Source organism: Candidatus Colwellia aromaticivorans (genome assembly GCF_003333305.1).
Classification (GTDB): domain Bacteria; phylum Pseudomonadota; class Gammaproteobacteria; order Enterobacterales; family Alteromonadaceae; genus Colwellia; species Colwellia aromaticivorans.
Genome location: NZ_QOLD01000098.1, coordinates 57,672 through 115,342, shown reverse-complemented (window position 1 = coordinate 115,342; position 57,671 = coordinate 57,672). Strand labels below are relative to the sequence as shown.

Below are 57,671 nucleotides of genomic sequence, written 5' to 3'. Positions count from 1 at the left end.
CCTTTAAGGCGGTGCCTAAACGGGTCATTTCAGCTAAACCTCGGGTAATTAAGGCAGTACGAGCATTAGCACCAAAGCCAATACCATCAGCTATGCCTGCGCCAATAGCAATAACATTTTTAACCGCACCACCTAATTGAACCCCAATAAAGTCTTTATTAGGGTAAACCCGAAAGCATTTTTCGCAATGTAATAAATTTGAGAGTGTTGCAGCAAAGTCATCATCAGTAGACGATAACGTAATAGCGGTGGGTAGGCCTGCTGCCATCTCTTTAGCAAAGGTTGGGCCAGACAATACCGCTAGCGCAACGTCTTCGCCTAAGATCTTTCGAGCGACATTTTGTAATAAGTCACCTGACTGAGGATCTAACCCCTTGGTTGCCCAAGCAATTTTAACATTAGGGTTAGCTGATTCATCAAGCACAGATTTAATTTGCTTGAGCATATCGCCAAAGGCATGGCTAGGCACAACCACTAAAACATTATCACTGGCTTGTATTGCTAGGCGTAAATCGCTTGTTACTTGCAAACTATCAGGAAAAGTACAGCCCGCTAAATATTTAGCGTTTTCACGTACACTTTTCATGTCATTTACTTGGAGGGCATCTCGTCCCCACAGAAGGGTTTTATGACCATTTCGTGCTAAACAAATCGCTAATGCAGTACCATATGATCCTGAACCTAACACAGTGATTTTGGCAGAAACAGTCATAAACTTTCTCGCTATTCGAAGATTATTTTACCGGTCAAACTAACGTTCGACCTACTAAGTTAGTGAGTTTCAGTGCTTTCTGGAACATTCGCTTGTGCTTCAGCTGCACGTTGCTGTACATAAGAAGCAAATAAAGCTTCAAAGTTTACTGGAGATAAATTAAATTGTGGGAATGAACCACGATTTACTAGGCTAGCAATAGTTTCACGTGCATACGGGAACAATGTAGTAGGACAAAAAGCACCAATGGTATGCGCTAATTGCTGTTCAGGTAAGTTACCAATAGTGAAAATACCTGCTTGTTGAACTTCCGCTAAAAAGGCTGTTTGACCTTCAACGGTAGCCGTTACTGTTACTGCCAGAACTACTTCAAAAGTATTTTCCGCTAATTTATTAGAACGAGTATCTAAATCTAATTTAATTTCTGGCTTCCAATCTGATTGAAAAATAGCAGGCGAGTTTGGCGTTTCAAAAGACACATCTTTAGTGTAAACACGTTGAATGGCAAATTGTGGCCCTGCTTGTTCTTCTTGTGTCGCTTCAGTTACTTCGTTTTGATTTTCATCACTCATGATAATTTCCTATGTTTTTATATTTTGTTTTTATCTTTATCAGCTAACTTTTCAGTTATTTATTCTACCAATAAAACATCTAATTTATGATTCATTTCTAATGCGACTAGTTGGTCGCAACCACCAATGTGAACATCATCAATGAATATTTGTGGCACGGTATAACTGCCATTACTGCGGGCAATCATTTTTTCACGCAATGCCATATTACTATTAATGCTGATTTCTTCAACTTTCAGTGCAGGAAAAGCAGTTGCTTTATGCTCAAGTAAGGAAATCGCTCGTGTACAAAATGGACAGTAGCCTTTGGTGTATATTTCAACTTTGGCCATAAATAATTCTCTTAAATTTATTAAGTTGCTTCTGAACTAGTCAGTTACGAGCAAAGAATGTATCGAGTAACGAAAACAACTAACTCTCTAAGGTTTTTCTTCGTAACTCGTAACTAGTTACCCGTAGTTTATCTCTTAGTTACTGGTAAATTAGCGCCAGTCCATGCACCCATACCACCTTTCAATACACTAACACGAGAAAAACCCGCTTTATGTAAATCATTAGCAACTTTTACCGCACTAATACCGGCACTGCATACAACAATGATGGGATTCTCTTTGTGCTTTTCAAGGCTAGCAAAGCCATTTTTGGTGATTTTTTCATTCGTTAAACCAACAGCATCAAGAATATGATTTGTGTTAAAGTCTTTTTCACTACGAATATCAAGGGCGACGCCTTCTTCTCTATTCATTAAAAATGTCAGCTCTTGTGTGCTAATTTGTTTAATCGGTGACATTTGAATTCTAATCGTTATCACGATAATAGCAACGACAAGGGCAACCCAAGCTGCACTTAACATATTGTTGTTGGTGGCAAAAGTAATAAATTGTTCCATAAATAGTAACTCTTTCGGTAAATAATAAAGATGGTGAATAGTAAAATCGCCATATTATACCCAAGTGAGTTGGAATAGCGAGTTTATACACGATACTTCAAGTATCCGAGTTTCCTGCATATTGCTATAACATGGATATGGTAAGTACTCATGAATCATTTCTTGCTTAAATAAATGCGAGCAAAAGTGTACAATAGCAGCAACTAAATTTATACCAAGTTGATTGAGTTATACCAATTGAAATAATGAATCGACCAACTTAGAGTTACCTAGCGAGCTTAGAACAAACAAAATGAGTTAAACATAGTTATTCTATATTTCAGTCATTTTGTGATGTTATCAGTTTGCTACGAAACTCCCGAAGGGCGAGTTTAAAAGGTTTATATGCAGCGTTATTGATTTTGACAAGGGAGTAACCATTCTCTTCAATCAATGCCTTGCCTCTAAACCTTTTAATTCTCACTAAGTGGTGCATTCATTAATTCAATTGGTATTATTTCCCTCTCAGCGATAATTAAAAGGCACAGCAGTCATGGCGAATAAAAAACCTACCGTTTTAATCATTTTAGATGGCTGGGGCTATCGTGAACAAAGTAGTTCTAATGCAATTCAAGCCGCTAATACTCCAATACTCGATAAACTTAAAAGTGATTATCCAAACATGCTTATTCAAACGTCTGGCATGGCGGTGGGTTTACCTGACGGTCAAATGGGTAATTCTGAAGTAGGTCATGTAAATTTAGGTGCAGGTCGTGTTGTTTATCAAGATTTTACTCGAATAACTAAAGCCATTAGTGACGGTGAGTTTTCAAAAACACCTGCATTATGTAACGCGGTAGACAAGGCGATAGACAAAGATAAAGCAGTACATATATTTGGTTTGCTTTCACCTGGCGGTGTACATAGCCATGAAGATCACATTTTTTCCATGATGGAAATGGCCAAAGAACGTGGTGCAAATAAAGTTTATCTACATGCATTTTTAGATGGCCGGGATACACCACCGCGTAGTGCAAAAGCATCATTAGAAAAAGCCCAACAAAAATTCGAACAACTTTTTGCCAACTCTACTGGTGAAGGACAAGTTGCCTCTGTTATCGGTCGTTACTTTGCCATGGACAGAGATCAGCGCTGGGATCGCGTTGAAGCAGCCTATGACTTACTTGTATCGGGAATCAGTAAATACCAATATAACGATGCGGTATCTGCGTTAGAAAGCGCCTACGAACGCAATGAAAATGACGAATTTGTTAGTGCAAGTGCCATACTCAATAGCGCCGGTGAAGCAATTGAAGTTAACGATGGCGATGCTATGATTTTTATGAATTTTAGGGCTGATCGTGCCCGACAATTTAGTCGCTGTTTCACCGAAAAAAACTTTTCCGGCTTCACCCGCAAGAAAACACCTGCGATTAGTGACTTTGTTATGTTAACTCAATACGCCGCTGATATTGATGCCCACTGTGCATTTGCACCAAACACATTAAATAATGTGATGGGCGAATGGCTTGCTAAACATAACAAAACTCAATTACGTATTTCTGAAACGGAAAAATATGCTCACGTTACTTTTTTCTTTAGTGGTGGGCAGGAAGACACTTTTGATGGCGAACAACGCATTTTAGTCCCCTCTCCCGATGTTGCCACCTATGATTTACAGCCTGAAATGAATTCAACACTACTTACCGATAAATTAGTTGCTGCCATTGAAAGTGGTGAGCATGACTTTATCGTTTGTAATTACCCTAATGGCGATATGGTTGGTCATACTGGAGACTTTGATGCTGCGGTAAAAGCATGTGAAGCAGTTGATACTTGCATGGGACGTGTAGTTACCGCCTTACAAAAAGCCGGTGGCGAGTGTTTAATTACAGCCGATCATGGTAATGCCGAGCAAATGCTTGATGAAAATTCAGGCCAAGCTCATACTGCCCATACTTGTGAGCCAGTGCCATTAATTTATGTTGGTAGAAAAGCGGTGCCTGCAGCTACTGGTACATTAAGTGATATTTCACCAACGTTATTACATTTGATGGCAATGGAACAACCTGAAGAAATGACTGGTTCAGTATTGATGCAGCTTGATTAATACGGCACACTGATAAGAGTTACAATATAATAACAACTAATAATTAAATGATAACGTCGTCATTCAACGTCATACAAGTGTTTGGTAAATTAATAAGCTGCTTAGTTATCCTAAGCAGCTTAATTTTTGTCGATTTAAGTATGGCTGCTGACACCAGCAATCACAAAAAATCCAAACAACAAAACACCAGTAAACTTAATGATGTGCAACAAGCCATTGCCAAACAAGAATCGAATATATTTAAAACCAATAAAGACCGAATAACCTTAGAACAACAACTAAAAAATGATGATTTAGCTATCGCCAAAGCTGCAAAAGCCATCAGTGATACTGGGCAAAAACTAAAAGTAGCGAATAAAAAAATAGCTACCCTTAGTAAAGAAAAACAACAATTAGGCGCACAAAAAATTAGACAAGAGCGCTTACTCGCCCAGCAGCTACGTTCAGCTTACACTACCGGCCAGCATGACTATTTGAAATTAATTTTAAACCAAGATGAAAGTGAAAAAATTCAACGCACCATAAGTTATTATCAATATTTAAACAAAGCACGCATGATTGAAATTGATAAATTTAAAGCAACTATTACCCAGTTAATGCAAGTGACGACACAACATCAAGAACAAATAGGGCAACTAAAAAAATTAAAAGTTAATCAGCAACAACAACGAAAAAGTTTAAATAAAAACAAGAATGAACGGAGTAAAACCTTAGCATCTTTAAGTAAAAAGTTATTATCAAGCAAGCAACAATTAGCTAGATTAAAAGCCGAAGAAGCCAACCTAACCGCTGCTTTGCAAAAGCTGACTGCCCTTATTCGCGCAGAAGTTGATTTGATGGGATTAAGTAAATTAAAGCGTCAATTAACTTGGCCGGTAAAAGGCCGGCTTCTCCGCAGTTTTGGTAGTAGAAAACAGGGCTATCTAAAATGGAAAGGTGTCTTACTTGGTGCTCCCATTGGTAGACAAGTGCAAACGATACATAATGGCACTATTTTGTTCTCAGACTGGTTAAAAGGCTATGGTTTATTAACCGTGATTGATCACGGCAATGGTTACATGAGTTTATATGCCCATAATCAAACCTTATTAAAATCTGTCGGTGATAGAGTAGAAACGGGTGAGCCTATAGCTTTAGTAGGGCAAAGTGGTGGGCAAGATCAAGCCGGGCTTTATTTTGAGATTCGTCATCAAGGTAAGGCCGTTAATCCCAAACTGTGGTGTCGATAATTTACCTCCTAAATGTCCCCTTTCCTCCTCATTGATTTAGATTGCTGCCGTTCATCTTATGCTCCTCCGTTCATCTTGTGCTCCTCCGTTCGTCCTGAGCGCCTCCGTTCGTCCTGAGCGCCTCCGTTTGTCCTGAGCCTGTCGAAGGAAGCTTGTCGTCCTTCGACTGTTCGTTCCTCTCGCTCAGGATAAACGGTGTTTTCCGATTTCCGTTCGTCCTTTTCGCCACCGCTCATCTTGTGCACCGCCGTTAGTGCTGAGCACCTCCGTTCGTCCTGAGCTTGTCGAAGGAAGCAGCCCTTCGACAAGCTCAGGGGGAACGGTATGTTTATAACTCACGCTCAGGATGAACGGCAGTTATCTACCCCCGCTTGTCCTGAGCTTGTCGAAGGAAAAACTAAATGATATGCTTTAATTCCCTACCTACTTAATAAATACAAATAAAATGATTCCAGCTGTATCGAAGTTTTTTCTTCTTATCATTTTCTCCTTTACTACTCTTTTATCTGCTGCACCCGCGCAAACAAAGCCTGCACGTATCGCTATTGTGATTGACGACATTGGTTATCGATATACCGACAAACACGCACTGTCATTGCCCGGCGATATCACCTATTCTATTTTACCTCACACGCCTTATGGCAAAACATTAGCGATTAAGGCCAACGCCAACCACAAAGAAGTTTTACTTCATATTCCAATGGAAGCTGAAAATGGCAAGGAATTAGGCCCTGGTGCACTTACCAGTGCCATGAATAAAGCAGAAGTTCATGCCAGTTTAAATGAGTCTTTAGCAGAAATACCTTTTGCTATAGGCATTAATAATCATATGGGTAGCCATTTAACACAACTAGCCGAACCTATGTCATGGACAATGGGCTTTCTTAAACAACATCACCTACTATTTTTAGACAGTAAAACTAGTCCTTATTCCAAAGCTAGTACCATTGCTCAAAGAGAGGGAGTTCCCGTAGAAGGACGCCATATTTTTTTAGATAATGAATTAACTGATAGCTATATCAACAAACAATTTCAATCGTTAATTAAACATGCTAAAACCCAGGAATTTGCTATTGCAATAGCTCATCCACATCCTGAAACTATTCAAGCATTACTACGCTTAATCCCAACATTACAACAAAACAATATTGAGCTTGTGCCACTATCAGCTTTATATTCAATGCCAACAAATAGCCAGACAAGACTGGCAAGTGACTAGTAAGAGCAGTATCGAGCAAAAAAGTACCGAGTTGCGAAGTACCTCACTATCTGTCATTTTTCTTCAAAACTCGTCACTAATAACTCGCGTCTGTTTCCTATAACTTAATATTGTTTTCTTTCAATATTTTGTGTAAATATTTCACAGGGATCGCATAAGTAATACCGCTAGGATTACTTATCACCGCTTCTTTAGTACTTTGCACAAATACTTTATTAATAACTCCCAATACTTTACCCGTTTTCATATCATACATAGCACTGCCGCTATTACCTGGGTATGCCGTCGCATCAAGTTGATAAACAGAATAAGGATTGCGCATGCGTATTAACATTTTTAAACTAATCTGCCCTGCGGTTTGGGCCGGTATAACCGTTGGCGTAGTACTGGCAATAATGCCTCGGTGTGTAACGGGGTACAAACCTAAAACACCACCAATAGGAAATCCAGTAAAAGCAATATAACTACCATCGGGACGAATTTTTTTATCTGCCAAACTCATCGCTGGTAAGGGCGAACCAGATAATTTCAATATTGCCAGATCATATAAATCTGATGTAGCAATAATCTCAGCCTGTTTCACTTTAGCGTCTTTTCCTGAGCCAATAAACACCGCCATTTTTTGTAATAAAGATTCATCAAGCTCGGTTGGTAACACATGGGCATTAGTGATAACATAATGACCATCACCAATAACAAAACCAGAACCACGCAATATATTTTGTGGTCTACTTGTGGGTGTATGAATACCAATACCAACCACGGAAGGTTTTATTTTTGCTACCACATCAACAAATTCAGCTTTTGCTGGAATAATATAAAGCAAGCTGAAAACTGACAATAATATTAATGCTTTTTTTAACATTGTATTCTTCCTATCGGTATATTCTAAATTCTGTTTTAAATATAGTACCTTATTTAATTTATATTAAGGCTATTTTCAAATATTAATCATAATAGTAACTACTCACCTATCGTCACTCCCGAGATGTTTTAATCGGGGATTTAGTTTCTAAAAAGTGATGGGGCTTCGATCAAGACCTCGAAGATCCATTGGCTTTTAGTTTGGATTCAGGACGATGTGCTCCATGCATAGTCTAATAAGTGGCATCCATGCCACTTCAAGATGCAGGATCCAGCGAGAATTAAAAGGCTTATAGGCAAGGCATTGATTGAAGAGAATAGTTATTCTATTTTCAAAATCAATAACGCGGCATATACGCCTTTAAAACTCGCATCTTGAGGTGGTATGGGTATAGACTTTAAAAGATCATAAAGTTAATGTTATTAACTTGCTTGATAATGCCTTTCGCTGCAATAATAGGTTCCAATAGTCTAGGGTCTGTTGATCTTTCGCGGTTAAATTTTGTTCGAGATAAAAGCGTTTTAATCGCGGCGAGTAGTGTGTAGCCTAGTCATTCTAAGCAAATACTACTCAACAATGAGTAAAACGCTTTTAGCCGAATCCTTCGGACAGCGTTTGTTGGGCATTTTTACGGCGTTATCGCCTTTGTTATGTGACGCTACATGGATGTAGCTTATTAGACAATGCAGGATGCATATTGTCCTGAAAAACCACATGACAAAGGCTCTGCCTTGTATAAATACCCAACAAATCGCTGCAAAAACAATCTCGAAAGATCAATAGACCCTAGTTTTACTAATTTATAGCAAATAACTTCAAAAGTGTTTGCTGAAAACAAATTTTCAGGATGATAAATGACCACCTTTGTTCATGATTTAATAAGCCAGAGCGCAAAGAACTTTCCGTTAAACACCGCTATCACTCTAAAAGAACAACAGCTTAATTATCAAGAACTCTGCCAAAAAACTAATGATATAGCTGCTAGCTACCGCGCATTAAACATTGAAAGATACCAACGTGTTGGTATTTATTTACCTAAAACTATTGAAAATGTCTTAGCCACTTTTGCGTGTAGTGAGGCCGGTGCAGCTTTTGTTCCTATTAATCCAGTATTAAAGTCTCCTCAAGTGCAACATATTGCTAATGACTGTGGTATAAAAATTATCATTACCAATAAAGGTCGTTTTAAAACATTACAGCCATTACTCTCTAATTTAGCTAAATTAACAACGGTAATTTTAACTGACACAGATTCAACGAACATTGAAACCATCGAACATGTATCAGTAATGTCTTGGACAACATTTACAAACCTCACTTGTGAAAAGAAAAATCCACAACCGCTAACTAGCAATGATATGGCAGCTATTTTATACACCTCTGGCAGTACAGGAAAACCAAAAGGTGTTGTGCTTTCGCATAATAATATTGTTTTAGGTGCTAAATCAGTAGCTCAATATTTACAAAACACCTCCAAAGATAAAATATTAGCTGTTTTACCTCTAAGTTTTGATTACGGCTTAAGCCAATTAACAACAAGTTTTCTTGTTGGAGCTGAATCTGTATTATTGGACTATTTGCTACCGAACGATGTCATTAAAGCAATAATTAAACATGAAATTACTGGATTGGCTGCTGTTCCACCATTATGGTCACAGCTTTGCAAATTGAATTGGACAGAAAGTGCCGGCAACTCTATTCGTTATTTTACTAATACTGGCGGCGCCTTATCTACAACCAACTTAAACCAATTACGTGCTCTAATGCCCCATGCTGCGCCATATTTAATGTATGGATTAACTGAAGCCTTCCGCTCAACTTATCTACCACCTAATGAAGTAGACAAAAGAGTTGGTTCAATGGGAAAAGCAATCCCTAATGCCGAAGTACTGGTTGTACGTAAAGATGGTAGCATATGCGATACCGATGAAGCGGGAGAATTAGTACATAAAGGTCCTTTAGTTAGCTTAGGCTATTGGAATGCTGCTGATAAAACCGCCGAACGTTTCAAAGCTGCACCGGGCCAACCTGAAGGAATTATTAATCCTGAACTGGCTGTTTTTTCAGGTGATTCAGTCAAAAGAGATGCTGACGGATTTCTATATTTTGTTGCCCGATCTGATGAAATGATGAAAACTTCTGGTTATCGTATTAGCCCCATGGAAATTGAAGAAGTACTCTACCAACATGATCAAATAACTGAAGCCGCCACCATTGGTGTGCCACATGACGATTTAGGTCAAGCAATATTGGCAATAGTGTGTAGTAATAGCCAAGATGATTTATCTTTAGTGGAAAAATCGATCTTAAAACACTGTCAGAAACAACTCGCTAATTACATGGTACCTAAAAAAATAATTGTTTTACCTGAGTTACCACATAATGCCAATGGTAAAATTGACAGAAATAAACTAAATCAAGAATATAAAAATTTTTTTAGTTAACCTCCTCACTACGCAGGAGCCGTCATTCCGTAGATCTTTTGTATGGAATCTTGTGCCCGCTGAGATCCTCAATTAATACACCATGAGGATGACAGCGGTTAATGAATAAACTTTTTTAGTCAATCTCCTTACTATGCAGGAGCCGTCATTCCGTAGATCTTTTGTACGGAATCTTGTGCCCTCTGAGATCCTCAATTAATACACCATGAGGATGACAGCGGTTAATAAATAAACTTTTTTAGTTAAAAATAACAAGTAGAGTAACATGACAAAAACATCTCCACGACAAGCACCTAAACATGCTGACATGTCTCACTTCGCTAACAACAAAAATGAACTTGTTATTGGCGGTAAAATGATTAGTCAAATTGATAAACTTGTTGGCAGCACTCCTTTTTATGCCTATGACAAAGCACTTATTGCCAACAAAGTCGCTAGCTTAAAATCCGCTTTACCTGAAAAAATTCAATTGCATTATGCAATTAAAGCTAACCCCTTACCTAGTTTAGTGCATTTCATGGTTGATCATGTTAGCGGATTCGATGTGGCATCAAAAAAAGAGATGTTACTCGCACTACAATCTGGCATGCCTGCTAATGAGATAAGTTTTGCCGGCCCAGGGAAAACACACGATGATATTCAAGCAGCCATAATTGCAGGAATCACACTTCATACAGAGTCAAAAACAGAAATTAGCCGTGCTATAGAGCTAGGTGAAAGCTTAAATATTAAACCTAATATTGCTATTCGTGTTAACCCTGCTTTTGAATTAAAAGCCTCAGGCATGAAAATGTCCGGTGGCTCAAAACCTTTTGGTATAGATGAAGAGCTATTACCCAAACTACTCAATAAGCTTCCATACGACAAAATAAACTTTCGTGGTTTTCATATTTTTGCAGGTTCGCAAAATTTAAAAGCTGAAGCAATCATAGAAATGCACGACAAAACATTTGCCCTAGCACAACAGCTTGTTTCATTAACACCAGTAAAAATTGCCTATATTAATATTGGTGGCGGACTGGGAATTCCATATTTTCCTGGTGAACAACGCTTACTACTTGACGAAATAAGCTCCAACCTAACTAATTTATTAAAACAATATCAACATACATTAGCTGATATTGATATCGTTATGGAATTAGGACGCTATCTGGTGGGTGAAGCTGGTATTTATGTAAGTAAAATAGTTGATAAAAAAATATCTCGTGGTACTACCTACCTCATCTGTGATGGAGGCCTACACCACCATTTATCCAATTCAGGAAATTTTGGTCAAGTAATACGAAAGAATTACCCTGTCGCTATTGGCAACAAACTATGCGCTATTAACGAAAAAGTAGAGCTCGTTAATATCGTAGGGCCTCTTTGCACTCCGTTAGATATTTTGGCAGATAAGGTAATGCTGCCCGTTAGCAATGTGGATGATTATGTTGTGGTCTATCAATCTGGAGCATACGGCGCTTCAGCTAGCCCACAAGATTTTCTAAGTCAGCCACATTTGCACGAAATATTACTCTAAATTGGTTTTTTATCTCTAAATATTGTTATAGTTAATCGCTAGCGTTACTTATTAAAAATCATCATTAATTTATGGACTTAACATGAGTCAATATTCAATTGCCGACAATTTCAATCAATATTTCAAGATAAAATTTGCCAGTAGTAAAGAGCTCAGACAAGAAGCATTTAAGATACGTTACGGTGTTTATTGTAATGAGCTCGGTTGGGAGCCTGAAAACCAACAACAAATGGAAACCGATGAATGCGATGATTACTCATTTCATTGTATTTTAGAGCACCGAAGAACAGGTGCATTTGCCGGATGTATTCGACTCGTCATCCCACCTGCTAACAACCCTAATTTAAAGCTACCTTTTGAAGAAAACTGCCTTGCAAGTGCTATTCCTGACACAGTTGACACGCAAACATTACCCCGTGGTGGTTTTGGTGAAATATCTAGATTAGCTGTTCTCGAAGACTTTAGACGCCGTGATAATGAAAAAAATACTCCTTACGTTTTAAATGATATAAACCCAGAAAAAGTTTTTACTGAAGCTGAACGAAGAAACTTTCCTAATATTGCTATGGGTTTATATTTGTCCGGATTGGCGTTAGCTGAAATATGTAACCATGTAGGTATTATGGTCATGATGGAGCCAAGGCTGAATCGACGCCTGCGACGCTTTGGTTTGCCTTTTGAGCAGATTGGCATAGAAATGGATTACCATGGGCGTCGTGCCATGTTCTATTTACCCCGAGAAAAGTTTCACCTAGAATTAACAGATCAACTCAGGGAATTATATGACATTATTCATAATGATTTAAAAACACAAATGTTTTTTACACCTTATACTAATTTAATGGATAAATAATATTTAATATATTTGATCGGTCAGATGATAAAACTATCCAATTAGGCAATAAAGTTAAAAGACGAATTTGAAAAAGAGGAAGGTTATTATGTTTAATTATGAAGAAGCATTTTCGCGAAATTTCGGTTGGGTTACAAAAGAAGAGCAACAAATATTACGTAATACAAAAGTTGCAGTTGGTGGACTCGGTGGGGTTGGTGGAGATCATGCTACTGTATTAACGAGATTAGGTATCGGAAATTTCCATATCTCAGACCTAGATGATTATGATGTTGCCAATTTTAACCGCCAAGCGGGTGCAAACATGTCAACGTTAGGTAGAGCTAAAGCTGAAGTAATGGAGGAGACGATCCGAGGTATTAACCCTGAAGCCAATATTAAGAATTTCGACAAAGGTATCGACGATGATAATTTAGAAGAGTTTTTAGAAGGTGTTGATATCTATGTAGATAGTCTAGATATTTTTTGTTTAGACATTCGCCGTAAGGTATTTAGGCGTTGTTACGAAAAAGGCATACCTACCATCACTGCAGCCCCTATGGGTATGGGCACAGCGTTTTTAGTTTTTATGCCGGGAAAAATGTCATTTGATGAATATTTTGCCATTGTTGAGACACCCAATAATGCTAGCGAAGAGGAAAAAGCTAATATTTTTAATGATAACATTGTCCGCTTTGTTGTTGGCGTATCGCCTTCCATCCAACAAAGACATTATTTAGTAGAGCGCTCATCAATTAATTTTTTTAAGCAAAAAGTTCCATCAACTTGCATGGGGATTTCGCTAGCTGCAGGGACATTATGTACCAATGTACTTAAAATCATTCTAAAAAGAGGGGAAGTTATTTATGCCCCTAGCGGATTACATTTTGATGCATATCGAAATAAATTAATTAAAACTTGGCGTCCTTGGGGGAATAAAAACCCTATTCAACGTTATATGTTTTGGCGATTTAAGCAAATTATTAAGGACAATAAATAAAACAAACTATTCATAAAAATGATTAGGGAGCCGCCGCCTAACTCATGTTGTGTTGCTTCGTATTCACCTTAAATGGCTTCTAAGGCTTGCCCAAGCTGCCAAACAATAGTAATACGGCGGAAGACAACTGCAAAAAAAAAGGCTCCTGAATAAGTTCAGAAGCCTTTATATACTAACCAGAAGTTTGGTCAATGGATCATTAAATACTTATTAACTGATCTGCATTACGCTTTGCGACGTGTGGCTCCAGCAAGGCCAACTAAAGCTAACCCAAATAACGCAATTGAAGCTGGCTCTGGCACAGCAGTAAAAGCAAGCGAACCATTGTGTTTGGCACTTTCAACCATGAATTTATAGTCTGTAAAGTTTCCTCCCAGGCCATATCCAGCATTTGCAACAAACACAGGTTGATCAGTGTTTTGATCTATACGCCATTGAACTTCAAACGGGCTATTGTCTGTATTATAGTCTTCAAAGCTAATAGCTCCTCCATCAGTTTCAATGTTGAAAATATCGCCAACTGACACGCCATTAATAACATCAGCACCAAAGTTACTCAATCCACCAGAAAAAATTTGGTTACCAGAAGTTGCGGTGTGGCCAGTAATTGTAGTGGTAAATAAGTGATGCTCAGCCCAGCCATCTGAAGAATCAAATATGAGCCAATCAATAGTCCCTGATGAATAAATAAAATCTGTCCCATTGAAGGTTCCCATTAAGTCATCAAAACGGAAGCTGATCAACCAGTCATTGGTATAACCATTATTACTACCATCTGGTGGTGTACCCTGACCTGGAGTAAAGCCACCAACACTATTAAAGTCAGTGATTGTATGTGTATCATCCCAGTCAACACTTGCTGGAATTAAACCACCTGCCGAATGTATGGTATCTCCCGCAGATAAATCACCGCTATTATCAACATCTTTAACATAGGATTGCGAATAATAATCTAATAATAATTCGTTTTTCCAACCGGTTGTTGTAACACCGGCTGCTTTAGCTGTGTCAGGGTCAGAATAATCCGCTCCAATATCTAGATAAACATCTTGAGCTACTGCTGTTCCTGTCATTGTTAGCGAGATAAGTCCCGCAGTAAGTAATTTTTTCATTTTTTCACTCCATGCTTTAAGGTCTACTTTAATATAAGCACATAGTGTGCCACCACACATAAAACCAATAAAATCATAAAGATAAAAAAAACATAAAATTTCACTTAATGATAGTGTAAAATTTTTCGACACTATTATGATTACAATTGCAGTAATTGTTTAAGTGCTTGCAAGCGAGAATGGGTTTCTTCACTGAGAAGTTCCTCTTTAAGACCTGTCACAATATTTTTCGAATCCTCTTTTTGATTGTTAAAATATAACGCTTGAGCATAATGGACACCATAGTCAAGGTTATTTTTATCCGATAAATAGGATTGCTCTAAGTATGTTAGCGCTTCTTCTACTTGCTTAGTATCCAAAAGCACCAAACCGTAAGTGTTTTGTATTTCCGGCATATTAGGGGACTTTTGCAAGGCTAGTTTTGCTGTTTCTATGGCTAATTCGTTTTCACCTGTACGTAAATACAACGTGGCTAAATTGTTTAACACTATAACATTGCCGTTCGTTCGTTTTGATATATAAAGATATATTTCTATTGCTTGCTCAGGATTTTTTTTAGTTAGCAATTCTGCTTTTTTAAGCAAAACTTTCAAGGGAAGCTTTTTAGCTTCCTCTCCCTGTGCTAAATCACTAAATAATGCTAACGCTTGCTCATGCTTATTCAGGTGCTGAAGTGTCTGTACTAATTCCAAAAAAATATTTTCTTCCATCCGTTGCTGATATGCTTTTTCTAAATGTATTTGTGCTGAGTGATAATCCTGTTCTATAAATGCAATTTTGCCAAAAAACCGATCTTTGCCAAACTGGCTTTGTTCGGTTAAAGGGATATTACTCAATACTTTTTTCGCGGCTTGAATATCATAATTCTGTAGGTGTAATTCAATTAATTGAAAAGCTAATGCGGTATTACCTATAGATAAATCTATTGCCTTTTTTAATTCAGCTATAGCCAATTTGAGCTTTTTCTTTAGCGAATATGTATTTGATTTAGCTATATAGACTTGAATTAACTCAGGGTTAATTTGACGTATTTTCTCAAAAGTTTTTAATGCTTCATCCAGTTTAGCTTGTTTTATTTGAACCTTACCTTTCATAAACAAAAGCTTAACCAAGTTATCCGCAACTTTTATTCCATTGTCCAGTGCCTGCTCAGCTAAGGCGAACTCTTTATTTAAAGAAAAATGCGCAGCTAGAGCAAGAGTAGTTGTTACATCAAAGTTGTTCTTTTTGTTATTTTTTTGTAAAAACTGTTCAATATTTTTTTTGTACTTTTCATTGTGTGAGTATTTAATTAAACTGGACACCACAATAGGCTGGTTAGGGGTTATTGTTAACGCTTTTTTAAAAGAGTTAATCGCCAATGGAGTATCATCATTAATTTCAGCTATTTTACCTAATTGATAATAAATGCCACTCTTATTTTGGGATGTTTTTAACAAAGATTCATATAATTTCTGAGCAGCGCTTAACTCTCCTTTTTCTTGATATATTTTTGCTAGTAATATTTTAGACAATTCTGGCTTACTTTCATTTATACTTGTGGCAATTTCAATTGCTTTTTGAAATTTTTTATTTTCTAAATATTTTTTTACAAGCAAAATTTCTGCAACATCTAAACTCGTATCTCGTTCTAATGCTTGTAGAAGTAATTTTTCTGCAGAGTCATCATCATTTAGTTGCTTAATATAGCCTTGTTGTAGCAATACTTGAGGGTTTTCAGGTGCAACTTTAGCTGCTTTTGCTATGATCACCCCAGCTTTATCTAAGTCTCCGATATTTAAGAAGCTTTGAGTAGAATAAGACAAAATTTCAAGGGATTGTTGTTCAAGTGGAGTTGAGCTCAACTCATCAAATAGGCTTTGTTCATATCCTAATTGAAACTTTAAAGCCACCACCAATTTTTTTACTGGATGTTCAAGCGGCAAAAGATTATTTATTGAATTAAGGTAGGTATATGCAGATTCGTTTTGTTTTAGATTATATGCGCTTACCCCTGCAATCACTTTAGCCAAAAGTAGATTACTATCATTTCTTATTGCAACTTCAGCAAAGTATTTGGCTTGTTCATAATCCTTCGCTGCAAACCTTGACTGAGCTTTCACCTGATTTAAGCTTGGATGTTTATTATTTATTTTCAACAATGAATCTGCTATTTTTTCAGCTTTTTCATACTGATTACTGTTAGCAAATGCAATTGCCAACAACACATTTATGGAGACATCTTGAGGGTGTAACCTTAAAAATGCTTCAAAAGAAATTGCCGCTTTCTTCATATCTTTTGCTTCAAAATAAAGAAAGCCTTGGTATTCGAGTCCTTCTGAAAATTCAGGATTTTTTTCTATTGCTGCAGATACAGCCTCGTAGGCTTGCTGTAAGTTCCCTTCAATACCATGTCGCCAAGCACGAGCTAGCAAGGTATATTCAGAATCATAGCCTTTATCTATCACTTCATATAAGTAAATCTTTCCTTCTTGAAAGTTACCAGAGCGCAAATAAGTGATTGCCAGTAATGTTTTTAACGTTATTTTAACTTCTTCATTTAATTCTGCAGATTGAGACTCTAGCAAAGCCAACTCTTTATTATTATTCAAGTAATAATGCGCTTTTGATAATAATGGGATAAGTAGATTCAGCTCATAACCAAGTTCATAGGCTTTAGATAATTCTTTCTCTGCTGAAATCCAATCACCTAAACTTATATATGCCTTACCAAGCAAAAAACGCGCTTCGTCATTATTTCCATTTTCTCTAAGCAGATTTTTTAATTCAATTACCGCACTATTTGCTTTATTCTGCTTTAATGCTTTCTCTGCCGAAGCGATTCTTTCTTCTGTTGATTTTTCACCACAACCAGCTAAATTTAATAAAGCTATTATTGTCGAAACCACAATAATTTTTTTGCTATTTATGCTCATATTTTGCTTCCCTTACTTATTTACTTATTTATTTATTTATTTATTTATTTATTTATTTATTTATTTATAAGAACTATTAAGTTTTATTAAACGATCGACCAGCATTTTCTAAAAGTTAGTGTGCTAACTTTTCCTTAGCCAATGCTTTAAGTTGCACTTTTCTTTCGAGTAACTCCTTATTATGCAAAGACAAACTCCCTAAAAAAGTTATTGCATCTTCAAACTGGTTATTTGCGATAAGTGCCTCTGCATAATTTAGTGAGATATTGTTATCCGCTCCTTGTGAAATATTAAATGCTTTATATATCATTTTCCAAGCATCAACTTCACTCCCAGACTTCAATAAAACCATACCTCTAGTATCCAAGACACTAGCGACTTTAGGCGCAAGTAAAACAGCTTTTTCAGAATATCTTAATGCTTTATCTAACTCTCCTTTCTCCATATATAACCAAGCCAAGTTATTTAATACCACTACACTATTAGGCTGACTCTCGGCTATTTTCACATAGCTTTCAATGGCCTTGTTTTTATCATTAATAATATACATTCCTGCCAAAATGGCTCTTACACGGTCATTTTTTTCATTATTAACTAGAAAACTTTCTAATACTTCTATTGCGCTGCTCTCATTAGAATTACCTTGATATGCTGAGGCTAAATACATGGCATTTTGAGCACTTGGATACGCTTGATAAAAATTATCTAACTTGGGAATAGCCTGTTCAAATTTTTTCTCTAATAAAAAGATACGTCCCTCTAAACCCATTTTTAATGGTTTTTTAATATCTCGCTTTGCAATAGTTTTATAAAGAGCCTTCGCTTGGTAAAGCTCTTTTGAGCTAAGCAGTAAGTGCATTTTAACGAGTTGCAACGTTAAGTTGTATTCATGATGTTCAAATGCTCTATTCACAACACTTAACGCTCTAGAATAGTCTTTTTTATTAGCGTAAAAGTCTACTAATAATACAGATGCCTCAATATGATATGGGCTAGCTTCTCGCCATTGCTCAAGGGTTGCAATTATTTGATTTTCATTTTGTTGCATTTTATAAACAGCTAACAATAACTGCCAATAACGCTTAGGTAACTTCTGTTCTTGCTGAATACTTTTTAATATCTCAAGTGCATTATCAATTTTTTTTAAGCTAACTAAAGCTTCACTAGCTAAGAGTGCTTTTTTAATATTTAACTTATCTTGTTTATGTGAAGAAATAATCATTTCTAAGGCTTTTTCATTTCGATTTAAGCCAAAATACAACCTTTGCGCTTTATCACTATCAGGGTATACCTCAATTAAGTGGTTGGCTCGCTCCTTCGCCAATTCAATTTTATCTTGATACCGAGCTACATTTACTAATTCAATTAAAGCAAAAGCATTGTCTTTTTCCTTACTTAAACTTTGATCAAGCGCTTGTTCAGCTTTAATATATTCCTTTTCTTTAATATGAATTATTGCCATTAAATTAGAAGAGCCCGCTTTATCTGGGTATTGCGTTTTCCATTTATCCGCTATCTTTTTTGCTTGCTCTATATTACCGACTTGTACAGAGGCATAGGCAAGAGCAAACTCTGCTTCAACAAACTTAGGATTCAATTTTATTGCATTTTCTAAATCTTGCATGCCTGATGGATCATTCATCATTAACTTCAACATACCTTGGCGAGCACTTTGTCCTGCATCAGAATCTACACTTTCATTTTTATCGACTAATTGTTTTGCTTCGTTAACAGCTCCTAATTCAAGTAATTTATAACTTAGTGATGCTATAAACTGTGAATCAGAGTCATTGTTCGCTGAAAAACCATTTAATGTGTCACTTATATCGTTAATTAAACCTAGCTCTAACTGACTCAGTACTAACATTTTTTTAGCTTGATGTTCTGGTGGTAAATATTTAGAAATAGCACTTAAGTGGTGATTTGTTTGTTCCCAGTTTTTTAAGTAAAAAGCACTAGCACCGGCAACTAATTTTAAATCAACTTGCTTGAAATTAGCGGACAATGCAGCTTCTGCATGCTCACTTGCTTTCTCATAATCCTTACTTTGAAACCGCACCATTGCTTTAATATAGTTAGCAAAAGGCTGTGTACTGAGCTGAGCTAAAATAGTATCGGCATACAACTCTGCTTTTACATATTGCTCAGACTTTAATAGAGAGTGTGCTAGCAAAAGTTGAACTATGCCAGATTTTGGTTGTGCAGATAGGTAAAGCTGAAAGCTTTTAGCGGCTTGTTCATAATCTTTCATTGCTGTTGCAATTTGCCCTTGCAACATTAATGCATCCGGGTTTTCTGCAGATATTGCAAGTAATGATTTAGCGAGAATACTTGCCCGTTCTAAATTATTTTCTGAGAACACAAGATAGGTTTCAGCCAGTTTACTATAAAACTCATCTGGATTAGATGACATGGCTTGCTTAGCACTTGTCTGAGCTAACGCAACTTGTTCACTTCGCAAGGCTGCTAATGTTTTATATGCTAAGTATCGACTTAACGTTTCTTCTTTTAAACTCTTTGCATCATCACTCAGAGCAATAACCTCGTCATCTGAGTCAGTTAAAAGATAAGCCCTAGCTAATAAGGGAATTAAGTGCTTGTTAATATGCTTTGATTTTCTAGCGCGCTCCAACTCTTTAACTGCATCAGTACCATTACCTTGATTAAGGTATATTTTACCGAGTAAAAACCTTGCTTCTCCGTTATTAACATCTGCTCTAATTGAGTTTTTCAGTTCAATAACAGCCTCATTGATTTTGTTCTCTTGAGTATAGTGTTTCGCTTTAATAAGATAGGATTCTGCGGTTTCTTTTTCACTACAAGCACTTAAGGCCAAAATTATACTTAAACAAATACCCGCTTTAGTAAACTTCATTATTATTTTCCTTAATTAGTTCTTATTTGTAATCTAATAAATTGCCTACATAACACTATAGATTCCGCACAAGACAACTGCGGAATGACGTGAATGATATAAATACTATGTCATCCGCAAGTAATCCCGTCATCCTCGAAGTCTCTGATCGAGGATCCATGTCTTCTTTCTAGATTCAGGAGAATATGCTCCTGCATTCTCTAATAAGTCACATCCATATGACGTCAGCCTAAACCATTACTGGAATGACGTGAGTAGTGACCACTGGAATGACGTGGGTGATATAACCACTACGTCATCCTCGAAGTAACCAACCCCGTCATCCTCGAAGTAACCAACCCCGTCATCCTCGAAGTTTCTGATCGAGGATCCATTCTCTAAAACAAAAAAAGCCCATTCAAACGGAGGGCTTCGTATTTTACGCTCTAGTATTTAACAACGCTGTTGCTAACGACAGGTTACCGTAACACTCATGGTCAGTGACCAGAATAATAACATCTGCCCAATTATCCATTTCGTCTATAGTTGCTATGCGTGGGCATTTCCAACTGTCCACATAAGGGTCATGATAGCTAACGCTAACACCTGCTAGGTTAAAGTGCTCTAAGATCGCTTCTGCTGGAGACTCTCGACAATCATCAACATTGGCTTTATAAGCAACACCTAAAACACCTATTTTTTTACCTTTAAAGTCAGCACCTAATAAATCTAAGGCTTGCTGGGCAACAATACTTGGACGTTGATCATTAATTTTTCGTGCTAGTCGTACAAACTCCCCTGCTTTAGTATTTTCAACTAAAAACCACGGGTCAATTGGAATACAATGACCGCCAACACCCGGCCCTGGTGTTAAGACGTTCACACGAGGATGTCGATTAGCCAAACGAATAACCTCATAAACATCTACATTCAATTCTTTAGCTATTTCAGATAATTCATTGGCAAATGCAATACCAACATCACGCGAGGTGTTTTCAACTAATTTGATACACTCAGCCGTGGTCAAGTCGGTTAGGAATACTTCACCCTTAACAAAGCTTTGATATATGGCTTTAACTTTCAACTGTGCTGCTTCATTGCTAGCGCCAATAATACGATCATTATGTACTAACTCGTGCAATGTTTGACCCGGGATAGCTCGTTCAGGACAATGAACCACATCAATGCTTAACCCATTATCTTTAAAGCGTTGCGCTACTGCTAAACTTGTTTGTGGTGAAATAGTTGATTCAACAATAACTGTTTGACCATCTTTTGCTACTTTAGCGATTGCATCAACGGCACTAAAAACATAAGAGCGATCACAGCTATTACCTTTAGATGAGCCTTTATGCGGTGTTGGAACAGCAACAAGGTAAGTTTCACTTGAAGGAATGCTAGTACTTGCTTTTAGGAATCCCTGACTCACCACTTGATGAATCAACTCAGGAAGACCTGCTTCATCGAATGGGCATTCACTACGATTAATAGCATCCACTTTATCACTGTTTAAATCAACACCCGTAACGCTATAGCCTGCTTGAGCTAATAAACTGGCGATTGGTAAGCCCATATAACCCATGCCAACCACTGCCAGTGTTTCATTTCTTGCGACAATATTTTCATCCGCTGAATTTGACTGAGTATTAGTAATAATATCCAAAATTAATTCAGCAACATGACCATCACCAAAAGGATTTTTCCAATTAAAATTACCACTTGTTGTTGATAACCACTTATCAGCTGCCGCTAACGCCTTATCAGCATCACGACCAACTAATACGTTGGCGCCCACTTCGATAGATTCTGGTCGTTCAGTGTTTTCGCGTAAAGTAATACAAGGTACACCCAGTAAACAGGCTTCTTCTTGAATACCACCGGAGTCCGTTAAAATTAACTGAGCGTGTTTTTGTAACTGAATAAAATCTAAATAGCCAATAGGTGGGATAAGTTTTAAGTAACTTGGTAATTCAATACCAAACTCTTTAAGTTTAGACTGTGTTCGGGGGTGGATAGGCCACACGATTGTCTGGCTATACTTGGCATGTAATTTATCAAATAAAGCGAGTAATTCCATCAAATTCGCCATAACGTCAACATTAGACGCTCGATGAGCTGTCACCAAGAAAAACTTGCCTGACTCCACTGATAAATCATCCAAAATAGTACTAGTACTTGCCGAAATATCTAAATGTTGAAATAACGAATCAGAAACAGTATTACCAACAGTGTAAATTTTATCTGCATCAATACCTTCTTTCGCTAAAATAGCATATTGGTTCGGCCCAACGGCAAACAAAAAGTCACTAATATGATCAGTCATAATACGGTTGGTTTCTTCTGGCATAGTTCTATCATAACTGCGTAAGCCAGCTTCAATGTGCCCTACCTTAATACCCAATTTAGAAGCCGCTAATGCGCCAGATAGAACCGTATTAGTATCGCCTTGCACTAGAACCACATCAGGCTTTTCTTGAATTAAAATAGGCTCCATTTCAATTAGAATATTACCGGTTTGGTTACTATGTAAACCAGAACCAACACCTAAATTATAATGCGGCGCAGGAAGCTTTAATTCTTTGAAGAAAATACTGTCCATTTCTTCTGAATAGTGTTGATTAGAATGGATGATAAAATAAGGTATGGCTCGCTTTTGGCATTCACGAATAACGGGCGCCATTTTGATGATTTCTGGGCGAGTACCGACGATAATCCCTATTTTCATTGTTATGTCCTTAACTGTTTTTAAACATAGTATCTACAATAATAAATAGTGTACTGTGCTGATAATATTTTTGCAGTAGTTTTTTTGTAATTATTCGGGCACATTCAAAAATCCGCTGGCCCTTCCTTCGACTGCTTCCTTCGACTGCTTCGCGCTCAGGACGAACGGAGACGCTCAGGACGAACGGAGACGCTCAGGATGAACGGGTTTTCCGCTTGCCCTGAGCTTGTCGCACTTCGACTGCTCATTCTTCGCGCTCAGTATGAACGGATTTCAATCCGCTGTCCCCGAGCCGCTTGCCCTGAGCCGCTTGCCCTGAACCGCTTGCCCTGAGCCGCTTGCCCTGAACCGCTTGCCCTGAGCTTGTCGAAGGGTCGAAGGGTCGAGGATCCATGTCTTCTTGCTTGGATTCAGGAGAGTGTTCTCCTGCATTCTCCACATAAATCACATCCCTGTGACGTCAGCCTAAAACACCGCTGGAATGACGGTAGCGTTTGTTAACACTCCGTTGCCCTAAACCGCTGGCCCTGAGCCGCTTGCCCTGAGCTTGTCGCACTTCGACTGCTCATTCTTCGCGCTCAGTATGAACGGATTTCAATCCGCTTGCCCCTAGCCGCTTGCCCTGAGCCTGTCGAAGGGTCGAAGGGTCGAGGATCCATTCTCTACTATTGAAGTAATAAACCTAAAATTTCTTGAGTTTTGTCTGCCATTAGTGCTTCATCACCTTTAGACTCAACATTCAAACGAACTACAGGTTCAGTATTACTGCTTCGCAAGTTAAAACGCCATGCACCAAACTCCATGCTAATGCCGTCTGTTTCATCAATAACTTGTGCGTCACTTTGATAGTAGTTATATACACGAGCTATAGCCACTTTTGGATCAACAATTTTATTGTTAATTTCACCTGAAGATGGGTAAGCTTGAATGCGTTCTTCTACGAGTGAAGATAATGGTTGTTGACGAAGGCAAACTAATTCAGCAATGAGTAACCAAGGGATCATGCCGCTATCGCAATAGAAAAAATCACGAAAATAATGGTGGGCACTCATTTCACCACCATATACCGCATCTTCTAACCGCATACGCTCTTTAATAAAGGCGTGCCCAGTTTTACTTTGTATAGCCTGACCGCCTGCTTGCTCTACAATATCAATGGTATTCCACGTTAAGCGTGGATCATGAATAATTTTCGGTGGTGAAGCGTTAGCCACCGTATTTTTACTATCCACAGATTTAGCTAAAAAATTCTCAGCTAACAAGCCAACGATATAATATCCTTCAATAAAGTCGCCTCGCTCATCAAATAAAAAACAGCGATCAAAATCGCCATCCCAAGCAATACCCATATCTGCATTCTGCTCAATTACCGCATCTCGAGTAGCAGTTCTATTTTCAACTAACAGCGGATTTGGAATACCATTGGGAAAATTTCCATCGGGTTGGTGATGAACTTTTATAAATTCTACAGGCACTTTCAATTGCTTAAAAGCGGATTCAATAGCATCCAGTGCAGGACCTGCAGTACCGTTACCTGCGTTCACCACTAGCTTTAATGGCCTCTCTAACGAAGAATCTAATGGGGAGCCTAATAAAGAAAGGTTTTTCACATCAATATAGGTTAACAAATGCTCGGTATAAGCTTGGCTAATATTTTGAGTTGATAGTTGACCCCTTTCAGCCACCTTAGAAAACTCATTGCGCTCAGCGAGGGCTTGGATCTCAAACAAACCCGTATCACCACTAATCGGTTTTGAATTTTCTCTAACTAACTTCATGCCATTGTAATCAATAGGGTTATGGCTAGCCGTCACGACAATACCGCCATCACAATTTAAATGACTTGTAGCAAAGTAAATATGCTCAGTGCCGCACAAGCCTAAATCAATAACATTCGTGCCACCGTCCATTAAACCGTTAGCAAGTGCTAACTTTAGCTCTTCGCTTGTTAAGCGAATATCGCCTCCAACTACGACCTCTTTTGCTTTAGTATGTTGCGCAAAAGCACGACCTATACGATAAGCAATATCGGTATTTAGCTCTTCACCGAGTTTACCGCGAATGTCATAAGCTTTAAAACAGGAAAGCAGTTTCGAGTGACGAGTTTCGGGTTGCGACGATACAGGTTCCAGCTTTGAGTCACTAGTTTCAAGTGGCGAAGTGAAAGCCTCAACCTGAGGAGTGTTTGCTTCCGATTTCGAGATTTTAGTCATTATTTTTTAACCTATTTATAAAGCTACCTAGCATTTTTGATAATTGTTCCGCTTCATTCATCCAAAAGAAACCTTTTTGTTGAGATATATAGCCAATAGCAATACCAATATCGGTTTGAGTTTTAAATTCACCAATTGAGCCTTTAGAAATAACAAGGAACCTAGCTTTTTCTACATTTGAACTTCGTTCCATACCTTCAGCGATATTGCTTGGAACAGATAAAGCCGAGCGAGTAATTTGATCTTTGAAACCAAAATCACGTAAGCCAGCAAGCTCTCTATAAACATCAATAGCCAAGTTTTTACTACGTAACCATATTTCCAATTTTTCATACTGCATACAACCTCCTTGTTGAATTTTTAGTTTCGAGTTCTTCGCTACCCGCAACTTCTCTTACTCGTCACTGTTTTAGCTCATTACTGATATTCTTTTCGCAACCCGTAACTTCTCTTACTCGTAACTTAACTTCTCCCATATTTGTCTTCGAAACGAACAATATCATCTTCACCTAAATAACTGCCTGATTGCACTTCGATCATTTCAAGCGGTAATTTACCTGGGTTTTCTAGGGCGTGAACGACACCAATAGGGATATAAGTGGATTGATTCTCACTTAATAGAAAAGTTTTCTCATCGAGCGTGATTTTTGCTGTGCCTGAAACAATAATCCAGTGCTCTGCTCTATGATGATGCATTTGTACAGAGAGTTTAGCCCCTGGATTAACGGTGATGCGTTTTACTTGAAAGCGCTCACCGCTATCAACACTATCGTATTTACCCCAAGGACGGTAAACTTCACGATGTAATTTTGCTTCAGGTCGTTGCTGCGCCTTAAGTTCATTTACAATTTCTTTCACATTTTGTACTTTGTCTTTATTCGCAATCAATACAGCATCAGGGGTATCAATGACCACGAGGTTATCAACCCCTAAGGTAGCGATTAACTTATTTTGACTATGAATGTAACTGTTGCTTGTATCATGGGCAATCACATCACCTTTAATCACATTTTTCTTGGAGTCTTGTTCACATACTTCCCAAAGGGCAGAATAAGAGCCAACATCACTCCAGCCTGCATCAAGAGGAATGACAACCGCTTGATCTGTTTTTTCCATTACGGCATAGTCAATAGACTCATCAGCACATTGCATGAATGCTTCGCTATCAGGGCGGGTAAAATCTAAATCCTTTTCAACTTTTGCCATTGCCTGCTGGCAAGCCTGCAAAATATCAGGTCTGAATTTTTCTAACTCTTCAAGATAACGGCTTGCTTTAAATAAAAACATACCGCTATTCCATAAATAATCACCTGAGGCTAGATAGCCTTCTGCGGTATCAGTATCTGGTTTTTCAACAAATGTTGCTACCTCAAAAACACCACTACCTGCACCATCTTCTGTTGCCTCTACACCTTGTTTTATATAGCCATAACCTGTTTCAGGCTTAGTAGGGACAATACCAAAGGTGACTAATTTTCCTTTTTGTGCTGCGGCTGTTGCAACAACAACTGCTTGATGAAATTTATCAGTGTCTTTAATAACATGATCTGCAGCCAACACTAATAACAGTGCATCGCTATTAGATTCAAGTGCATTAATTGCCGCAAGCGCTACAGCAGGCGCCGTATTTCGACCTTGTGGTTCGAGCAAAATTGTTGCTTGACCACAGTTCACTTGCTTAACTTGCTCAGCCACTAAAAACCGGTGATCTTCATTACAAATAAACACCGGCGCTTGATGCCCTGCGGGTAAGCGTGCCATGGTATCTTGTAGCATGCTGGTATCATTAACTAGGGGTAAAAATTGTTTGGGGAATTGTGATCTAGAAAGAGGCCAAAGACGAGTGCCACTACCGCCACACATAACTGTCGGGAATATTTTTGGAGAGCTCATTGATAATCCGTTATTAAGAAGTTTTACTTTATTGTTATAGTAAACAATTCATCATTGGAACTACAGATATTTTAGTTCCAATATATGATTGCCTTGCAAATATAATCTAACCTAGCTCGTCAATAATTACCTGACAAATAGCTAAGACTGATTGTTCTGACAAGCCAGGATACATAGGTAACCTAAGTAAACAGTCAGCTACATTTTCGGTAACGGGTAAAGGTTGTTGATTAAACCCCTGCTCAATAGCAAAGGGTGAATTATGCAGTGGAATATAATGAAAGACCGCTTGTATGTTGTGTTTATTAAGTGTTTTCAACAGTCGATTACGGAGCGCTGCAGACGAACAATACAATGAAAACATATGGTTATTCGTTGTACAGTGTTCAGGCACTATTGGCATTGCAAAATAGCCATTATCCGCTAATGGTTGTAAGCATTGCCTATACAATTCAGCGACTGATTGACGTTTATTATTAATCGTGTCCATTGCTTCAAATTGTCCAAGCAATACCGCAGCTAAAAGGTCAGATGGTACATAGGAAGAGCCAATATCAACCCAAGTATATTTATCAACATGACCACGATGAAACTGACTTCGGTTTGTCCCTTTTTCTCTCAATATTTCAGCGCGCTCTATCCAGTCTTCTCGGTTTAGTACTAAAGCTCCACATTCACCCGCAACAAAATTCTTGGTTTCATGAAAACTATAGGTACCAGCATCGCCAAGTGTGCCCATATATTGATCTTTATATTGCGTATCAACAGCTTGAGCGGCATCTTCTATTAAAAATAAATCATGAGCTTTTGCAATCGCATTTATCTTATCCATTTCACAAGCAATACTGGCGTAATGAACGGGTACAATCGCTTTGGTTTTGCTGGTAATGGCTTGCTCAATAAGATTCTCATCAATATTAAACGTGTCTGGCCGAATATCGACAAACTTAATTTTTGCACCCCGTAATAAAAATGCATTAGCCGTTGAAACGAAAGTGAAGCTTGGCATGATCACTTCGTCTCCTTCTTTAATATTACAAAGAATAGCAGCCATCTCTAAAGCAGAAGTACATGACGTTGTCAGTAGTACTTTTTTTGCACCAAAACGCTGTTCCATAAAAGTTTGGCATTTTTTTGTAAAACTTAAATCACCCGCTAAGCGTCCTGACGCTAATACCTCTTGAACATATTTCAATTCATTGCCAGCGATCAGCGGTTGATTAAATTTTATATTATTTTCCATCACCGTTAATTCCTATAAATTCACTAGTAATCTCGATTAATGATATCGAGTAAATATTGTCCATACGGCGAATTTTTAAGTTGGTTGCCGCTATCAATTAAATTCTGCTCGGTTAACCAGCCATTACGAAAGGCTACTTCTTCAGGGCAGGCAATCTTAAATCCTTGTCGTTCCTCTACAGTTTCTACAAATTGACTTGCCGCTAACAAGCTTTTCTGTGTGCCGGTATCTAACCAAGCAAAACCACGGCCGAGTAGAGCAACGTGCAAGTTGCCATTTTCCAAATAAACTTTATTCACATCGGTAATTTCTAATTCACCACGAGCGGAAGGTTTAATTGATTTAGCTATTTCGATAACATCATTATCATAAAAATATAAGCCAGTAACTGCCCAATTAGACTTTGGCCTTTCAGGTTTTTCTTCAATGGATAAAGCTTTCATATTTTGGTCAAAATTAACGACACCAAACCGTTGTGGGTCTTTAACATTATATCCAAACACCGTAGCTCCTGAGGGTTGCGCAATCGCTTGCTGCAGTTTTTCGGTAAAGCCCTGACCGTAGTAAATATTGTCTCCCAAAATAAGACAAACCTTATCATCACCGATAAAGTCTTCACCTAATATAAATGCTTGAGCAATGCCCTCAGGTTTAGGTTGAACAATATAGCTAAAACTCACCCCAAAACGGCTACCGTCACCCAATACCTTTTTAAATCGGGGGATATCTTGTTCCGTTGAAATAATTAATATGTCTCGAATACCTGCAAGCATAAGTACAGATAAAGGATAATAAATCATCGGTTTATCATATACGGGCAGTAACTGTTTAGAAACACCAACAGTTAATGGATATAAACGTGAGCCGGTCCCTCCAGCAAGAATGATCCCTTTCATTATAAATTTACCTCATTAACATTAATTATTTATGTGCCTATGCACTTTACTCAGGAGTTCATTAATAACGTCATCCCCGTGGTGTATTAGACTTTCGTCATTCCAGTGGTGTATTAGGCTGGAATCCAAGCAAGAACACAATGGATCTTCGTATCAAATACTTCGAAGATACGCTACATGGATGTAGTTTATTAGACAATGCTGGAGCATATTGTCCTGACGTTTACAGCAAGCTCCTGAGTTAATTACATAGGCATGATTATTTATCATTTTTTTGTGCCAGTCCAATTATCTACTAGGTACCTAAACGTTCTCTTTGATAACTACCGTCTTGTACTCTTGAACACCATGCTTGATTGTTTAGATACCACCGTACTGTTTTACGAATACCTGACTCAAACGTTTCTTGTGGTTTCCAACCCAGTTCTCGTTCTATTTTACCTGCATCTATTGCATAACGTACATCATGTCCTGGCCGGTCTTTGACAAAAGTAACTAAATCTCGGTAATTATCTATATTAGCTGGCTTGTCTGGCACTACCTCTTCTAATAAGTCACAAATGGCATAAACAACATCAATATTAGCTTTCTCGTTAAAGCCTCCAATGTTGTAGGTTTCACCAATTTTACCTTCTGTGATTACTTTGTATAAAGCACGGGCATGGTCTTCAACATATAACCAATCCCTAATTTGTTGACCATTACCATACACCGGCAGCGGTTTACCTTCTAGAGCATTTAAAATGACTAAGGGGACCAATTTTTCTGGGAAATGAAAAGGCCCATAATTATTAGAACAATTAGTTATAATAACTGGTAAGCCGTAGGTACGATGCCATGCTCTAACAAGATGGTCTGATGAGGCTTTACTTGCAGAGTATGGTGAGCTAGGCGCATAAGGTGTTTCTTCTGTAAACAAGTCTGTTTCATTTAAATCGCCATATACTTCATCAGTAGATATATGGTGAAATCGAAAACTATACTTTTTAGTCTCGTTTAGTGATTGCCAGTAATTTCTCGCCACCTCTAATAAGGTAAAAGTACCTACTACATTGGTTTGAATAAACTCTGCAGGACCATCAATGGAACGGTCTACATGGCTTTCTGCCGCCAAATGCATAATTATTTCGGGCTTAAAATCGTTAAATACCTTTTCTATTGCTTGTTGATCACAAATATCAGCTTGCACAAAATGATAGCGAGAGGAATGTGCGATTGAATCTAAAGACTCTAAATTACCGGCATAAGTCAGTTTATCTACATTGATGATCTGATGTTCAGTTTCATTGATTAAGTAACGTATAAGCGCTGAACCTATAAACCCTGCTCCGCCAGTCACTATTATTGTTTTCATTCCATGACTTCCTTATTAATTCTATGAAACACCATAGCCTTGGCTTAACACGACGATGCCTGCAACTATTAATCCAGTACCCAATAATTTGTAACTATTTAAAGATTCACCAAAGAGCAATACTGAAAAAAACATCACGATAATAAACGCTGAGCTCATAAATGGGTAAGCGAAGCTAAGAGAAAACTTAGTCATTGCCGCCATCCAAAACAAGCTAGCTATAAAGGCTGAAGCCAAACCGCTGAGAATAAAAGGGTCGAGTATAATCAGTTTGATTAAATAAAAAAATTTCGCAACGGTTTCATCTGGTAATGGCTGTGTTTGCAAATTCATACGCCACTTTAAAACTAATTGGCCATACACAGTAAAAAAAACACAGCCCGCTATATATAGGTACCCAGTCATTTATTTATTATCCATATTTTGATTATCTTTCTCTTTTTTAAAAATATCACTAACAATGTAACGTGGTCTTCCTTTGACCTCGTTAAATACCTTACCCAAATACGTGCCTATCACTCCAATTGACAATATTTGAATTCCTCCGAAAAAGCTGGTCATGATCATCGCTGAGGCCCAACCTGCAACATCAATACTTAAAAATATTTTTTTGAATATTACAAATAAAATGGCTAAGAATGATATTGCGCTTACAGTTGAACCTATATAGACAAACATCTCTAATGGTTTTGACGAAAAAGCGGTAATGGCATTAACTAATAAATTAATTCTTTTTCGTAAGGTGTATGTAGACTCTCCCTTATACTCTCTTTCTACAACTAGTCCCCTCTGATTAAAGCCGACATCGGCGAATAAACCGCCTAAGAAAACTGAGTTTTCTTCATATAGGGAAAGGGCTTCAATATATTGGCGAGACATCAACCTTACTGTCATTAAATTGTGTGGTATTTGAGTATTAGATAGATGGTTAAATAGTCGATAGAACAATGAACCAGCAAACATTCTAAATTTGCTGCCTTCGCGTTGCTTTGCAATGCCGTATACAACATCTACATCAGGGTCATTATTGTACTCTCGCCAAAAAGTTTCAATAAGTTCTGGGTCCTCTTCCAAATCAACATCAATTAGAAAAACGAGCTCCCCTTCTGCACTTTCTAAGCCAGCAACAATAGCATTATGATGACCAAAATTACGGGATAAGTTTACTACTCTTACTCTTTGATCTTTTTTTGCAATCTCTCGAGCTTTTTTCAAAGATTCATCGGGAGAGCCATCGTTGACAAAAACAATTTCATACTCATTAGTTATATCACTTAAAGATATAACTATTCTTTCATAGAATTCATTAATGTATTTTTCTGAAGAATACAACGTCGTGACGATAGATAACTTACACATACTCATTCCCCCTGCCTGTGAATTTAACATTAGCAAGGAACGCTGAAAATAGACTAGATACTAACGAACCATGAACTATAACCCGTTTAAATATGCTCGACTTTGCATATTGATGGTCTAGGTGAATAGGATTATTATCAGAAAAGTGTTTTGCAAATGCAATGACATCATCTTCGATAAAGGCACGTTTCAGAGTCGATTTATTTCCTAGTTTCCAAATACTCATATTTTTTATTGTTTCTCTAACAATTATTGTTCATGTTTTAAATAGAGGTTCTCATCAATAAGTAATTTTTGGCTTCTCTTCTTTATTTTTTTGGCCGGAGACCCAAAATACATAGTCCAATCCTCTGTGTCTTTGGTTATTAGTGAGTGTGCTCCAACAGACGAACCTTCTCCAATATTTATTCCCGGTAATATAATACTCATTGCACCTAAAATTGCATGTTTCCCAATATTTATTTTTTTATTAATACTAGTCTTGAATTCATTAGGAATCGTTGGATTAGTGAGCGAATTTCCAGAATAATCATCGCTACGAGTTATTGCATGACATGCATATGCTAAACCTGAAAAATCGCCAAAGTAAATACCTTTATCGCCACCATCAACGTTGCAATAAGGAGCGATGTGCACATTTCGCCCAAGTATCACTTTACCTGTTATCAGGCAAAAATCATCTATCCGTGAATTATCACCAAGTTCCATTGCATCTGTGTGATAAAGAGATGCCTTTTTACTAATAGATATATTTTTACCTAGTCTTTTAAAACCCAAAGATTCTAATTCTTCTCTACTATAGAAAGCCATAATAATTTTTCCGATTAAAGTTTTATGTAAGATTTAATATTTAGATTTGATTGTTTTAATATAATAGTTTACATGAATTATAATCAACTAGTTTTAAAATCCCCCTAATTTATTTGTATTCCAGAAGCCTTATGCATACTTTTTTTTACAGCTGGAGCACCAGCATAAAAACCATGTGCCTCAGTATCACCTTGTACAAATGAATTGGCTGAAACTAAGGTTTCTTTAGCAAGAAAAATATTATTACCAATTGTACAATGAAAACCAAGAAAGCAATTCTCATCTATTATAGTCTGTCCACCAATAACAGTCCCTGCGGCTATAAAGTTGTGGTCATTAACAATTACGTCATGACAAATTGTTACGCCAGACCAAATAAAGACGTTGTTTCCAATCTTGGTAAAAGGTTCAACAGTCGTATTTGCTAATATAATTGAATTTTCACCTATATTCACTGTCTCTATTTGACAAGCTGCGTAAGGAGAAATATAACTAACAAAACTTACACCTTCACACTTAAGTTGATCATACTTTATTGCTCTTGCTCGCATGTCTTTATAACCAAGAGATAAGAAACATTTAATTTTTTTAGCTTTAATTATTTTAAGTAATTCAGAAGTAGAATATATAGGTAACCCACAAAAAGAATCCGTTGTTATATACTTAGCATCTAACGCAAACCCGACAATCTCATATTCAGACGTCAAATTAAAACAATAATGCATTTGTTTAGCAAATGAAGAAGTGCCAAAAATTATTACTTTTTGCATGGGTTTCTTTCAAGGAAGTTCGCAGCATTAGATCCTGTATGAAATAATAAATCCAATACAGAGACGCCATGTTGAAATTCAGTACCAAATTGTGGATATTCAGGATAACCACTGTATTCCATCCATTCAATAGCAATACTTTTATCAGTAAATCGCTGTTCATCTAAATAATTTTTTGCTGCGGGACCACTTAAATAAGTATTCGCATTGAGTTGCTCGCAAATGCTCACTAATCTGTCAATTCTGTCTTCTTCTAAATTAAAATCTGTTGACGAGTGAATATTCGTTGTTATGCCTAATTTTTTGTTTATCCACTTTATGAAAAGTAAATTAATATCGGACAGTTTTGTTAGTGATTTAGCAGCTTCATAGGTTGCTAATACCTCGTCAGCATAATCTTTATAACATTCTGATTTTGCGTAAGTTTGCGCAATAGTTTTCATGTGTTTATCAATCCAAACAGTGTTTGCAACCTCTGTTTCATTGATAAGTTGGCTACTCGATTTAACAGAAACTGGAATTGTTAACCACTGTAAACCATTTTTTGACTTTATTTGATTTCGGTTTCGCCAATCATTCTTCGTGTATTGAACACAATCGTATATTACAAAATCATCAACTTGATTCATCAAGTCAAAGTAACCTTTCCAAGGAATGTAATTAGATTGTAAAATCGCAACTTTATTATTCATACGTGATTTCTCATATTACTTACAACTTTGAAGCTAAACGACTAATTTTAAATATTTGCGCACGTTTAGGCTCTTCGTAGCTTTTTATAAAAGGAAGAACCTTAGTTTCCATTGAACTCGGTAAAATCAACTTACTGACTTGATATATAGCTTTAATAAAAAACAAACCAATACCATAACCTTTAGGTTCAATATCCTCAATATACGCTAATTGGTAACCTGCACTCATAAATCGATTTTTTACCACTTTAAATGGTTTTTTAACGGTTTCGTTATCAAAAATCAAATAAGCGTCCAAGGGGATATTTCCAATGGAGTCACTCTCTTCCAATAAATCATCAAATACAATGACATGTTGAGGTCTTTTAAGATTGTTGTTGATAAATGTCATAGAGAGCATAACACTCTTATTTCTTTGATTAACATATATAGGTTGGCTAGGGTTTTCTTGGGAAAACTCAGCAATTCCATTACTATTAGCAACAAAATTCCTAATGGATTGTTGCTCTAAACCGCTAAGCAGAGTCGCACCAGAAAGCCAAATGAACAAGGTGAATCGAAAATATGATCTTGATTGTTTTGATAAAAAAAAGCCAGCTAGAATTGACATAGGCGCAACAAAAATAAGTGTGTAATTAGCTTGTTTTAAAGGTAAAGCTGATAAAATAAAAAGCATGAACACAAACCATATCACAATTAACTTAACTTGCTTTTGCGCTAGTAGTTTTTGCTTATATAAAAGTACAACACCCAAAGACGCCATTAATCCTAACAACCAAATGTGCCTAAGATCGATAAACATTAATTTAAGGTAAAATATAGGAGGAGTCGTCGTATCGCTATTAGACAGCTTATTCATCGAATTTGTAATTGCATCAAACAAATATAACGGGTCATTGTGGATTTTCCACATCAATAATAAGTGTAGACAAAAAACAGTTAAGCCGCCGATTATAATCCAAATCCATTTGTTACTGAAGGACTTAGTCGCTAATGCATACAAAACGATGATTGGCGTAGCAAGTACGGCAACGCCCGACTTTACAAACCAAATAAACCCATGAGCAAGCCCATTGCCAAAGAATAACTTGCCCGATTCGTGCTTTTCACCAAAATAGAAGAGAAATATAGATAACGATAAGAAAAAAGCTAATACTGCATCACCCATCATGCGACCCGCATAGTGCACATGTAAAGGGGTTGTTGCAATTATAACTCCTGCGAATAAAGCAGTACGAACACCAAATACTCGCAACGCAAAGATATAAACCAGTGCAACTTCAAGAATTGAACAAATGAAAGACCAGCTATTGGCGCTCCACTCATTTACACCAAAAATTAAAAAAAACACCGCGACTGGAATATTAATACCATAGCGTAGTGCACCAATATAACTTGCCTGATCGTTAGTGCCATTAAGAAATGCTAATGCAGCCCCATTATACGTCATTTCATCCGAACCAAAAATCCCAGTATAAAAGACTAATCTATATAATATGGCAAGTATAATTACACCGAATAGTTTTTTATCGAGATAAAGTGGAGCACCACCTTTTGGCATTACTAACATCCTTTTTATTTTTATAGCCGAACAATTTAGAAAAATCATTATTAAAGAAACTGGCGCTATAAGCTCTTGTATTACACGTACGTGCTAATCATGTAAATAATAGGTTAGTCGCAAACATCAAAGTTTATATTAACTGTTACGTAATTTACAATCAAAATTTATTATTAAAATTTTGCAGGGTTAGTTATAATCAATTTTATTTCATTTAATGAACGCCGCATGTATCGTACGTTATTTATTACACTGATATTATTAAATTTATCACTCAATGGCTGTAGTGAAGCTACGAATGAAAAATATATTCCACCTTCCCCCAAAATATTACCATTAATACTGGAAACTAAAAGCAATCAAACTTATTGGACGGAAGGAAATGTTAATAGACCCAAGGGAGCGACTGATACTTATGCAAGTAAGTCAAACTCAATTCAGTGGCAGAATAAAATGGGGGATTGGCTTGATGGAACCGGAACTCAGCAAGGTAATAAGTTCATTTCGAGCAAAGTCATTTCACCAAATAACGATCTTATAATTTCATTGGATGTAACCACAACAGTCACTCAATGGCTTAATCAGTCAATTGACAATAACGGTTTTTATTTGCACAACAAGGTCAAAAAAAATGGTCGCTTTCGTGTCCGTAGTCATGAAAGCGAAGAAGCCACACCTAAATTAGAAATCAATACACAAAAGAACAAGTATTTACTAGATGCTGTGCTCGACACCACATTATCACGAGCATCTCGTCATTCAGCAGGACATTTAAGTCACCTTGCCTTCAACAAAGACAGCGTAAATTTACTATATTTCGATCTGTCAACTTTAACATTCAATCCTTCTGACGTTGTCTCAGCTAAACTTATACTAACTAAATATGGGAAACATAGAGGAGGAGAGGTCACGATAGAAGTCTATAAGGTAGCCCCCCTGCCGGACGAACCTAGCGTTGAATACGGTATAGCGGAACAATATCACAAAGATTTCGGCATGCTTAACAATCTCAAAGTACTTATTACTGAAGACTTTGACAACGACTATTGGCTAGAAAAGATTACCCATACTAGGCGCCATGCACGCTACCATATAGCCAAGCCTGAAGATACTGACAATCAATATTCACCATTAATTGGTGATTCCCTTGCGATAGAATTTAATCCCAGACAAAATCTTGCCTTCACGGGTAAATACCAGTTACAAGAACTGATTGGTTACGAACCTCTATCTTTGTATTTTCGGTATTACATCCGCTTGGGTGATAATTGGGACTCAACTTTAGGGGGAAAATTCCCTGGGATAGCTGGGACCTATAATAAAGCCGGTTGGGGAGGTAGAAAAGTAAATGGCACGAATGGTTGGTCTGCAAGGGGATTTTTCTCTACCTCTGTACCTAATGGCGAGCCATTTGAAGGCACAACCCCACTGGGTAACTATGTCTACCACCCGGACTTTAATAACCGCTATGGCGAAGGGGTTATGTGGGGTACAGCTCGCAGTTCATTGGTTAAAAATCGATGGTATTGCATTGAACAACATATAAAACTAAACGAACTTGGCAAGAAAAATGGGGAGCTTAATGTATGGGTAGACGGCATCCTTAGTTATAGTCGAAAAAACTTTCGATTTAGAGATGTAGATTCGTTGAAGATAGAAAGTGTATGGATTGATTTCTATCATGGCGGTACAATAAAACCTAAAACGGTTCAAGAAATTTATATCGATAACATTGTCATCGCTACTGAATATATAGGACCAATAAGAGCGCTATATTAATAAATTACGTGCCTATGTAGATCAATTAGGAAAGAGTAAAGATTGACAAAAAACGTCATTCTAGTGGTGTTTTAGCTGACGTCATATGGATGTGACTTATTCGAGGATGCAGGATGCAGGATGCACATTCTCCTGCATCCAAACTAAAAGACAATGGTTCTTCGACAAAACACCTCGAAGATACGCTACATGGATGTAGTTTATTAGACAATGCAGGAGCATATTGTCCTGACGGTATTAATGAACTCCTGAGTAAACTACATAGTCAAGATAAGTTAAATCTAGACAACATTATAAGCTAGTAAATAATTTAAACGATAACTACCTTGAAACACACAGGTAGCAAGGATTATTCATTGAAAAAGCTACGCATCACTTTACTAACAACAAGTGTTATCGTTATATTTATAGCTATTTATGCAACTTTCTCCCTGATGGATGAATATAATCTAACTTTTAAAGAATTCATTAACAAAAGTGCCCGAAAACTGACAATCATCGACCAAGATGAAAGGCTGGTAAACTATCCTGCTAGGTATTCAAATTTGGTTGTTCCTCATAATAGCGGTTCGCCTACACCTAAATTATTTTTAAAAGAGTTACGTTTCTGGAATGGTAAAGTTTCTCCTAAATTTTATCAAGAACGTATCACATCGCTACAAAAAAATCATGCTGGCTATAGTATCAATTGTCAAAGTACGAGCATTAACGAGATTCTTAATTGTTACCTATTTAATGCAGAACAATTTCATTTCAAACGCCTCGAAAATGCATTACTTAACTATAAATTTATTTTGCCAAAAGAAGAAAGTGAGTATGGAAACGCTTGGCATTTTGTAATGATATATGATTTGGCAAGTGCTTCCCCATCGTTTTCAGCAGACATTCGCCGCGCATTAAATAGAAAAATGTCTACTCTTTTAACGTCATATTTAACCTTGTTAGATGGTGAAGCATCATCTTTATGGCATGGTCGGTCTTCGCTAATTGCAAACGCTTTTTTATTAGCTACGATGCTTCCTAAAGACATTAATTTATATAAAAAACAGTATGCAAGAGCGTTTGGATATATGTCAGACTTATATCGTGCCTTATCAACTACAGAAGTATGGCCAGAAGGATACAATTATTGGATCAATGCTAGAGCATTTCAATTGATACTAGCATTGTCAGCATTTTCAAATGCTCAACCTGACGAAAAACTTCAAGCCGATGTGAAACATACTATTTATAGAATCGGGTTATGGCATGTATATTTAACTCGCCCCGACACTAAAATGGAAGGCTGGGGAGATGAGGGGCCACGCATAGATCTGAAAGATGAAACAGCTAAAGTTATCGATCTGATCGCCCAAATCACGAACAAGATAGTATTTAGAAAATACTCTAGGTTAATACGACAGAAGTATGGCAAAACTTCATATTACAAGGGATACCGATGGATGCTCCCTTTGTTGTGGCATGAGCCTGAGATAAGTGATGAAGAAATATCAATTCCTACCAGTGAGCTATTTGGTAAGAACTATGTAAATCAGATGAGTGTAAGGAGTAATTGGTCTCCTAATGCAACCTTTTTGAGCTTTCGGTCAGGTCATTTATTTTCCCACCATCAACATTATGATGCCGGTCATTTCAGTATATTTAAAGGCGCACCGTTAGCCTTAAACAGCAGTGTTTACAATGGAAGCACCAAAACGAAAAATAGATTGAATTACTCCATTAGAACGATTGCCAAAAACAGTTTGTTAATCCAAAAACCTGACGAGAAAGTTAAGCCTAATCATCTGTTTGAACAAAATGTAGCAGGGGGAGGTCAGCGATTGTCTATACCGACTGGCAGCTCAATATATAGCTTTGATAATTGGCAACAAAACTTGTATCAAGGAATGCATCTTGAAGGAGGAGAGCTATTAAATTACAAATATGAACCCGGTGTATTCACATCGATAACAACTGACTTAACTAACGCATACAACAGTATTCGTTTTGACGAATCGAATAGTGGCGGTAAAGTACAGAGGGTTGAAAGAACACTGACTTATTTAGAAGCCTTAGATATTATTTTCGTTTACGATAATATTCGTACTACATCGTCATTTTTCAAAGTAAAATGGTTACTTCACACGATCAACAAGCCAGAATTTAAACACCTTTCTTTATTAAAAGGAAACAGCAATGATGGAATTTTAGAGACTTCAGCAAATAATGGCATAATTTCAAACGGCGACAGTACTATGCGAATTGATATATTATCTCCCGAGTTAAGTAATACTCATCTAGTAGGAGGCCCTAATTACAAGTTTTATGTTGAAGTAGACGGTGATGATTCAAAATTAGACGGCATCAATATGAAGACATCGAAAGACCTTCGATGGTTTGAAAACCCTGAGTGGCGAATGGAAGTTTCCCCACAACAAAGTAGAATGAACAACCATTTTATGATCGCAATGCAACCACGAATTGGAAAATTGAATGCGAAAGTGATAACTCCGGATAAAACTAAATCAAGCGGAGCACAAGCTCAACTTTTTGATAACATTCTTTTAGTCTGGAATATGTTCGAAACGAGAGCAAACGTAGTGTTTCCTAGGGCAATTAAATATATTGCTTTTTTTTCAAACAAGAAGCAAAAAGTCAACATTAAGAGCCAAGGTATAGATTTAATAATAGATATCCAACTGGGCTTTAACTATATCAAGCTACCTAAAAGTGCCTTATATAAAATAGCGTTCACTCTCGGTGGGAAATTATAGACATAGACGGTATATGCGCTTTAATTTCCATGAGTTATTAAAACTTGTAAGGTAAAACGCTCAACCTCTGTTCGCCACGCTTTTGTTGAAAAGGTATGGTTGGCATCAGCCACATCTAATCGTGCTGAACATTTATCCTTCATACACTGTTTCCACTTATCGTCTTTACTGATCAATTGCTCAAATTCTTTCGCCGTTAGATCTTCACCACTCATAATTAACGAGACATTACCATTGAATGCTTCAAGCCCTTGTTGCATGTAACTTATGTAATTGTCCTCTGTTAGTTGAGGCAGTTGGCGCATAGATTTTTTTTGTTCAACTTGAAGCTGACTGCTACAGCCAGAAAAGTAGGCCTTTTTAAATTGCCCTAGAACGTCTTTAATACTACTAACAACATTAAGCTTCCCACAAAAAAGAGACCACCAAAACTGCGATGACATTATTTTTTTTAGGTAATAGTGCTTTAGCACTGCCTGTGCCTTAGATTGTGTTTGTCTAACCCAAGGGTTAAGCAAAATCAACTGATCCACTATTGGCGGAGAGTATGCTGCGTAGACCATAGCAACTGAGGCTGCATCACATAGTCCCCATAAAGCAACTCGTTCAAGTGTTGGACATTGTTGTACAAACACTTTTAGCGCATTGTCAACATCAGGCAATACCGAATAAAAATCACTTAACTCCCCTTCACTATCACCCATGCCTTGGTAATCAAATCTAAATACAGCAATACCTTTTTTTGCAAGTGAACGAGCCAACAATAGAAACTGACGATGACTTCCCACACGAGTTTGGGGGCCGCCGACAATTAATAACAAACCTTGCGTAAAAGCTTCTTCCGGTTGATGAATTATACCAACAAGACGTTTATTCTGACTGGTAAACACCAAAGGAGTTTCATTCATTTTCATATAAACCTAATAGATTGTGCAGGGTCGACACACTAAGGGCTTCGCACGTAGCTATTTCCTGAGTACTCCAATAAGGAATGCCTGCTATGAAAAAAGTGGCTACATCCTGAGAACCACTTTGCCATACATCAATCAATTTTTTGCTCACTGGCAACAAATCTTTTTTAGGAGGCATGCCCACTTCATACCAAGTAAGACGTATTTCCCTTTCAGTAGCTAGATTGACTGTTGATAGATTTATGGCTTCTATATCATTAATTAGCTGACTATTTAGCATGTACCCGGCAACTTCTAACGTTCCGCTTTCTGCTAGAATATGTTGAAGTTGTGCAGCGCTCTCTTTAACGCCACTTGTTACAACACTAGCGGCAAGCCGTAGGCGTAAAAATTGTCCTACAAATTGTTTACCATTAATAACGGGCTGCCAAAGTACCACATCAGAAATATCGAGCGCTTCATTTTTACAAGTAATATCCATTGCTAATGTTGCGCCAAGCCTTAACCCCAATAGTCCAATATCAACGTTTGGGGTATTTTCCCGTAACCATGCTAAACAGCTAGCAACATCCTGATGCCATTGCTGCCACGTGGCTTGTTCTAATTCCCCTTCGCTATCACCGGTTCCATATAAATCTACAAGCAATACCGCCACTCCCATCACAGAAGCCATGCGCGCAAAATCACTTAGCATTTTTCGGCTTTTGTTCATTTCCTCTGCAAACGGAGGCACCACCAAAAGTGTTTTAACATGCTTAACATGTTCAGGCACTTGGAAATAAATCGTAAAAATGGATTGACCGTTAGAATCGAGAAACTGGGGTTGCATCGTGGTTAGCTTAATTTCAATTGAACAAATGCCATTAATGTTCCTAAGGTTTCAAATACATCCGCATCAATTTCGTCATCTTCAATCATGACACCATAATTATCTTCAATTGTTGTTAAAATGGTTACAATAGCCATTGAATCAAACTCTGGAATACAGCCTAGTAACTCGGTATTTTGGTCAAAATCGCTTACATCATCAAGTTGCAAACATTCTTGAACAAGCGCAATAATATCTTCTAAAGTCATACTTCTTCTCTTTTGTTAATAATTTATTCTGTTGAATTGTCGTTATTTACAGTATTGTAAACTGCCATAAGCTGCTCTGCCACTGCTTGCCAGCTCTTATCTGCAACTAACATTTTGCATGCTTCTTTACTCATACTTTGCTGTAAGCTATTTATTACTACTGAGCGAATATCCTGTTGGGATTGAGGAGAAAACTCGGCATAAGCCCTTGCATCTTCTGCAAACTCAATAGCACTATTATTCGTCGCTGCTACGGGCGTTCCAGCGGCCAACGCTTCAAATACCGTTAACGGTAGTACTTCTTGATAACTTGGTAAACAAAACAAATCTGCCGCTGCATAAGCGCTTGCCAACATAGGGTCGTTATTATCTAAATACCCTATGTATTTCACATGTTGGTAACTTACCATATGATCTAAGTTTTTCTGCTCAGAACTAACGCATGGTCCGATAATATGTATTTGGCATGGAAAGTCTTTCATCGCCTCAACTAAAGCGAGTTGATTTTTATTTTGGTTAATTGAACCAACAACAAGAATCAATGGTACCGATAAGTTAGATGCATACTTCTCTCTGTAGGCATCACCATTTGTTTGAAAGTAACGCTGATTTATACCATTAGCCACGATGGTAAATGCAGTCTGATCTACATTAAATGCAGAAGTCGCTGACAAATATTCTTGTTCACCGAGAAAAATAACATAGTCGCTTAGTGTATAAGCGTCATTACACATCGCATAATCAGATTTTACATGCCAATGAGTCAACTTACCCACTATTCTGTCTGAGATTTTTGCAATTTGGGCTCGTGCCTTGGTCCAACTACAGCGGGCTAAAGGTGATAACACAACCTTTAGCCCTAATTCTTTAGCAACCTTTATAATGCTTTCATTGCCATTTGCGAGACCGAAAACATGAAGTATATCAAAATCTTCAAGTTTATCGTTAAGTGTATCAAAGATCTTAGCGTCAACTCCAAGAGCACACAAAGCCGTTAAGGTCTCTTGCACTTGGATTTGCAACCCCCCTTTTTTCTGAAACAACATAGGGTAGGAAATTAACGCGATTCTCATACAAACTCCTTCGTTTATTCAATCAAAGCACGTTGATAAAATGACAATAATTGTTGAGATAACTTTACTTTATCAAAAGCCTCTTGAGCATAGACACTTGAATTTTTAGACATAACTTGTAACTTATCACTATCATTTATTAACTGACAAATAGTTGTCGCTGTGCTTTCTAAATCGTCTACAGGTACTTTAATACCAACGTCTGAATTTATGACAACATCTCTTGACCCAGGAATATCGGTAACAATAGGTACACAACCGCAAGCCATCGCTTCGGCGGTAACAATTCCAAATCCTTCCCTTAAACTAAGTAACAAATGCATATCGGCCATTTTAAGGTACTTATCGACTCTATCTGTAAAGCCTATAAGTTTAACTTTTTTTTCTAATTGATATTTTGAAATTTTATTTTTTACTTCTTTTTCTAAAGGACCTTGACCAATCATTACCAGTGTAACGTTACTACATTTTTTTTGAACCGCATTGAATACATCGAGCAGGTACAACGGTCGTTTCTGCTCTCCAAGCCGAGCAACACTAGCAATGACCGTATCTTGCTCAGAAATACTCAATTCTTCACGTGATTTGACATTCACGTTAACATCAGAAATCGTATTAAACTGAGTTAAATCAACCCAATTAGCAATAACTTGTACGGGACAAGTCAACAATTCCCCCATTAACTCATCATAATTATTTTTTGCAGATTTACTTACGGCATAAATAGCTTTAACACCCGCAAAAGATGCCTTAAAATGGTGAATATGCCAAGGAGTAAACTCTGTTTGATTAAAGGTATTATGAACACTAACTACCATTGGTTTATTAAGTAGGCTAACTAACCAATGTATTGAACCACCGTAGCTAGTCCAACAATAATAAATATGAACTAAATCAACATTAAGTTTCTTCAGAAAACGATAATGAAAAAATAAAGCCTTTAGCTTATTAACATGCCTAAAAGACCAGTTTTCAATAAAAGGGGGGATATCTCTAATATGTACATTAATGCCATTTTCAGTCAAGGCATGAGCCCAGCTTTCTACTCCTGAAAATTGACTTATTACAATAGAAACCCTATAGCCATTAACTATAAGCAATTTGGCTTCATCGGCCATTTTCATTTCCATGCCCCCAAGGGCACCAGAATAACTTGTCAATAAAATGTGTTTCATAAACCAATATCAAAAATTGTAACTAACTTTATTTTGCCATATAATGACGCTAAACACCTGTTTTGTCCAAGAATAATCAGAGACATATTCAATTCAAATATATATATGGGCTAGACCTTTCATATACTTTTTTTCCAGAATTAAAGTAATAGAAAATATAATTAGGATCACGATTGAACGATATTAGCTCAAAAAGTGTGTCAAAAAAAGTCAATTTAGGAATGTTTTGGCTACTTAATTTAAGACTAGTACTTAAGTCTATCGCTTTCGTTAGTACCCTGATTTTAGTCCGTATACTTGCCCCTGAAGATTTTGGGTTAGTTGCTCTAGCAACCTCATTCTATGCGTTAGTAGAACTAATGACAGCTTTTGGATTTGAAGCTGCAATTATTCAAACAAAAGATGCAACTAAACAACATTATTCTACAGTATGGACCTTTAGGATGATTGTAAGCTGCTTAATGTGTGGTATAACTTTCTTTAGCAGTGAAGCAATTGCAAATTTCTACCAAGAACCCAAATTGATATTGTTAACTAAGATACTTTCCGTATTATTTATCATCAAAGCTTTAAATAATCCAGGCATGATGAAAATTAACAAGGAAATGCAATTTAAAAAACTATTCCAGTTACAATCTACCGTAAAAGTAACTTCCTTTATATTTACTATTTCATTCGCTTTTTATTTACAAAACTACTTTGCATTAATTATTGGCTTATATGTGTCTGCTTTAACTTCAGTCGTTATGAGCTATTATATCTCATCATTCAGACCTACTATATGCCTCAAGCACATCGGCGAAATTTTCAAGTTTTCAAAATGGATGATAGTCAATGCTTGGCTAAATTATTTAAACACCCGCACTACCGAAATAGTACTGGGTTATATGGGAGCGTCGCGTGATGTTGGTCTATTTAATGTGTCTAATGAAATAGCGGCAATGCCTTCCACAGAATTCGGTGCTGCAATAAACAAGTCATCGTATTCTGGGTACTCGATGGTGAAACAAGATTTAATAAAATTACGCACATTATTTACTGATGTTTTAGGGCAAACGGCACTTATTACAATACCGGCCTGCATCGGAATATACATGCTGTCTTATGAAATTTCGCACGTCATTTTAGGAAAAGGCTGGGAGTCGACTCAAACTATTATAGAGTATATCGCTTTAGCAAGCATATTTAGCGCCTTAACAACTAATCATATGTACATATACATGGCATTGGGGAAACCAAGATTAACAACGATGCTAAGTGCCATTCGTGCGATTATTTTCTTTGCTTTTTTGATCCCTCTTAGTCAATCACAAGGTATTAATGGCGCTGCAAAAGCAGTTTTATATACAAGCATTATTTATTATCCAATTCCTTTACTAATAACTATGCGTACTCTTACCCTAGATATCAGAAGCTATATCAGCAACATAATGTATGTTGCCGTATCTGTTGTTGTTATGGTCCTTACTATCTTTGCTATATCTGAGGTATACACGACTTTTGAATTCAATAATATCGTATTACTAATGTTTATAAAAATATTTTCAGGCGCTATAAGCTTTACAGCATCTTTATATTTACTTTGGATAATAAGAGAAAAGCCATCAACATCAACTGAAGGTAAAGTTTTTATGTTTATAGCGAGAAAATTGCGTAAAGGATAATTTGATCGTGATTTATCCATGGAAACGAGATGTCAAAGATTTGTTTACTGAAGCAAAGGGGGATGAGTATATTCAGGTACAAAACCAGTATTGTCGTTGATCTATCATCAAGCAGAGTTATTGTTACAAGCACTAAATCAACTGTAATCAAATTATGCGGTAACAGGTTTATATTTTTACGTGCCTATGCACTTTACTCAGGAGCTCATTGATAACGTCATCTTCGAAGTCTTTTATCGAAGATCCATTGTCTTTTAGTTTAGATTCAGGAGAATGTGCATCCTGCATTCTCGAATAAGTCACATCCATGTGACGTCAGCCTAGAACACCACTGGAATGACGTTTTCGAGCAATTTTGAATTGCTCCTGATTGATCTACATAGGCATGTATTTTTATGATAACGATGTTATCGAAATAGCAAAAAATATAGAACCATCTTCTCGTGGTGAATTAGAAATTACAGAGGTAAATAATGCATTTTTAAAACGTGGTGATTTGCATGTAAACTACTTGGTCGTAGTTTTGCTTGGTTAGATACAGGAACGCATGATACATTAATGGAAGCGGGTCATTTTGTTCAGACCATTGAAAATCGCCAAGGGTGGAAAGTCGCTTGTTTAGAATAAATTGGCTTCAACCAAGGTTGATTGACTAAAGAAGAAATTAATACCGTAGAAAATACCCTACATAAAACTGGTTATGGCCAGTATCTAGCCTCATTAATTGAAGAGTAGCCCTGTGAATATAATAGACACAAAAATTGCTGAAGTTAAAATTATTGAACCTAAAGTATTTGGTGATGAACGTGGTTTTTTCTTAGAAACTTTTCATAGTACCCGCTATCAAGAGCTTGTTGGTATTGACTTACCCTTTGTACAAGACAATTATTCTCGTTCAAGTAAAGGTGTGTTAAGAGGTTTGCACTTTCAAAAAACGAAACCACAAGGAAAACTCATTCGAGTTGTACGAGGTGAAGTATTTGATGTTGCGGTAGATATACGAAAAGATTCGCCAACATATGGTCAATGGGAAGGTGTAATATTAACCGAAGTTAATAAGCGCCAATTTTGGATACCACCAGGCTTTGCTCATGGCTTTGTTGCTTTGTCTGATATTGCTGATTTTGAATATAAATGTACAGACTTTTACGACCCTTCAGATGAAGGTAGCTTGATGTGGAATGATCAAGATATTGGAATTAAATGGCCATTAACAGACGTGCTATTATCAGATAAAGATAAAGTTGCGACCTTGTTTAAAAATTTATAATTTAAGAGTATGGAATGAATATAATTGTGTTAGGTTGTAATGGGCAGTTAGGTCGTTGCATACAAGATATATCTAAAAAATTTGGACAAGTATATGGTTTTACGTTTAAGTTTTTAAATAGTAAAAACGGTGACATTACAGATTCAAAAAAATTAGCTCAATTATTTGCTGATTTTTCAGCTGATGTAGTGATTAATGCAAGTGCTTATACGGCTGTTGATAAAGCGGAGTCAGTTGCGAAAGTGGCTTATGCTGTTAATGCTGAAGGGCCTAAAAACATAGCTCAGATCTGTTCAGATTCAGATATTGTGTTTATTCATGTATCAACAGACTATGTATTTGATGGGAATTCAACTCAACCTTATCAACCTAATGCTGTTACAAATCCTCAAAGTGTTTATGGGGCGAGTAAGTTAGCTGGAGAACAAGCTATTCAAACGTTGATGAATAAGTTTGTTATTATTCGAACTGCCTGGGTATTTAGCGAATATGGCAATAACTTTGTTAAGACTATGCTTCGACTTGCAAATGAGAGAAATGAACTAGGTATTGTCGCAGATCAAAAGGGTTGTCCTACTTATGCTGGAGACCTTGCTGTTGCAATTCTTGATATTGTTGTAGAAGTTCAAAAAGGTAAATCGAATTGGGGTATTTATCATTACTGTGGTGATAAAGAAACAACATGGTATGAATTTGCTAATCAAATATTTAAAATAGGATTAGCGCAAAAAAGTTTATTAAAACAACCTGTAGTAAATGCTATTACCACCAAAGCCTTTCCTACACCAGCAGTTAGGCCTAAATATTCAGTAATGGATAATTCTAAAATTATTGTTGATTGGGGTGTGGCAGAGTGTGGCTGGGATAAATCTTTATCTAAAGTTATTTTCAACATATCAGTATCTAACGATAGTTAAAATAAAAATACAACATCTAATGCTGAGCATAAAAGTACGACTTTAAATGCATGTTTGTGGGGCTATTATATAGGTAACCCCAAAAGGATAAATACCTTCTGATGATGTAATAAATCGATTTACAAAGGTTAAAGTTATTTTATAAGATAATTTTTATCTACTGATTTTTGATGTCAAGAGCCTGAAATATGTATGTTTTAAGAAAAGCGACTATAGTCTGTAATCTGAATTGATACCTGATTGATTGGATATAATTCTGGCGGCTTAACGTTGGTGACTTGCGACTTAACACGTAGCCAAGTCGAAAGAAAATACTCGAAAGATGCTTTTGATATACAATAAACTCTTCTTTTTCAAGATTATCTTTAAATATATGTAAATGCTCTTGGTGGTATTTAGCTGCATCACTTAACAACCGCTCTTTTTGTGAAGAGAGTGATTGACCAACTTTTCTAAAATAAGCTAAAGGCTTATTATAAAATTTAACGTTAAAATTTATAATAAGCCTCACCCAAAGGTCAATATCATCACATGAGCCATATTCTGGGTTGAAGTGATACTCAAGTACCGAAAGGGCATCTTTTTTGATCATAACCCCTTGGGTTGAAATACCTACCTTTTTAGTAGCAATTGCACCTAAATAATTAGCATTACATTGATAAATATTTTGTTCGCATTGGGTTAAATAATTAGCGGCTCTCTCGACGTAGTTCGACCTCGCCAAAGTACCTACTTGTTCCTTTTTTCCACTTTCATCCATACCATAGACATCACAAAAAACTACCTGTGTCTCTTGATAGCTATCAAAGACTCGAACTAACTCACTAATTTTTTCGGAAGCATCATAGTCATCATGATCTAAAAAGCAGATAAATTGTCCTGACGACATTTTTATACCCGTATTTTTCGGTATAGAAGGTCCCCCTGAATTATGCGCTAATCTGGACGTCCTAATTTCAGGATGCTTACTACTGTATTGTAGAGCAATTTCATAGGAGTTATCGCTGGAGCAATCATCAACTATTATAAGCTCTTTATTTGGATAGGTTTGATTTAAAAAACTTTGAATTGTTTCATCGATATACTTTTCAGCATTGTATACTGGCATTATGACACTGACTTTTGCACTCATTTAAAACTCCTTTTCTTAAATTTATAATTATTAGAGGCCTATGCGTCGCTTTATATAGCCTTTAAAGTAGCCAACTTCCCATGCATAGTTGGCATATTCTGGATGTTGTTTTGAGCCCAAACGTGCTTTAAGCCAGCACTGAAAAAATAAGTTAATACGCCAAAGTGGTATCCCCCATACTGCCTTTGTACCTTCGAAATTTTTAGCCAAATCTTTCGGGTACATACTTAAACCATACCGAAAGGCTCTTTTTTCCAACCATGAAAATTCCATTTGAAACTTCGCAATAATATGCTGTAGCGTAAAGTCCTGGTTGAACCAAAACTTATATCCTTGAGCAGCCACTCGAGTTAAGTAGTCAGTTTCATTACCCATAATATAGTTTTTACCATTTGGACCAATATTTACATCATAACGAATACCAGTATCTATTATTTCTCTTCGTACAATTAAACATGCACCAAAAATTGTTCCCGGACCCACTTCACCATAAGTAAATTTTGCTGGCGTATTAGCATAAGCAACATGGTCATATTCAAAATCTTTCAACCATGGTTGCTCATGCTCACCATAGTAAGCTTTAATTCGACCACCAAACACTTGGTATTCAGGCTTCTCTTTAGTGAGTGATATGCCTTTTTTTAACCAGTTAGGTGAAACAATGACATCATCGGCAGTAAATGCAATCAAATCGCCCTGACAATTATCCATCAAACGATTAAAGCTTGGCGAGGTGCCCTGTAGCTTTTCATGAAAGATTTTTATAGGTAATTTATCAGCGTACTCATCAATTACTTGTTCTGAATTATCTGTACTGTTGTTTAAACAAATCAGCAACTCCCAGTCTAAACCTTTGGTATCTGCATCGACAAAACTTTGTAATGTTATGGGAAGAGTTTTTTCTCCATTATACGACGCAATTAAAACCGAAATATCCATGTAAGCCTTTACCTCTCTAATTTAAAACAATTCACTAGCTGTATTCTGTTTATTTTGCGTTATTACAACAAAAAGAATGGCATCACATTAATAGATGCCCAACGAGAAAACAAGAAATTATTAACTAGCACCACAACGTAATATAATGCTAACATTCTAGAGATATCATAATCATAATCATAATGTCACCTCAGCCATGTAGGTTACATGGATAGTACTTTTGTTTAAATAAGAATAAATACTGACTATGAAAAATTTTGCCCTGATTGGTGCTGGGGGCTATATAGCCCCTCGCCATATGAAAGCCATAAAAGATACTAAAAACAATCTACTCGCAGCGGTCGATAAAAGTGACTCAGTGGGTATTTTAGACAGTTATTTTCCTAATACTCATTTTTTTACCGAATTCGAGCGATTCGACCGCCATATAGATAAGCTAAGTAGAACAAATAATGACAATGCGGTTGATTTTGTTAGTATCTGCTCACCTAACTATTTGCACGATTCGCACATGCGTTTTGCGCTACGTTCTGGTGCTGACGCTATCTGTGAAAAACCCTTAGTACTCAATTCATGGAACATTGATGGACTGGCCGATATAGAAAAAGATACGGGTAAAAAAATTAACACCATTTTGCAACTTAGGCTTCACCCTTCAATTATTGCATTAAAACAAAAAGTTGCTAATTCTAGCGTCAATCATAAATTTGATGTTGATTTGACTTATATAACTTCGCGCGGCAATTGGTACTTACAGTCTTGGAAAGGAGACCAAAACAAGTCTGGTGGTATTGCGACCAATATAGGAGTACATTTTTATGACATGCTCCATTTCGTATTTGGGGCTCTACAACAGAATATCGTTCACTATCACTCTGATACTAAAGCAGCAGGTTATCTTGAGTATGAAAAAGCCCGCGTACGGTGGTTCTTATCTATTGACGCCAATGACATTCCAGATGAAACGCTAGCATCAGGGCAGCGCACCTACCGCGCTATTACAGCCGATGGTGAGCATGTGGAGTTTTCCGGTGGATTCACCGACTTACATACTATAAGTTATCAAGAAATCCTGGCTGGTCGTGGATTTGGTCTCGAAGAAAACAGAGTGGCAATCGATACTGTGTCTCAGATTAGACAACTTACACCTAAAGGTCTAATTGGTGATTACCATCCATTTCTCAACCAAATTAACGAGTGAAATTTATGAATTACCATGCTCACGAAAGTGCCATTATTGATGACGGTGCCATTATTGGCGAAAACTCTCGTATTTGGCACTTCGTACATGTATGTGCAGGTGCAAAAATTGGTGTCGGCGTGTCACTTGGGCAGAATGCTTTTATCGGTAATAAAGTAAAAATTGGTGATAACTGTAAAATACAAAACAATGTTTCTGTTTATGACAATGTTTATCTAGAAGATGATGTTTTTTGTGGTCCAAGCATGGTTTTCACTAATGTTTACAACCCTCGCTCTCATATAGAACGAAAAGAAGAATATCGCGACACTCTAGTTAAAAAAGGTGCCACGTTAGGTGCAAACTGTACAATTGTTTGTGGCGTCACTGTTGGGAAATTTGCGTTCATTGGCGCTGGCGCAGTAGTTAATAAAGATGTTCCTGATTATGCGCTTATGGTCGGTGTTCCTGCAAAACAGATAGGTTGGATGAGTGAATTTGGTGAACAACTAAACTTACCAATTAAAGGTAACGCCTCTGTTACTTGCCCGCAAACAGGTGTGTTATACCAACTTTCCAAGAATGTAATTACAGTTATTTAGGTTATTCAATGCAATTTATTGATCTTCAAGCACAGTACCAAGAATTAAAGTCAAATATTGACAGGAGAATTCAGACCGTTCTTAACCATGGTAAATATATTCTTGGTCCAGAAGTACAAGAATTAGAAGAAGCACTTAATCAGTATGTCAATGTTGAACACACCATAACCTGTGCTAATGGTACTGATGCACTTCAATTAGCGCTTATGACTATGGATATAGGCCCAGGGGATATAGTTTTTTGCCCAACATTTACTTTTTTCGCTAGTGCTGAAGTCATCAGCTTGGTTGGGGCAACGCCCGTGTTTGTTGATGTAGATTCTCAAACCTTTAATCTTTGCCCAGAAGCGTTAGAAAAATCTATCGTTAACGTATTAACTAGCAGTAAATTGAAACCAAAAGCTATTATCTCTGTCGATTTATTCGGCTTACCTGCTGACTATCCCAAACTAAAAAAAATAGCTAAACAGTACGACTTAAAAATTATTGAAGACTCTGCTCAAGGATTTGGTGGTAAAATTGACGGGCAACTTGCCGGTAGTTTTGGTGATATTGCAACCACTAGCTTTTTTCCCGCTAAACCTTTGGGGTGTTATGGCGATGGTGGTGCCGTATTTACCAATAATGAAGACTATGCAAACATCCTCAAATCCCTGAGAGTTCACGGGAAAGGGCAGGACAAATATGACAACATCCGCATCGGATTAAATAGTCGGTTAGATACTATTCAGGCTGCTGTTTTACTCGAAAAACTCAAAGTTTTCCCTGCTGAATTAGCGCGAAAAGAAGCTATCGCCAATCAATATTCGACATTATTTGGCGACGCGATGGTCACCCCATATATTCCCAAAGGGTATCAAAGTGCCTGGGCACAATTTACGGTAAAAACAACACAACGCGATAAGTTTATAAAAAAACTCAATCTAGCCGGAATACCCGCTATGATTTATTATCAAACTTGCATGCATCAACAGCAAGCATTTGATAATAAAGTAGTTATTAATAATGCATTCCCTGTAGCTGAATTATTAGCACAACAAGTGATGAGTTTGCCAATGCACGCTTATTTAAAAGACCAAGATATAGAAAATATTGCTGAAATTTTAATTAGTAGTTAAAAATAGATGTCTTCGACAAGAACTAGAACTAACGCGCTTTAGCATAAGCTGAGCTAATTATTTTCTCGATAACTATTCGTGAACCTTCAAGACTTAAATGGTCATCATCAAAATAAAGTGCTTTTCCTTCATATACGGCAGGACAATATTCGCTATCACATAAAATATCTAACGGTCGAATAGCAACTAAATCAGTATCATAAGTCAAACTGTCTAATTTATTCAATATAAACCTATTACGCTGTAAATAATACTCTCTAGTTGTTGCTCTTTCGAGATCTATAATGGGCTCACGGCTAAATATTGAAAATGCTGTTGTTGCTTTATTAATATGCACTGGTAATTCTGGAATGGGGTACAGTAAATAGACTTTTTTTCCTGCATTTTGCAAGCGAGTCAGTAGCTGCGTTAAATTTTGCCAATAAAGTTCAAGTAGCTGCTCGGCAGAAGCCTCTTCATAGCCCTTTAGTTGTAGTATTACACGAGTTGGTATTTCTGGAAAATGGTCAACACCCTCACCATATAACCCTCCACTGTAACGAAAGCCAACTAATACATTCTTAATTTGTTTATTATTTTCTAAATAACTAACCGAATCGTTGAGCCATTTGGTACAACCAGCTTCTGGTGCACTATAAGAAAGTGCGGGTAAACAACCACTAAAGCTTAACTGAAGCAGCCCTTGATCATGTTCTTGCAATTTTTCAGCAAGCGCGTAAGCAGGTTCAACAGTATGGCTATCTCCCAAACTGGCCCATGTTATTTCATCACCAAAATACGTACAAGCTTGGGTTGGTTTTAAATAATCCGTGCCTTTGGTGTGACACTTTTCGCGTTTAGGGCTATAAACTATCGTGTCACTATATGATGGCAGACTGTATCTTTGCTCAAAACCTTTACCAAAATGCCCAACCAGGCCTATGCACATAAATACCGATAATGATAAGAAGGATAGTTGGAAAATCCGTTTACGATTATACAAGGTTTTATTTCTATAAGGCGTTTCTATGTATTTATAACTCACTATCGCCATTACAATTGACAAGGCGATAGCTAGGCAAAATATTGCTAATGAAGGTTCGCCGACAGATTTCATTCTAAGAAAAGCAAATATTGGTTGGTGCCACAAATATAATGAGTAAGAAATCAGTCCTATTGACACAAAAAATTTATGTGCCAATAGGCGACCAACCAAGTTATTTGAATTAGCAAATCGAATAATAAGTAAGGTGCCGATCACAGGCACTAACGTATAAACACTTGGATGGGGCGTATTTGTTTCAAAAAATGTTACAGCTAAAACAATCAAGATTAGCCCGCACACGGCGAGCACGTTATTTAGTTTAGCAGTAGTTAGCGTATTTTTGGGGATAAACACAAGTATTGCACCAACAAATAGCTCCCAAGCCCGAGAGAATATCCAAAAGAACGCCATATCAGCTTGGCCATTCATTACCCAATATTGTGACAACATAAGTGATAAAACAGATAAACCGATAATGACACCAAGCACTTTGCGTTTGCCAAGAAACCATAACCAAGCCAGCATCAGGGGGAAGAAAATATAATATTGCTCTTCAACGGCCAAACTCCACGTATGTAGTAACGGCATTTCATCTGAAGCGAGTGAAAAGTAATCAATTTCTAAAAAGAAAAAAATATTTGATGCAAAAACAACTACTGAGACCAAGCTCTGTGAAAATTCTTTGAGTAGTTCTGCAGGCATTAATATATAAGAAGCCAATGTTGTCATTATCAACATAAAACTTAAAGCGGGGAGTATTCTACGTGCACGACGTTCATAGAAATTGATTATTGAAAACTTATTCTGCTCTAAATCGCTTACTATAATAGAAGTAATTAAATAACCACTGATTACAAAAAAGATATCCACACCAACAAAACCACCGCTAAAACCGCTAAATCCTGCATGGTATAAAATGACAGGGAGAACAGCAAACGCTCTTAATCCATCAATTTCAACACGATATTTCATTAACTATCCTTTTCCTATAAAACTATTCACCGAGTCAAATATCTAATTTATTATTAGCATGTATCACATACTCAATAACGCTTAGTTAGGCACTTTTTTTAGCTTCTGACGCAGTTTTGACAAATAATCCACCACATAAATTAACACCCCGCGAAAATGTCTCAAGCTGACCATCTGCACCCCAAATAACGTTCGACTACTCGACATCCAATCAGATTTATAGGCATCGTCACCGGTAAGAAAATCAACCTTGGTGATTTTATCGTTATTAAGCACGTACTCAAACATACGTTTAGTTAATACCGTTCCTGGTGAGTAATCTCGATAATCACTGTCATAAGCTAATTTATAAATATATGCGGTGTTGTTGGCCACTATCCAAAGCTGAGTCGCTATGGCTTTACCATCCACTTTTAACAAACCCAACCGCAGTCTGCCTTTTTTCGCCGCTACCTCTGCCATACCGTTGATAAAATCAGGGTAAGGCTCTTGTTCTTTCCAACTTGCATTATATACACTATGATACTCTACCATTGATGCGCTGATATCGTTAGGTGTAGAGAGAATGTCAATTGACCAGTCAAACTTTCGGGTGAGCTTATTTTCTTTGCGTTTCAGCGTATTCTTTATTTTGGGATCTCGAGCGTCAATGTACGTATCAAAACTGGCAATACTCGGTTCAAATAAATTTAGCGTTTTAAAATAGCTAAAACATGGCAAAGATGTCCGTTCAGCTTCATTGGCAATGATTTGTTTTACTTCAGGGGCTATTGGTGAAAAATCTATAATATCCCATTGTTTTTTTTGCTGAGAAAAATAGTTCAAAAATGCTAGGTATGCACTACTTTTGTCGATAAGCGTTTCATTAATACATAAATCAAATATCGGCGAATAGTAATTCGTTAGGCTTGTGATTGCTCGATGATGAAAGCCAAAAATTTTCCTTATTTGGATCCAAGCGGGTAAAACAGCTTGGGCATTGCCATCATTATCAAACAAACAATAAAACCGCACTAATTCTTCTTGATTAGCTACATGCTGACAAAAATTGCGGTACCAATCTTCACCTAAGAAAAAATTATCTTCACCACTTTTTCTTAGCAAGGTTATGCAATCCTCCGGCAGCTCAGCAAGCGAGCAATATTCAATAACATTACCCGAGACTAAAGATTGGCTTTTTCCAATATATCGCTGTATTTTTGGCCTAAACTTAACCCATAACCTTTTTCTTGCTTGCCCCATAGCACGATAAAATGGCTTTAAATCTGTATTATCTAAATAACTAAAAGTAGTTATATTTTTACCTCCAACAAGTATTTTACATCGCGTAACGTGCTTAAAAAAGGCAGTAACATCACGTTCGCTATCAAACCAAATGGCTGATTGTATGGGCTCAGTAATAGTAGGTAAATTCAAACATGTTTGATATTCAATGTAAGGTAAGTTACATCCAGAGCGAATACACAAGCCTACCCAAAAGTCGGTACGTCCTATTGTAGGCTCTATAACCCAGTAGCGGCCTTGTTGATCTTTCTTGAATTCAACCGATACAGGCCCTGACATTTCTAGCCCATCAAAAAATCTTTCTGTCAATTCGATCAATTCAGTTTCATTACAAGAAACCGCCACGGTAGTTTGCCCCATGGCCGGCGGAAAAGACGCTAACTTGTTACCTAAGTAACGGGTAACAACCTTTCCTTTGTCTAGATAAAGCGCGCAAAAAAAGAGGTCTGTATCTCCGCCACTGATCCAGTGTTGCACAAGTATGGGTAAATCTTGCTTATATTGTTCGACTAACTGGCGTAATTGTTCTGCCGTATCACAACGCAATGCTTTAAAACTTGATTGTGGATTGACCGGTTTGATGATCACTGGAAATTCAAATAGCGAAATTGCCTTGTTTACCTCATTGGTATCATTAATTACCAACGATTTTGGATAAAGTAGGTCTGCTTGTTCACATCGTTGTTCAATATTACTTTTCAATAGCAGTCTTGCGACAGTGTCAGCGCAATGGTCCCAGCTAATAATATAATGAGGCGACAATAAAGCGATATTGGCTGCAATTATTTTGACGTTGTTGTCATTTGTGGGTAACAATACGATTTTTGTGTCAACTGAAAATTTTTCTCTAAATGATATTAAGTCATCAATGATACTATCTTGCTTAATACTTTCAACTTTATGCACTTTTGCAGAGCTTGTCAGCGCTCCTGGCAAGTCAAGATTGGCTTCTAAAGCATGAACATTGACTCCACACTTAGCCAGAGCACGTGTCATTGCCAAACCATGGCTGCATAAGCCAATAACTAGGGCAA

The 57,671-nt window shown here is 37.1% G+C and carries 47 protein-coding genes and 2 pseudogenes (2 of these 49 cut by a window edge); 18 read left to right on the top strand and 31 right to left on the bottom strand.

Annotated features, from left to right (window positions below):
• The 4 genes from gpsA to DWA31_RS16515 all read right to left on the bottom strand — a co-directional run.
• Positions 1 to 712 carry the 5' portion of an NAD(P)H-dependent glycerol-3-phosphate dehydrogenase gene (gene gpsA, locus DWA31_RS16530; protein ID WP_114327668.1) on the bottom strand. 305 nt of this gene lie to the left of the window's left edge, so the window shows 712 of its 1,017 coding nt (coding positions 1–712); its start codon is at positions 710 to 712; its stop codon lies off the left edge, out of view.
• Between the two features lie 59 nt (positions 713 to 771).
• On the bottom strand, positions 772 to 1,284 hold the full coding sequence (secB, locus tag DWA31_RS16525; protein WP_114327667.1) for a protein-export chaperone SecB: 513 nt from the start codon (positions 1,282 to 1,284) through the stop codon (positions 772 to 774).
• 59 nt (positions 1,285 to 1,343) lie between these two features.
• Positions 1,344 to 1,616, bottom strand: coding sequence for a glutaredoxin 3 (gene grxC, locus DWA31_RS16520; RefSeq protein WP_114327666.1), 273 nt, complete (start codon positions 1,614 to 1,616; stop codon positions 1,344 to 1,346).
• Between the two features lie 128 nt (positions 1,617 to 1,744).
• Positions 1,745 to 2,173: a rhodanese-like domain-containing protein gene (locus DWA31_RS16515; RefSeq protein ID WP_114327665.1), complete on the bottom strand. Its 429-nt coding sequence runs from the start codon at positions 2,171 to 2,173 to the stop codon at positions 1,745 to 1,747.
• A 532-nt stretch (positions 2,174 to 2,705) separates the two neighbouring features.
• Here DWA31_RS16515 and gpmI point away from each other — a divergent pair.
• The 3 genes from gpmI to DWA31_RS16495 all read left to right on the top strand — a co-directional run bounded on the left by gpmI (position 2,706) and on the right by DWA31_RS16495 (position 6,710).
• Entirely contained in the window at positions 2,706 to 4,262 is a 1,557-nt protein-coding gene (gpmI, locus tag DWA31_RS16510; protein WP_114327664.1) for a 2,3-bisphosphoglycerate-independent phosphoglycerate mutase, read from the top strand.
• A gap of 140 nt (positions 4,263 to 4,402) precedes the next feature.
• Positions 4,403 to 5,491, top strand: a complete 1,089-nt coding sequence (locus DWA31_RS16505) for a murein hydrolase activator EnvC family protein (RefSeq protein ID WP_245942659.1) — start codon at positions 4,403 to 4,405, stop codon at positions 5,489 to 5,491.
• A 445-nt stretch (positions 5,492 to 5,936) separates the two neighbouring features.
• Positions 5,937 to 6,710 (top strand): divergent polysaccharide deacetylase family protein, encoded by a 774-nt coding sequence (locus DWA31_RS16495; RefSeq protein WP_114327661.1) that lies wholly within the window; start codon positions 5,937 to 5,939, stop codon positions 6,708 to 6,710.
• 97 nt (positions 6,711 to 6,807) lie between these two features.
• Here the strand turns inward: DWA31_RS16495 and DWA31_RS16490 are convergent, their stop codons facing one another.
• A complete protein-coding gene (locus DWA31_RS16490) occupies positions 6,808 to 7,575 on the bottom strand; it encodes a S1 family peptidase (RefSeq protein ID WP_114327660.1) in 768 nt (255 codons plus the stop codon).
• A 537-nt stretch (positions 7,576 to 8,112) separates the two neighbouring features.
• On the opposite strand from DWA31_RS16490, the pseudogene DWA31_RS17800 reads away from it, so the two are divergent.
• The 5 genes and pseudogenes from DWA31_RS17800 to DWA31_RS16465 all read left to right on the top strand — a co-directional run bounded on the left by DWA31_RS17800 (position 8,113) and on the right by DWA31_RS16465 (position 13,370).
• Positions 8,113 to 8,381: pseudogene (locus tag DWA31_RS17800) on the top strand (hypothetical protein).
• 48 nt (positions 8,382 to 8,429) lie between these two features.
• The gene (locus DWA31_RS16480) at positions 8,430 to 10,019 is read left to right on the top strand and encodes an acyl-CoA ligase (AMP-forming), exosortase A system-associated (RefSeq protein WP_114327659.1); all 1,590 of its coding nucleotides are present in this window, start codon (positions 8,430 to 8,432) and stop codon (positions 10,017 to 10,019) included.
• Positions 10,020 to 10,284: 265 nt separating this feature from the next.
• A complete protein-coding gene (locus DWA31_RS16475; protein WP_114327658.1) occupies positions 10,285 to 11,538 on the top strand; it encodes a pyridoxal-dependent decarboxylase, exosortase A system-associated in 1,254 nt (417 codons plus the stop codon).
• Positions 11,539 to 11,620: 82 nt separating this feature from the next.
• Entirely contained in the window at positions 11,621 to 12,391 is a 771-nt protein-coding gene (locus DWA31_RS16470; protein ID WP_114327657.1) for a PEP-CTERM/exosortase system-associated acyltransferase, read from the top strand.
• An 88-nt stretch (positions 12,392 to 12,479) separates the two neighbouring features.
• Positions 12,480 to 13,370, top strand: a complete 891-nt coding sequence (locus DWA31_RS16465) for a ThiF family adenylyltransferase (RefSeq protein WP_114327656.1) — start codon at positions 12,480 to 12,482, stop codon at positions 13,368 to 13,370.
• Between the two features lie 224 nt (positions 13,371 to 13,594).
• Here DWA31_RS16465 and DWA31_RS16460 read toward each other — a convergent pair whose 3' ends face one another.
• The 17 genes from DWA31_RS16460 to DWA31_RS16375 all read right to left on the bottom strand — a co-directional run bounded on the left by DWA31_RS16460 (position 13,595) and on the right by DWA31_RS16375 (position 35,767).
• Positions 13,595 to 14,614, bottom strand: a complete 1,020-nt coding sequence (locus tag DWA31_RS16460) for a PEP-CTERM sorting domain-containing protein (RefSeq protein WP_114327655.1) — start codon at positions 14,612 to 14,614, stop codon at positions 13,595 to 13,597.
• An 8-nt stretch (positions 14,615 to 14,622) separates the two neighbouring features.
• A complete protein-coding gene (gene prsT, locus DWA31_RS16455) occupies positions 14,623 to 17,397 on the bottom strand; it encodes an XrtA/PEP-CTERM system TPR-repeat protein PrsT (protein WP_114327654.1) in 2,775 nt (924 codons plus the stop codon).
• Between the two features lie 115 nt (positions 17,398 to 17,512).
• Positions 17,513 to 20,272: an XrtA/PEP-CTERM system TPR-repeat protein PrsT gene (gene prsT / locus DWA31_RS16450; RefSeq protein WP_114327653.1), complete on the bottom strand. Its 2,760-nt coding sequence runs from the start codon at positions 20,270 to 20,272 to the stop codon at positions 17,513 to 17,515.
• Positions 20,273 to 20,690: 418 nt separating this feature from the next.
• Complete coding sequence (gene wecB / locus DWA31_RS16445) at positions 20,691 to 22,976, bottom strand: non-hydrolyzing UDP-N-acetylglucosamine 2-epimerase (protein WP_114327652.1); 2,286 nt, start codon at positions 22,974 to 22,976, stop codon at positions 20,691 to 20,693.
• A gap of 665 nt (positions 22,977 to 23,641) precedes the next feature.
• Positions 23,642 to 25,189, bottom strand: a complete 1,548-nt coding sequence (locus DWA31_RS16435) for a phosphohexomutase domain-containing protein (RefSeq protein ID WP_114327650.1) — start codon at positions 25,187 to 25,189, stop codon at positions 23,642 to 23,644.
• Positions 25,182 to 25,529 carry a four helix bundle protein gene (locus DWA31_RS16430; RefSeq protein ID WP_114327649.1) on the bottom strand — a complete coding sequence of 116 codons (348 nt, stop codon included), beginning with the start codon at positions 25,527 to 25,529 and terminating at the stop codon, positions 25,182 to 25,184. The genes DWA31_RS16435 and DWA31_RS16430 overlap by 8 nt, the downstream gene beginning before the upstream one ends.
• Before the next feature lie 122 nt (positions 25,530 to 25,651).
• On the bottom strand, positions 25,652 to 27,067 hold the full coding sequence (locus tag DWA31_RS16425; protein WP_425451906.1) for a mannose-1-phosphate guanylyltransferase/mannose-6-phosphate isomerase: 1,416 nt from the start codon (positions 27,065 to 27,067) through the stop codon (positions 25,652 to 25,654).
• A gap of 121 nt (positions 27,068 to 27,188) precedes the next feature.
• Complete coding sequence (gene rffA, locus DWA31_RS16420) at positions 27,189 to 28,325, bottom strand: dTDP-4-amino-4,6-dideoxygalactose transaminase (RefSeq protein ID WP_114327648.1); 1,137 nt, start codon at positions 28,323 to 28,325, stop codon at positions 27,189 to 27,191.
• Positions 28,326 to 28,348: 23 nt separating this feature from the next.
• Complete coding sequence (gene rfbA, locus DWA31_RS16415) at positions 28,349 to 29,221, bottom strand: glucose-1-phosphate thymidylyltransferase RfbA (RefSeq protein ID WP_114327647.1); 873 nt, start codon at positions 29,219 to 29,221, stop codon at positions 28,349 to 28,351.
• 295 nt (positions 29,222 to 29,516) lie between these two features.
• On the bottom strand, positions 29,517 to 30,575 hold the full coding sequence (gene rfbB / locus DWA31_RS16410; protein ID WP_114327646.1) for a dTDP-glucose 4,6-dehydratase: 1,059 nt from the start codon (positions 30,573 to 30,575) through the stop codon (positions 29,517 to 29,519).
• 21 nt (positions 30,576 to 30,596) lie between these two features.
• Positions 30,597 to 30,908: an EamA family transporter gene (locus tag DWA31_RS16405; protein ID WP_210725625.1), complete on the bottom strand. Its 312-nt coding sequence runs from the start codon at positions 30,906 to 30,908 to the stop codon at positions 30,597 to 30,599.
• A 72-nt stretch (positions 30,909 to 30,980) separates the two neighbouring features.
• Entirely contained in the window at positions 30,981 to 31,934 is a 954-nt protein-coding gene (locus DWA31_RS16400) for a glycosyltransferase family 2 protein (protein ID WP_168427383.1), read from the bottom strand.
• Entirely contained in the window at positions 31,927 to 32,160 is a 234-nt protein-coding gene (locus DWA31_RS17925) for a MaoC/PaaZ C-terminal domain-containing protein (RefSeq protein ID WP_114327643.1), read from the bottom strand. Before DWA31_RS17925 ends, DWA31_RS16400 begins: the two co-directional genes overlap by 8 nt.
• Positions 32,161 to 32,183: 23 nt before the next feature.
• Entirely contained in the window at positions 32,184 to 32,744 is a 561-nt protein-coding gene (locus tag DWA31_RS16390; RefSeq protein ID WP_114327642.1) for an acyltransferase, read from the bottom strand.
• Positions 32,745 to 32,848: 104 nt separating this feature from the next.
• On the bottom strand, positions 32,849 to 33,514 hold the full coding sequence (locus DWA31_RS16385) for an acetyltransferase (protein ID WP_114327641.1): 666 nt from the start codon (positions 33,512 to 33,514) through the stop codon (positions 32,849 to 32,851).
• A complete protein-coding gene (locus DWA31_RS16380) occupies positions 33,502 to 34,206 on the bottom strand; it encodes a WbqC family protein (RefSeq protein WP_114327640.1) in 705 nt (234 codons plus the stop codon). Before DWA31_RS16380 ends, DWA31_RS16385 begins: the two co-directional genes overlap by 13 nt.
• Positions 34,207 to 34,225: 19 nt before the next feature.
• Positions 34,226 to 35,767, bottom strand: a complete 1,542-nt coding sequence (locus tag DWA31_RS16375) for an ArnT family glycosyltransferase (protein WP_168427382.1) — start codon at positions 35,765 to 35,767, stop codon at positions 34,226 to 34,228.
• A gap of 228 nt (positions 35,768 to 35,995) precedes the next feature.
• Between DWA31_RS16375 and DWA31_RS16370 the strand changes: the two genes are divergently transcribed.
• The 3 genes from DWA31_RS16370 to DWA31_RS16360 all read left to right on the top strand — a co-directional run bounded on the left by DWA31_RS16370 (position 35,996) and on the right by DWA31_RS16360 (position 40,299).
• Positions 35,996 to 37,546 (top strand): polysaccharide lyase, encoded by a 1,551-nt coding sequence (locus DWA31_RS16370; protein ID WP_114327638.1) that lies wholly within the window; start codon positions 35,996 to 35,998, stop codon positions 37,544 to 37,546.
• 113 nt (positions 37,547 to 37,659) lie between these two features.
• Positions 37,660 to 37,848 (top strand): hypothetical protein, encoded by a 189-nt coding sequence (locus tag DWA31_RS16365; protein WP_114327637.1) that lies wholly within the window; start codon positions 37,660 to 37,662, stop codon positions 37,846 to 37,848.
• 54 nt (positions 37,849 to 37,902) lie between these two features.
• Positions 37,903 to 40,299, top strand: a complete 2,397-nt coding sequence (locus DWA31_RS16360; RefSeq protein ID WP_114327636.1) for a hypothetical protein — start codon at positions 37,903 to 37,905, stop codon at positions 40,297 to 40,299.
• Between the two features lie 20 nt (positions 40,300 to 40,319).
• Here DWA31_RS16360 and DWA31_RS16355 read toward each other — a convergent pair whose 3' ends face one another.
• Genes DWA31_RS16355 through DWA31_RS16335 form a run of 5 tightly spaced genes read right to left on the bottom strand, consistent with a single transcriptional unit; the run spans position 40,320 to position 44,535 of the window.
• The gene (locus DWA31_RS16355; protein ID WP_168427381.1) at positions 40,320 to 41,207 is read right to left on the bottom strand and encodes a hydrolase 1, exosortase A system-associated; all 888 of its coding nucleotides are present in this window, start codon (positions 41,205 to 41,207) and stop codon (positions 40,320 to 40,322) included.
• Positions 41,200 to 42,039 (bottom strand): hydrolase 2, exosortase A system-associated, encoded by an 840-nt coding sequence (locus DWA31_RS16350; protein ID WP_114327634.1) that lies wholly within the window; start codon positions 42,037 to 42,039, stop codon positions 41,200 to 41,202. Before DWA31_RS16350 ends, DWA31_RS16355 begins: the two co-directional genes overlap by 8 nt.
• A 5-nt stretch (positions 42,040 to 42,044) precedes the next feature.
• Complete coding sequence (locus DWA31_RS16345; RefSeq protein WP_114327633.1) at positions 42,045 to 42,287, bottom strand: phosphopantetheine-binding protein; 243 nt, start codon at positions 42,285 to 42,287, stop codon at positions 42,045 to 42,047.
• A gap of 23 nt (positions 42,288 to 42,310) precedes the next feature.
• Positions 42,311 to 43,360, bottom strand: coding sequence for a glycosyltransferase family 4 protein (locus tag DWA31_RS16340; protein WP_114327632.1), 1,050 nt, complete (start codon positions 43,358 to 43,360; stop codon positions 42,311 to 42,313).
• A 14-nt stretch (positions 43,361 to 43,374) separates the two neighbouring features.
• Positions 43,375 to 44,535, bottom strand: a complete 1,161-nt coding sequence (locus DWA31_RS16335; RefSeq protein ID WP_114327631.1) for a glycosyltransferase family 4 protein — start codon at positions 44,533 to 44,535, stop codon at positions 43,375 to 43,377.
• 173 nt (positions 44,536 to 44,708) lie between these two features.
• Here DWA31_RS16335 and DWA31_RS16330 point away from each other — a divergent pair, with 173 nt between their 5' ends.
• The 4 genes and pseudogenes from DWA31_RS16330 (at position 44,709) to rfbD (ending at position 48,386) form a co-directional block, all read left to right on the top strand.
• Positions 44,709 to 46,199 (top strand): lipopolysaccharide biosynthesis protein, encoded by a 1,491-nt coding sequence (locus DWA31_RS16330; RefSeq protein ID WP_114327630.1) that lies wholly within the window; start codon positions 44,709 to 44,711, stop codon positions 46,197 to 46,199.
• 382 nt (positions 46,200 to 46,581) lie between these two features.
• A pseudogene (locus tag DWA31_RS16325) lies at positions 46,582 to 46,934 on the top strand (sugar phosphate nucleotidyltransferase); the annotation flags it as partial.
• Positions 46,935 to 46,938: 4 nt separating this feature from the next.
• The gene (rfbC, locus tag DWA31_RS16320) at positions 46,939 to 47,469 is read left to right on the top strand and encodes a dTDP-4-dehydrorhamnose 3,5-epimerase (protein ID WP_114327629.1); all 531 of its coding nucleotides are present in this window, start codon (positions 46,939 to 46,941) and stop codon (positions 47,467 to 47,469) included.
• A gap of 14 nt (positions 47,470 to 47,483) precedes the next feature.
• Positions 47,484 to 48,386: a dTDP-4-dehydrorhamnose reductase gene (gene rfbD / locus DWA31_RS16315; RefSeq protein ID WP_114327628.1), complete on the top strand. Its 903-nt coding sequence runs from the start codon at positions 47,484 to 47,486 to the stop codon at positions 48,384 to 48,386.
• Between the two features lie 157 nt (positions 48,387 to 48,543).
• On the opposite strand, the gene DWA31_RS16310 is transcribed toward rfbD, so the two are convergent.
• Both DWA31_RS16310 and DWA31_RS16305 read right to left on the bottom strand, forming a co-directional pair.
• A complete protein-coding gene (locus DWA31_RS16310; protein WP_114327627.1) occupies positions 48,544 to 49,518 on the bottom strand; it encodes a glycosyltransferase family 2 protein in 975 nt (324 codons plus the stop codon).
• A gap of 30 nt (positions 49,519 to 49,548) precedes the next feature.
• Positions 49,549 to 50,457: a glycosyltransferase gene (locus tag DWA31_RS16305; RefSeq protein ID WP_114327626.1), complete on the bottom strand. Its 909-nt coding sequence runs from the start codon at positions 50,455 to 50,457 to the stop codon at positions 49,549 to 49,551.
• A 247-nt stretch (positions 50,458 to 50,704) separates the two neighbouring features.
• Here DWA31_RS16305 and DWA31_RS16300 point away from each other — a divergent pair, with 247 nt between their 5' ends.
• From DWA31_RS16300 to DWA31_RS16290, 3 genes are read left to right on the top strand one after another with little or no spacing between them, the layout of a single operon-like run.
• Positions 50,705 to 51,658, top strand: coding sequence for a Gfo/Idh/MocA family protein (locus tag DWA31_RS16300; RefSeq protein ID WP_114327625.1), 954 nt, complete (start codon positions 50,705 to 50,707; stop codon positions 51,656 to 51,658).
• Positions 51,659 to 51,663: 5 nt separating this feature from the next.
• Entirely contained in the window at positions 51,664 to 52,239 is a 576-nt protein-coding gene (locus DWA31_RS16295) for an acyltransferase (RefSeq protein WP_114327624.1), read from the top strand.
• 8 nt (positions 52,240 to 52,247) lie between these two features.
• A complete protein-coding gene (locus DWA31_RS16290; protein ID WP_114327623.1) occupies positions 52,248 to 53,357 on the top strand; it encodes a DegT/DnrJ/EryC1/StrS family aminotransferase in 1,110 nt (369 codons plus the stop codon).
• Positions 53,358 to 53,385: 28 nt separating this feature from the next.
• Here DWA31_RS16290 and DWA31_RS16285 read toward each other — a convergent pair whose 3' ends face one another.
• Together DWA31_RS16285 and DWA31_RS16280 are read right to left on the bottom strand one after the other, a co-directional pair.
• Positions 53,386 to 55,353 (bottom strand): acyltransferase family protein, encoded by a 1,968-nt coding sequence (locus DWA31_RS16285; protein WP_114327622.1) that lies wholly within the window; start codon positions 55,351 to 55,353, stop codon positions 53,386 to 53,388.
• Between the two features lie 81 nt (positions 55,354 to 55,434).
• Positions 55,435 to 57,671 carry the 3' portion of a GNAT family N-acetyltransferase gene (locus tag DWA31_RS16280; protein ID WP_114327621.1) on the bottom strand. 22 nt of this gene lie beyond the right edge of the window, so 2,237 of the gene's 2,259 nt are visible here — the last part of the coding sequence; the start codon falls outside the window, past its right edge; it ends in the stop codon at positions 55,435 to 55,437.

What these genes read in the sequence shown, in the direction of transcription:
- DWA31_RS16340 (WP_114327632.1), bottom strand. Translation starts at nt 43,360, where the DNA reads ATGAGAATCGCGTTAATTTCCTACCCTATGTTGTTTCAGAAAAAAGGG.
- rfbB (WP_114327646.1), bottom strand. Translation starts at nt 30,575, where the DNA reads ATGAAAACAATAATAGTGACTGGCGGAGCAGGGTTTATAGGTTCAGCG.
- DWA31_RS16305 (WP_114327626.1), bottom strand. Translation starts at nt 50,457, where the DNA reads ATGGATATTTCGGTTTTAATTGCGTCGTATAATGGAGAAAAAACTCTT.
- DWA31_RS16370 (WP_114327638.1), top strand. Translation starts at nt 35,996, where the DNA reads ATGTATCGTACGTTATTTATTACACTGATATTATTAAATTTATCACTC.
- wecB (WP_114327652.1), bottom strand. Translation starts at nt 22,976, where the DNA reads ATGAAAATAGGGATTATCGTCGGTACTCGCCCAGAAATCATCAAAATG.
- rfbD (WP_114327628.1), top strand. Translation starts at nt 47,484, where the DNA reads ATGAATATAATTGTGTTAGGTTGTAATGGGCAGTTAGGTCGTTGCATA.
- DWA31_RS16295 (WP_114327624.1), top strand. Translation starts at nt 51,664, where the DNA reads ATGAATTACCATGCTCACGAAAGTGCCATTATTGATGACGGTGCCATT.
- gpmI (WP_114327664.1), top strand. Translation starts at nt 2,706, where the DNA reads ATGGCGAATAAAAAACCTACCGTTTTAATCATTTTAGATGGCTGGGGC.
- grxC (WP_114327666.1), bottom strand. Translation starts at nt 1,616, where the DNA reads ATGGCCAAAGTTGAAATATACACCAAAGGCTACTGTCCATTTTGTACA.
- rfbA (WP_114327647.1), bottom strand. Translation starts at nt 29,221, where the DNA reads ATGAAAGGGATCATTCTTGCTGGAGGGACCGGCTCACGTTTATATCCA.
- secB (WP_114327667.1), bottom strand. Translation starts at nt 1,284, where the DNA reads ATGAGTGATGAAAATCAAAACGAAGTAACTGAAGCGACACAAGAAGAA.
- DWA31_RS16285 (WP_114327622.1), bottom strand. Translation starts at nt 55,353, where the DNA reads ATGAAATATCGTGTTGAAATTGATGGATTAAGAGCGTTTGCTGTTCTC.
- DWA31_RS16380 (WP_114327640.1), bottom strand. Translation starts at nt 34,206, where the DNA reads ATGAATAATAAAGTTGCGATTTTACAATCTAATTACATTCCTTGGAAA.
- DWA31_RS16365 (WP_114327637.1), top strand. Translation starts at nt 37,660, where the DNA reads ATGCAGGATGCACATTCTCCTGCATCCAAACTAAAAGACAATGGTTCT.
- DWA31_RS16350 (WP_114327634.1), bottom strand. Translation starts at nt 42,039, where the DNA reads ATGCAACCCCAGTTTCTCGATTCTAACGGTCAATCCATTTTTACGATT.
- DWA31_RS16470 (WP_114327657.1), top strand. Translation starts at nt 11,621, where the DNA reads ATGAGTCAATATTCAATTGCCGACAATTTCAATCAATATTTCAAGATA.
- DWA31_RS16490 (WP_114327660.1), bottom strand. Translation starts at nt 7,575, where the DNA reads ATGTTAAAAAAAGCATTAATATTATTGTCAGTTTTCAGCTTGCTTTAT.
- DWA31_RS16405 (WP_210725625.1), bottom strand. Translation starts at nt 30,908, where the DNA reads ATGAATTTGCAAACACAGCCATTACCAGATGAAACCGTTGCGAAATTT.
- DWA31_RS16290 (WP_114327623.1), top strand. Translation starts at nt 52,248, where the DNA reads ATGCAATTTATTGATCTTCAAGCACAGTACCAAGAATTAAAGTCAAAT.
- DWA31_RS16375 (WP_168427382.1), bottom strand. Translation starts at nt 35,767, where the DNA reads ATGCCAAAAGGTGGTGCTCCACTTTATCTCGATAAAAAACTATTCGGT.
- DWA31_RS16385 (WP_114327641.1), bottom strand. Translation starts at nt 33,514, where the DNA reads ATGCAAAAAGTAATAATTTTTGGCACTTCTTCATTTGCTAAACAAATG.
- DWA31_RS17925 (WP_114327643.1), bottom strand. Translation starts at nt 32,160, where the DNA reads ATGAGTATTTGGAAACTAGGAAATAAATCGACTCTGAAACGTGCCTTT.
- DWA31_RS16505 (WP_245942659.1), top strand. Translation starts at nt 4,403, where the DNA reads ATGGCTGCTGACACCAGCAATCACAAAAAATCCAAACAACAAAACACC.
- rffA (WP_114327648.1), bottom strand. Translation starts at nt 28,325, where the DNA reads ATGGAAAATAATATAAAATTTAATCAACCGCTGATCGCTGGCAATGAA.
- DWA31_RS16435 (WP_114327650.1), bottom strand. Translation starts at nt 25,189, where the DNA reads ATGACTAAAATCTCGAAATCGGAAGCAAACACTCCTCAGGTTGAGGCT.
- DWA31_RS16515 (WP_114327665.1), bottom strand. Translation starts at nt 2,173, where the DNA reads ATGGAACAATTTATTACTTTTGCCACCAACAACAATATGTTAAGTGCA.
- DWA31_RS16390 (WP_114327642.1), bottom strand. Translation starts at nt 32,744, where the DNA reads ATGGCTTTCTATAGTAGAGAAGAATTAGAATCTTTGGGTTTTAAAAGA.
- DWA31_RS16300 (WP_114327625.1), top strand. Translation starts at nt 50,705, where the DNA reads ATGAAAAATTTTGCCCTGATTGGTGCTGGGGGCTATATAGCCCCTCGC.
- DWA31_RS16465 (WP_114327656.1), top strand. Translation starts at nt 12,480, where the DNA reads ATGTTTAATTATGAAGAAGCATTTTCGCGAAATTTCGGTTGGGTTACA.
- DWA31_RS16480 (WP_114327659.1), top strand. Translation starts at nt 8,430, where the DNA reads ATGACCACCTTTGTTCATGATTTAATAAGCCAGAGCGCAAAGAACTTT.
- DWA31_RS16475 (WP_114327658.1), top strand. Translation starts at nt 10,285, where the DNA reads ATGACAAAAACATCTCCACGACAAGCACCTAAACATGCTGACATGTCT.
- DWA31_RS16495 (WP_114327661.1), top strand. Translation starts at nt 5,937, where the DNA reads ATGATTCCAGCTGTATCGAAGTTTTTTCTTCTTATCATTTTCTCCTTT.
- prsT (WP_114327654.1), bottom strand. Translation starts at nt 17,397, where the DNA reads ATGAGCATAAATAGCAAAAAAATTATTGTGGTTTCGACAATAATAGCT.
- DWA31_RS16310 (WP_114327627.1), bottom strand. Translation starts at nt 49,518, where the DNA reads ATGAGTGCAAAAGTCAGTGTCATAATGCCAGTATACAATGCTGAAAAG.
- DWA31_RS16355 (WP_168427381.1), bottom strand. Translation starts at nt 41,207, where the DNA reads ATGAATGAAACTCCTTTGGTGTTTACCAGTCAGAATAAACGTCTTGTT.
- DWA31_RS16430 (WP_114327649.1), bottom strand. Translation starts at nt 25,529, where the DNA reads ATGCAGTATGAAAAATTGGAAATATGGTTACGTAGTAAAAACTTGGCT.
- DWA31_RS16335 (WP_114327631.1), bottom strand. Translation starts at nt 44,535, where the DNA reads ATGAAACACATTTTATTGACAAGTTATTCTGGTGCCCTTGGGGGCATG.
- prsT (WP_114327653.1), bottom strand. Translation starts at nt 20,272, where the DNA reads ATGAAGTTTACTAAAGCGGGTATTTGTTTAAGTATAATTTTGGCCTTA.
- DWA31_RS16400 (WP_168427383.1), bottom strand. Translation starts at nt 31,934, where the DNA reads ATGTGTAAGTTATCTATCGTCACGACGTTGTATTCTTCAGAAAAATAC.
- DWA31_RS16345 (WP_114327633.1), bottom strand. Translation starts at nt 42,287, where the DNA reads ATGACTTTAGAAGATATTATTGCGCTTGTTCAAGAATGTTTGCAACTT.